This is a genomic window from Nocardiopsis sp. SBT366 (genome assembly GCF_001083815.1).
Taxonomy (GTDB): Bacteria; Actinomycetota; Actinomycetes; order Streptosporangiales; family Streptosporangiaceae; genus Nocardiopsis; species Nocardiopsis prasina.
Genome location: NZ_LAVM01000042.1, coordinates 1 through 52,126 on the forward strand (window position 1 = coordinate 1; position 52,126 = coordinate 52,126).

The window sequence follows — 52,126 nt, forward strand, 5'->3', positions numbered from 1 at the left end:
GGGTAGGTGGGGGTGCGGGTGGAGGCCAGCAGCAGCGCGCCAGCACGCTTTGACACGTGGACCTCGACCAGGCGAGCCAAGAGGTAGTAGCCCGCGCCGAGCCCGAACGTCGCCGTGACGACGGCCCAGGTGGCCAGGTCTGCATCGAGGAGCTGCACGGCGATGAGGACTGCGGCGCCGCTGAGCGCGAACGGCAGCGCTGTGCGCACCAGGGCCGCGGTCAGAGAGTGGTTCACCGCGGCCACGCGAAGACCTCAGCGGTGGCCCGGGTGATGGCGGCCTCGGCTTCTCCGAACTGGGCCAGCCGGATCCGCAAGCGCCGACCGGCGCCCAGGTTGCCCTTCCAGGAGTAGGTGAAGTGGCCGTTGCCGACCGCGTGCACCGGAGAGTCCAAGGGCCGGTTGCGGGCGACCCGCCAACCGCCGGCGCCGTCGGGTTCGTACTCGGTGGCGCGGATCTGAACCTCGGTGCCGGTGACCAGGCCTTCGAGGGTCACACCGACGGAGACGTCGTAGAGGGCTCCGTTCTTCTCCTCCACCCCGAGCAGGGAGAACAGGTCGCCGGCCTTGCCGTCGTGGCGCTCGTCGAAGCGAAGGGAAGCCCAAGTGCGAGGCTGGAGTGTCTGGCGGGAGTTCTTCTCGAACCTGCTGTGCTGGGGCACGTCGTCTTCCTCAAGAGGGCTGGGGGGCTGGGTGAAGGTGCCGGTGCGGATCAGCTCGTAGGCCCGGGTGCCGGGGCAGCTGGTGGCGATGAAGTCCCGGTGGCCCAGGACCGTTCCGGCGATGGAGGTGGCCGGTTCCATGAGCCACTGCCTGAGTTCCCGCACGGCGTTGATCTGGGCGGCGGTGATGCGGTCGTTGGGGCCGGTCGCCAGCGTCACGCTGTAGTGGGTGGTGTTCCCGCCGGGTTGGGCGGCCTGTGCGCGGTAGAGCCCGCGGCCTTCGAGGATGTGTCCTGTGGCGGCGGCCATGAAGCTGTAGCCCACATCACCCCAGCCTCGTTGGGGGCCGGTGTGGAAGTTTCGGGTGCGCTGCCAGTACGCGATGGACGCTTCCAGGCCACGGTCGGCGAGGTTCTGGTCGGCGCTGTCGTAGTGCACGACCAGCCCGGACTTGGGGTCGGCCAAGGAGGTAGGGCTGGTGCGGCTCCATCCGAGGTCGGAGCGGGAGATGTAGTTGGCGGGGCGAGGCACGGAGGCACCTCCTTTCAGTTCGTGAGCACCTGGAAGAGGAAGTTGATGATCAGCGTGAGAACGGCGACTGGAGTCCCGACGATCGCTGTGCCGTTGCGAAGCCTGCGGTCGACCTCGGCCTTGGTGACGAACCCAGGCTGGTTGTTGCGCATCTGCTCGACCTTGCCCTCAACCCGGTCGACCTTCTCGGCCAGCACGTCGCTCTGTTGCCGGACCACGCGCATGTCACCACGGATCTCAGCGAGGTTGGTGCGAACCTCCCCACGGAACTCAGCCATGAGCACCCGCAGCGCTTGGACGTCCTCAGCTGACACTGCCCCTCCTCGGTGATGCCTTGTAGCTATGTGATCACAACGGGTGATAGCTACTGGCTATTATGCGGGACCCAGAGGGATGGGGCCCGGACCTGGAGGGGTTCAAACCCGAGCCGTCGCGCGGACACAAGCGTTTGGGGTGACCGAGATCGGCCAGGGCCATCGGGGCCGAGGGATCTCTCACTAGGGTTCGGGTATGGACGACCCACCCAACTCGGCTGCTCTGCCTGATCCTGAACCAACATCGGAACAGGTCGAGCCCGAAGCTCCCGAATCAGGTTCCCCTCCAGGACGGCCTAAGATGCTCTCCGCGCCTAGGCTGAGCAGAGCTTCGGGGAGTGCACGGAGCCTCTTTGAACGAATTCTGCGCGGGACACCCAGCCTCCTCTACCGTTCGGCCGGATGGGGTCGAAGGTGGTCCCCACTTACCAGCGTTCGTGCACGGGAGACCATCCAGTCCGCCGCCAAGTGGTTGAAAGACCGGCTCGTCGCCCTAGTTCTCTCTGTTCTCGGAGCAGGCTTGGCCCTGTGGGCGGCGGGGCCTACCCTGCTGCGAGCACTGCGGCGCGTGTGGGCAATGCCGGGCGCGGACACGATCACATGGACATTGATCGGACTGACCCTGTTGGGCGTTGGCCTGCTATGGAAGCGTCGAGCCCGGGCCGGGGGCTGGATCGAGGAAGGACCTGCCTTCGCGGTGATCCTTACGGCCTGGGTTGCCGCAGCAGCCATGAGCGGGTTGGCCTTCTTCTTCATGTGGTGGGTTTTGGGGATGTCACCCCTGCCAACCCCGGGAACGCTGACCCCCAAGAACTTCGAGCAGCTCGCGGTGAGGGCGATCGGCGCGGTAGCCATCTTGGGGACCGTCGCTGTGTTGGTGCTGAGCTATCGAAAGCAGCGAACCTCTGAGAGGGAGAGCGATCGGGATGACACCCGCCTGTTCACCGAACGCTATGCGAGCGCGACCGCTCAGCTCTCCCACGAAGGCCCAGCCTCACGTCTTGCTGGGGTCCAGGCCATGGCACATCTGGTTGACGACGCACCAAAACCAGAACTCGCTCAGATGGTCATTAGTGCACTATGTGACTTTGCTTCGACATCGAACTTTGGACCCGATTCCCTCCAGGGAGACAGTGAGCAAAGCGCAGAACATAAGCTGGAAGAGAAAGTGTCCAGAAGAGTTTTCTCTGTGATAGCAGAGCGCCTTTCGAGCGACAGCGGAAATAATCCTTGGCAAGGGAAACATTACGAGTTTCACGGCGCTCAACTCCCTTCCGCGATAATTCGATCAGCCAAGTTCCTGGGCTGCAATGTCACATTCACCGGATCGTCCATCACAAGCCACACCCTGATCTTCTCCGACATAGAATCTCGTGAATCAACCTTCATCTTCCAAAACGTCAAGATTTCATCAGGACGACTAGTAATTACCGGAGACCACGAAGACGCAACCTTTCGATTCATCGACTGCGCAGTTGATCATGATTCATCCATTAAAATTAAGGGGGAACACAGTAGAACGAAACTCCACATCGCCCACTGTCGCATCATTGGGAACTTTAGCCTCCAGGGGGCAGAGTTTCGAGATTCAAGAGTCCAGTCCCATGCGACGCAGATCGGTGGCCGCTTGGACCTTGGCGCGCGCTGGGAAAATTCGAAATTTCACTACACATACGATCCCTTCGAATCCGGAGATGAAGAAGCATGGCCGCCCACGATTAGCTTCGCAGGAGCGGCTCTCGTGGACAGTGAAGCTAGCATCCGAGGATTGACTTCCGGGACCCTGAACATCTCCTCTGCAAAACTCGAGAGAAGCAAATTCGGGGTATTTCTCTCTGACTTCAGAGACGCCGAACTATCAGCCAAAAACTTGACCTGCGTAAGATCCACTTTGGATTTCAGCAACACTCGATTCGGAAAGAATCGAGCCAGCTTTATCAACTCCACCTTTGAAGAAAGCACAGTGGACTTCACACGATCTAGCGGAATTAGGCCCCTTGGATTGCCCGACAACCTCCCGGATATTCGTCTGCCCGCAGCGTGGCGGGCCGAATCCGAACCGCTACAGTTCTAGGATCGAAGTTGTGAGCACACAAATTTTTGAGGTCGGGTACATCAAGGACGGCCGGGCGGTCATGCACCGCGTGGGCGCGGCGAGCACGGATGCGGTGTCGGCCCTGGACCCGGAGCCAGTGGAGGTAGCCGACCTGGCGGGAAGCGCGGGGGTGGCAGTGGCTGAGGTGAGGCCGGGGAGTCGATGGGTGACGACGCCACGCGGGTGGCGCCCTACTTGACGGCGACTACTTTTGTTGTCATGGATGTGGGCGTCGGGAGGGCAACCCCGGCGCCACCTGCAACAACTCACTTTGGAGACCGCTATGACCCGCATCCAGACCAGCACCGGCCGCCGTAACGACCTGACCGAGGCTCTCAAGCGCACCTGCATCGTCCTGGTGCACCAGGGCATCGATGCCGGCATCCCCGAGGAGCGGGAGACCTCGCTGGAGACCTGGGCGCAGATGCTCTGGCAGATCGCTGACACCTTCGACGCCCAGGCGCACCCGGCGCCCGACACCCACCTGCTGGTGAAGGCGCTGCGGGAGTGGTCGCACGCCGCGCGCCGCAGCATCGAGGGAGACGGGATCGGCCAGGCCGGGTTCGACGCCCACATGCTGGCGCACGTCAACGCGCTCGGCGAGTGGGAGACCCGACGCATCGCTGCTCAGGTCACCGCTGCTTCCATCTGACCTTGTACATGCCGATGGCCCGGTCCTGGGTGTGCGCCTCGGGCCGGGCCATCGTCGCGCTCGGGGATACCGACCCGGTTGGGGGTCGGGGGCAACACCCCGCGCGCCTCACTTTGGAGACCCACATGGTAACCCCCATGCGCACACCCCCGCAGGAGACCACGCTCGCTGAGTATGCCGGCGCGCGCGGGCTCGATCTCGGTGAGCTCACCGATTGGGCCTCGGCCCATCCTCCTCTTCCGCAGGAGGTCGGGGGTCGTGACGGCGACCCCACCTACCGGCTCGTGGACTTGGATGTGGCCCGCGGTGGCACCGTCACCATCACGGACTTCGCCGCAGAGCACGACCTGCCCGAGCGCCAGATCAAGATGAGCTGGCCGAAGTGGCACCCTGAGGTGTTTCCTCCTGAGGTGGGCACGCTCAAGCGTGGGCATGGTGTGCTCAAGCTCTACCCCCGTATCCCCCTGGAGTTGATCCGCGCCGAGATCGCAGCTGGCCAGACGCAGGCGGAGTTCGCCGAGCGCGTGGGGGTGTCGGTGGAGACCGTGCGGCGCACCTGGTGGCGGCGCTTTCCCGAGCTGCAACCGGAGCCGATCGGGGCGAGGTCGAAGACCAGCGTGTATCGGATCGGTGATATGGAACGGGTGCGTCGTGCGTGCCAGGGGTTGCCAGTGGAGCCTGCGGGTTCACCGGAGGATCTGCTGACGTGGGATCAGCTGGTCTCGTACTTCGCTGAGGCGGCTGGGCGGGCTCCGGGTGCCGGGCGGGAGGCGATGCAGCGTCGCCGGGCCCAGGGGGTGTGGCCTCTGGGTGTGGTTGGGGCTGATGGGGTGGAGCGGTGGCGGCGAGGTGAGGCTGAGCAGGTGCAGGCGGAGTTGACGGCGCGGGGTGGTCTGGCGCGCGGTTGAGGGGTGGGGCGCGTTGCGGCGCGCCCTTCTCTTCACCCAGCTGCAAGCTACTACTTTAGATGTTATGGTTTTCCTATCGGCACACCCGAGGAGGAAATGAATGGCAAATCTCGCTGGCTTGAATGGCGGACAGGTCTCCGAGCTGCGCAAGGCATGGGACGAGGCTGACAACTTGCGCTCGCTCACCAACACCGTCTACTGGGACGACCGCGAGATGCGCCAGGAAGCATACGAGGCCGCCGACCAGTTCACCGCCCTGTGCACGGCGTACGGCACCACCGAGAACGCTGCCATCGACTACTTCACGGCCAACCGCAGCTAGAGGGGATGCCGCCTTGTACAGGATCATCACACCCGACGCGAAGAGCTTCCCCGTGTCCCTGGAGTGGACCGACATGGGAGGGAAGAGACTGCTAGTGGCAACCCACCCGCGCAGCGCCGGATGGACAGCCAACGCTCTTCGCGCAGCCTCTGAGATCACGGTGGAAAGTACGGGCCCCGGCCCCTGGAAGGTCGATCGCACCGCCACTTCGTTCACAGTCTCCTGCCTCGGGAGCGGCGCCAACGGGTGCGTGTTCGTCAAAATCCTGGACTTTAACTCGCTGCCCTTCAATACCACATCCATGCCCGAAAATGACTAACTACTTTTGATGTCTTGGTTTGTTCTACTGGAGGTTTCATCTTGACTCTCAGTACCGTGTTCACCACCACCAGCGCGGCCCTGCTGCGCGCCTTGTCCGCCACCGAGGACATGCGTCTACTGATCCACCACGGGCGGCTGCTCACCACGCTCAGCGCGCTGCGTTCCACCACCACGACCAAGGCCGCCGACGCCACACCGGTCAGTCTGGTCGTGGACGAGCGGGGCCGCCCGTCCCTGGCCTTCGCCGGATACACCATGCCCCTGGAAGACATGCCGGTAGAGGACTACCCGACCCTGCCCTCTGTCCCTGAGGTCGTGGCCAGGCTGAGCTCGGGCGCCTACATCGACGCGCTCGGACGTGTGGCCCCGTCCGCCGGTACTGACGACACCCTGCCCATGCTCACCGGCGTGAACGCGGTCATCAACGAGAGCGGAGAGTGCCTGTTGGAGGCCACTGACCGTTACCGAGTGGCTCAGGCGACCGTGGTCACCACGGGTGTCGCGGTCCCAGGCACCTACAACATGCCCGCTCGCGCGCTGGTGGGTCTGGCCAAGCACATCAGCGCGGACTCCGAGCTGTCGATTCTGGCCAACGAATCGTCTCTCCCTGGCATCGACCGACTCGTCTACGGGGGGATCAACGCGGACGGCATCACCTACGTCACCACGCTGCTGGCCGGGGAGCTCCCTGCCCTGGACGCGGTCATCACGAAGTCGGTGCCGTTCGGTTCCATCACGGTGGAGACCAAGGCTGTGGTCAAGGGAGTCAAGGCCGCCGCGAAGCTCACCAGTTCCGCCACCGGGCACTCCGCCGCCACGGCCCCGATCGAGCTGCGGGCACACCAGAACGGTGTGGAGATCGCTCCCCAGTCCACGGTCCCGGGGGCGCGGGCGACCGCTCCGGTGCACACCGGACAGGTCAGCGGCCTCCCAGAGCACCGGCTCGTCAATTCCGCGTTGCTCGCCGAAGGGGCGCGCGCGGTCGGCGCTGACCGGGTGAGCCTGCACTACGCGGCCAAGGAAGTTCTTCTGCTCACCGCCGCCGGAGAGCACCCGAGCGACCCCGGCGTCTTCCGCTACTTGCTCAAGTGCATGCGCACCGGCGCCTGATCCTCATGCCCGAACCCTTGGGCCGCCCCCTCCCGCTACGGGGGCGGCCCCTGACCCCCAGGAGACACAATGACCACCTTCGCCCCCGGCACCACCGTGTTGGCCCCCTCTACCCGCCCCATCGAAGGGGCGGTCACGATGCGCCGCGCACGCGTCGCCACGCACATCACCGCGCCCGGCCGAGCCCCCGGCTACCTGGTCGTCTTCGAGGACGGCCAGCGACGCCACGTGACCGCCGGACAGGTCCTGGACGCCCCCGCCCCGTACCCGACCGATTCCCACCTTCACGGGGTGGCACTGCGCGCGGCCACACGCACCAGCCGGGTCCCGGGCCGTGTCAGCGCGATGGTGCGCGCCGTCGCGGCCACCGGCCAAGAGCAGCACGAGCGCACCTACACGAGCGACCCCGGCCAGACCGAGCTGCGCCGACTGATCCTGGGCCGCGCCGCGCACCGGCTCGCGACCGCTCTGGAGTACACCCAGCAGGCCATCAACGAGCCCGAGCTCACCGAGCACCTGAACGACCTGGACCAGATCGGGGTGAACCACCGCGCGTGCGCCTACGACCTGTCCCAGGAAGCCCTGTCGCTGTCCATGGTCGCCGAGGACGTACTGGCGCTGGTGAAGAAGCGGACCGAGATCGCCACCACGATGAACACCTACCTGGAAAGTCACGCCCATGAGGACTGAGCCCTACTCCCCCATTCCCGCCCAGCACATCCCCGAACTGCGCCACACCCTGGTCGACGGCTCACCCCCGCTCGCGCGGGGAAGACCGAACGCGACCCACATCGGGATCCAGGTGATGCGGCTCACCCCCGCTCGCGCGGGGAAGACCCAGGTGTCGACGGTGTCCGGGCTGACGCCCACGGCTCACCCCCGCTCGCGCGGGGAAGACGCGATGGCCTCCTCGGGCAGGTCCGGGGTGGTCGGCTCACCCCCGCTCGCGCGGGGAAGACGCCGCCGTCATCGACGACGCCCGGGACGCCACCGGCTCACCCCCGCTCGCGCGGGGAAGACTCACCCGGCACCCGGAACTGGATCTGCCAGATCGGCTCACCCCCGCTCGCGCGGGGAAGACTCGACCAGGGCCTCACGCTGAGCGGTGAGCGTCGGCTCACCCCCGCTCGCGCGGGGAAGACACGTAGTCGTTGGAGGTCGAGGACAGGTAGAACGGCTCACCCCCGCTCGCGCGGGGAAGACTGGATCATCGGCACCCTCGTCACGCTGTGGGACGGCTCACCCCCGCTCGCGCGGGGAAGACTGGGTGCGCTGGTTCGACGCGATGGAGGAGATCGGCTCACCCCCGCTCGCGCGGGGAAGACAAGGCCAGCGACATCCGCCGGGACCTCCACAACGGCTCACCCCCGCTCGCGCGGGGAAGACCTGCGCGGTCTGCTCAACGTGGACGAACACCACGGCTCACCCCCGCTCGCGCGGGGAAGACCTGGTCCGCACCCTGATCGAGCACCATGTGCCCGGCTCACCCCCGCTCGCGCGGGGAAGACCTGCGCGGTCTGCTCAACGTGGACGAACACCACGGCTCACCCCCGCTCGCGCGGGGAAGACCTGGTCCGCACCCTGATCGAGCACCATGTGCCCGGCTCACCCCCGCTCGCGCGGGGAAGACCTGCGCGGTCTGCTCAACGTGGACGAACACCACGGCTCACCCCCGCTCGCGCGGGGAAGACCTGGTCCGCACCCTGATCGAGCACCATGTGCCCGGCTCACCCCCGCTCGCGCGGGGAAGACCTGCGCGGTCTGCTCAACGTGGACGAACACCACGGCTCACCCCCGCTCGCGCGGGGAAGACCTGGTCCGCACCCTGATCGAGCACCATGTGCCCGGCTCACCCCCGCTCGCGCGGGGAAGACTCCTCGCCCGCCACCACCCCGACGTGCCGAACTGGCTCACCCCCGCTCGCGCGGGGAAGACTTGGCCAGGTCGATGCCGACCACGAACGCGTCCGGCTCACCCCCGCTCGCGCGGGGAAGACGTCTGTTCGCGGCGGGGGCGGGGCGCGGTCGTGCGGCTCACCCCCGCTCGCGCGGGGAAGACTTCACAGACCCGTTCTGTGCTGATTTGGGTAGCGGCTCACCCCCGCTCGCGCGGGGAAGACACTGCCGCTGGTCAGCCAGTCACACCAAGGAACGGCTCACCCCCGCTCGCGCGGGGAAGACCACGATCGCGTTGGCCTACGTCGATGAGGCGACGGCTCACCCCCGCTCGCGCGGGGAAGACCACGATCGCGTTGGCCTACGTCGATGAGGCGACGGCTCACCCCCGCTCGCGCGGGGAAGACGAACGAGCGGGCACCACCGTGGCCGGGCAGGCCGGCTCACCCCCGCTCGCGCGGGGAAGACGGATCCGGCGGGCTGCGGCGGGAACACGGCCGCGGCTCACCCCCGCTCGCGCGGGGAAGACCCGCCGCACAGCGTCCCGGAGTTCGTCCACCGCGGCTCACCCCCGCTCGCGCGGGGAAGACCAGGGCCCCGGCAGGTTCTGGGGTTACTGGCACGGCTCACCCCCGCTCGCGCGGGGAAGACAGCATCCAGTTCCGCCATGCCTGCGACCAGTCCGGCTCACCCCCGCTCGCGCGGGGAAGACACTTCCCGACCTGCACTATTACAAGGCCGTGCGGATTTGTTACACCCCGGGCGGATGTCTCTGCTGCCACTCACTGAACGCGATCAGAGTCATACCATCGAAGTCGATAGGAACACGTCGGCGATGCCCCGCCATGCGAATCTCAAACCCTTGCTCGTTGTCAGCAGAGTAGAGAAGAACAGCCACACCCTCACCCACGCAGGCGCTCGTGGCCTCCCACAATTCACGGCGTACACGGGCGGAGACCGTCCCGACGTAAAGTTCGGGGGTGACTTCCAAGAGCCACCGCGTGAGTGCGCCTCTGAGGTGGTCAGGGATAGCCGTCGCACTGATGGCAATCATGTTCGCCATGTTCAGTCGCCTCCTTGTTCACCGAAGGGGCCAACGTGTGTTCACCACTGGTCGGAGCTGTGGTTGATGGCTCCGGGAACCGAGCCAGAGATGGGATCCCAAAGGTCCACAACCTGTTCTTCAAGGTCAGGCGTGGTCACATCGGCTTGCGGGCGCAGGAGTAGCTGGATATCGGCGACGATGCGCGGTAGCAGCGCGAAAAGGCGCAACTCCTCCCTGAACTGCACCCTGGCCCGCTGTTCCGGGTTGGACGAAGCATGCAGGGAGAAGGCCAAGGGGATGGTCAGTTCGGCCTTGTACAGGTCGGCGACGTCGTAGATGAACGCCTGTTGGTTGCCGCTGTGAATGAACCCAAGGGCGGGAGAGCAGCCGAGCGCCACCACCGCTGCGTGCACGATGCCATAGAGGCAGGTGTTGGCGGAAGACAGGGCCCGGTTGACGGGGTCCTGCTCGTCCCAGTCCTCGGGATCGTAGGAGCGTTTGAATCGGGCTAGCTTGTATTGCTGAGCGAAGAGTCGATACAGAGCCCTGACACGTTGGCCCTCCATGCCCCGCAACTGGGCCACGTTCTTGTCACCAGCGACGACGCCGGGCCCGAATCGCCGTTCGTACATTCTTTTGGCAACGGCCAATCGTTCGGTGTCATCGGCCCAAGCTCGGACTTGGTGCTCCAACCAGGTAGTGCTCAATGAGCTGGGAACCATGGCCGAGTAGGTACGTACACCACCGGAACCACTGATCAGGACCGTGGTTCCGTGGCGAGCGAAGGCGGTCAGTGCCCGCGCCGTGATGGAGGTTCCCGGCCCCAGCAGTACACAACTGAGTGCCGCTGTGGGCAGGTAGACCAGTTCTTTGCCACGCTCTTCGGTTTCAACTTGAGCGCAGATCCCGGTGTCGTCCTGGTATACGCGCACGATGTCCAGGTACAGGAAGGACAGCGAGTCGGCGATACGGGGAAGCATCGCCACGGTGGGTGCCGCCAGGCGGTGTCGCGCGTTCTTGCTCATTGGGGCCCGCGTGCGGGAGCGAGGCTGAGCAGCCCGCACCCGTAGGCCTTGCCGCGGCCAATACCTGTACCGGTGCGTTCCCGCAGCAACGACGCGTCGATGATCTGCGCGGTGCCTTCGAAGAGGGTGCGGGCGTGGCGGATCTGATGCTTGCCCTCTTTGCGTTCACCGCGTGCGGCGTCCAAGACTTGGGATCGAAGACGGTGGATACGCAAGCCGGAGGCCTCGGCCTGCCGGGTCCACCACTCATCCGCGGCCTTTCCCTCCAGGGCCAGGACCGAGCCGACCTTGTCCTTGGCTCGGGTGGTGTGACCAGGACGACGTACGGCGTTGGCGGCGATCCGGTAACGCACGTACCGGCCCGGTTCCAGTGCGCTCATCAACGGACCCAGGTCTTTGCTCTGCCCCGTCCCGTAATCCCCGGGCAGACGACTCAGCTCCGGTTCGCGGTTGCTCTGCAAGAACACCTGGGGCCCTCCGGGGGTGTCCTCGACACGGAAGAGCACACCGAAGGTCTTACGGGCCTCAGAGCCGACGCCGTCCGGGAACAAAGACATGAGGCGATGATGCATCCCCACTGCGCTGGACAGGTCTCGGCGTGCTTGACGTGAACTCTGGTCGAGCCGGATCCGGGTGATCCAGTGCGTCATGGGTTGATCCTTTCGTCCTCTGGTCGCTTGTGCTGGTGCAGGTAGGAGTCGATGGCCTGGAGGTAGTTCACTCCCAGCCCCGCGTATCGGTGCTCGGGCAGGCGAAGCTCACGCCGATAGAGGGGGCGCGTGCGATAGGAGCGGTGGTCGGTGTGGAAGGTGCGGGGGTCATCGTCGATTTCTCCACTGGGGTCGGCTCCACTGGCCGCGTGAGCGTCCACCTGGTGCTCGGCGGTGGTGGGCAAGCGCGTGTCCAGCGGCGCATCGCCGTAGAAGAGGACGTGGGCGCCGTCGGCCCGTGGGGTGTGGTCGCGCGTGCGGTGCAGGGGCAGGTGCACCAGGTGTTGCCAGGGGGCCAAGGTGTGTCCGAGGAAGTGCGGCCCGGTGGGCGGGCAGGAGCGCCGCCCCAGGTAGGGCGCCCACCGGGGGGCACGTAGCGCTTGCGCGCAGGCGTGGACCAGGTCAGCGTCTTCCTGTGACGCGGTCAGGGCCACGGTGAATGCGGCGTCTTGAAGGTAGGAGCGGTGGGAGAGCAGGGTGGCCTGCTTGGTGCCGCGTTTCCTTCCTTCGGCGGTGGTGACGGTCTCCTTGGCTGGCAGTCCACCACCGACGGTGTGCAGGTCGCGGAGCACGTGCCCAGGTCGGTCGGCACGGACGGTGAGGGAGAGTCGCCTCAGGTCGTCGACAGGTTCGTCGCGGCGGCGGCCCAGGGCGGAGCTGAGCAGGCCCAGGACCCCGGAGCGGGTGGGGAACAGGGCGGTGTCGCGTTCGTTGTAGTGGCTGCGCTGTCCCCAGGATTGCAAGGGTCCGGCCAGGTGTAGGAGCAGCCCGGGGGTGGGCTCGTTGGGGGGTTGGTCGTTCATGATTACTGCTCCGTGGGCAGGGCTGCGTCGAGCGCGTGCTGGATGAGGGCGTCCAGGGAGTCGTGCTGGTCGCCCAGGCCCTGCAGTGATGCGGTGTGCGTGCCGGTCCACCCGCTTTGGAGGAGTCCGCGTGCGCCGAGCATTCGGTGTGCGGCCGTGGCGTATTCGGTCAGTTTGGTGATCGAGGGGCGGGCGTAGCCTCCGTCGCGTCCGACCGGGACGGGTTCTTCGAAGGCGGCGGCGAAGGAGACGGGCCGGTCCGAGCGCACCACGAGGTGTGCCACGTCAGGGATGGTGTGCGGTGCGGTGGCGGTCTTCTTCGCCTGGGGGATCGACAGGATGAACGCCTCCAGGAAAGCAGCCGTCAGTTCCTTGGCCGAGGCGTGGTCTCCCTTGAGGTTGCGCAGGAGGTCGTCCAGGTCCACGGTCGCGTACCGGTAGAACACGCCAGCACTGAACTCAGTGTTGCCCATGTGCGCGCTACCGGTGGTGTCCTGCCAGGCGTCGGTGATGTCGTCCACTGCGGCGAAGTAGTCGATTTCGGTGTCGGTGGCGTGGGTGGTGAAGGCGTGTGCGGCCTGCACGGCTCCGTCCACACCCGCGTCGTCGATTTCGGCGAGCATCCGACCGAAGAGGTGGATGACGCCGTTGGTGGAGCGCAGTACCCTGTCGATCTCCTCCTTGGGCAGGACGCTCTTGCCTGCCTTCTTCATGTCGGAGGCCTTCTCGATGGTCTCCCGGTGCGCTTCGGCTAGGTCCGCGAGTTCGGTGATGGCGGGCGCGGGCACGTACACCATGGCGTTGGTGGACCAGGCCGGGACGTCCTCATTGGGCGCCTCGGCCTTGATGCTGGATCCGGTCGCGATGTGCTGACCGGCACGGCGGGCCAGATCCTGGGGCCACTTGCGGTCTTGGGACAGGACCTGTTCGACCGCCTCCCCGATGCGTCGGGTGCGCACCGCAGCTTGGCCGGTGATGCGCTGGAAGTCGGTCCGGGTGGCGCGCTTCCAGCTCTGGCTGCTGACCCGCGTGCGCGTCCTGCCGCCGAATTCGACCTGCTTGACCGAGTTGGTGTCGTCGCGGTTGAGGTTGGCGTAGGGGATGCTCTGGAGCAGGTGGATGTCGATGAAGCGTCCGGGGACGCGCGGGTTGTGGTCCATGGGGGTTCTCTCTTTCGCGATGCGGAGGGTGTACGGACTCGTGGTGGCCAAAGGTCTGGTCAGGTGCCGGGTACCGGGGTCGGGGAGGTGTGGTCGTCGGCTTGTTGGGCGGCTTGGCGCTCGTCGGCGAATCGGGCCCGGTAGAAGTCCTGGAGCCAGCGTCGGGTGACCCCCCCGCGGTGGCGCTGCCATTGGCGCAGCTCGGTCAGCAGCCGGGCGTAGTCGATGTCCACCTCGGCGTTTTGGAGTTGCCGGACGGTGGAGGGCAGGTGGCGGTGCAGGCCCTCGACGCTCTGTTTGGTCAACAGGGTGATGCGCGCTTCGGCCGCACTTTGCCTGATGCCCTTTCTGGTTCCTTGGGCGACCGCCTTGGCCAGGGTCGCGCCCAGGCTCGTGCCGTAAAGGCCCTGGTCATCGCAGCGTTTGCGCGCGGTGGCGAGCTGGTCTGAGGGGAGCAGGGCGATCATGGACGCGACCGCGTAGTAGTGGCGTTGGACGTCTTCTTGTTGGATCACCCAGTCGGGGAGCAAGGGGCCGACGATGCGGTGCATGCGCGGAACGCGGTCCGGGGGCTTGCCCAGGCCGCTGCGCAACGCCGCACGAGCGCCGCGGTCCTCGGCGCACCGTTGCATGATCTTGCCTACGAAGGCGCGCGCGGCGACGGTCGCGTTCGAGGGGGCCTCGGGGGCCGGGGCGGCCTGCGGGAGGGTGTCCGGAGTGGGCCGGTGGTGCTCGCTCATGCTGTCCTCTTCTTCTTGGGGGAACCCCCGTACAAGTCGATGCGGGCCTGCTCCCGTGCTCGTGCGCCGCGGGCGATGGTGGCCACGGGGGCGGTGGCCTCGTCGTAGGCTCGCTCGGCGAGACGTCGGAAGGCGGCTGGCATGTCGTCCCAGTCGCGGGTGCGCAACCGGCGCCAGAACTCGGTCTCGGCGGCGGGCCAGTACCGTGCGGCTGCTTTGCGGGACCAGGCGCAGGGGGCGAGCTTGGAGGCGTCGGTGTACAGCATCCAGGCGCGTTTGGTGGCGGTGTCGAGCCTGCGTCCGGCGCGTTCGCCCCACCACTGCATGTGCTCCACATGGCGGGTCTGGTCGATGTCGAGGTCGCGTCGCTCCATCAGGTCCAGGACCGGGGGTGTGGAGGCGGAGACGAACTGTCGGTCCTTGGCCTGGCCGTCCTGGTCGAAGCCCAGCGACCTGACCTTCATGGTTTCCGAGGGTGTCTCGGACAGCAGTTCGGCGGCGGTGGTGAAGATGGTCGGGCGCCGTGCCTGGCGCTCCCCCACCGCGTCCAGGCGCAAGAGCGCGTCCATGTCGCGCCACAGTGCCCGGTCCGATTCGGCAGGCCGCGGGTAGGGGTTACCGTCTTTGCTGATCTGCCAGATGAGGTAGTCGTCGCCGCGCGGCATCTTGTTGCGATAGGCCCAGGTGACGTAGGCGTTGGCGGTGTGCTCGCCGTCGGCGTCGGGTGTGAGTAGCAGGGCGTGTTGGGAGCGGGCGGTCAGGCCCGAGCAGGGTCCGTTGATGAGCTCTCGCGGACGGAGTGGATCCGGTAGCTCAGGCCATTCCCAGGGGCACAGGTCCTGGGTGGGGTCGACGGTGGCGGAGGGTCGGGGGACGCCGGCCAGCAGGCTTTCGAACAGCGACTTCCCTTCCGGGTGGTAGGACAGGGTGCCGCGCAGGGGGCCGGCGCTGGTGTTGCCAGCGCTGACCTCGCCGACGGTGCGGATCGCGCAGGTGCCGGAGGGGCCGTAGTAGTTCCAGATCAGGAGGTGGAGCAGGGCCTGATCGGAGGTGGGCAGTGAGGGGTTGTGAGGGCTGGCGTGGGAGAACCAGGAATGGTTGCCGCCGGAGGGGCGGGTGGTGATGAGCTTGTTCACGCCGGCCGGTTTGGTGCACTGTGTGCTCAGCCGCGCGTCCTGCAAGAAGGGCCGCTCCGGATGGTAGAGCCAGAAGCGCTCGGAGTACCGGTCGAGGTAGGCGTCGATGCTGTGCTCATCGAACCGGCCCCTTTCGAGGATGTCGAAACGCCGAACGTCCCAGGAGGACGCGGCCCTCTCCCCCGGTTGGCGGTGGTCCAGGCCGGTGATCCGCAGGGTCAGCGCGTACAGGACGCGCATCATGGCTGAGGCGGCTGGGGGCAGGGGGATGGCCAGGTTGCTGATCTCGTGGGCGTGCACGAGCAGGTCCCTGATTCCGAGGAGTTCGGGGCGTTGCGGTGCGGTGGCGTCCGGGTGCCACCGCACCGGTACGCAGGGTCGGGTCGTGAGAGGGAATCGCGGATCTGGCGAGGTCATCACACCTCCGAGGGGTGGGCTAGAGTCGGGTCCCTCCCCGCGCACATGACGGGGGTGAGCCGATGGCGTGCTGGAAAATAGCCCCAGACGGCCGTTCCTCCCCGCGCGAGCGGGGGTCTCGCCCCGCCTCAGGACCCTGAGGCGGGGCGACTTCTCGCACTGTAGCAAGATGGCCTGCTGGAAGTGGGGGCTTTTGGTTACTTCTTTTCCAGGCCTACGTCGGAGAGCTCCAACTGGTGCTCGCCGACCGTGCAGACCCATCGGTTGGTGGCCTGTGGGCGCATCGGCAAGAGCACGAGGTCGGCAAGGGCGGGGCGTCTGGTCCAGGGGGTGGGGGGCTCATGGGAGGCGTTGCGCCCTTGGAGCCAGCGCCCGGGGACGGGGATGCTGTGGCGGGCCACCAGGACGGCTTCCTCGCGGGTGAGTCCTCGCCTCTGCCCGGGGAGCCCGACCTGGCCCTGGGGGTCGAGGGTGAGGGTGCCATCGGGCTGGGTGTAGGCGCAGACCGCCCGGCCCGAGTCGGCGCCCAGGCGGGTGGTGATGAGTTCCTCGTCCACCGGGTGCGAGCCCTGGTTGCTCAGATCGGCCAGGTCCATCAGGTCATAGGGCGCGGGGATGAGCACCATCTGGGCGACGTGGTGTTCAGCCTGTTCCTGGGCGTGGCGCGTTCCGTCGTGGTTGGTGAGTGCGGTGCGCTCGTCGGGGCTGTCCAGGCGGTCGGCGAAGTCGTCGGCGTAGACGGCGTCGATGAGTTCCTGCACATCCTGGGGGATGTTGATGCCGTGCTCGGCTCGGTCGGCGAGGATACGACCGGTGCGCAGCAGCAGTGAGGTGTCATGGACTTTGCCCCAAGTGCGGGGTGGCTCGAGAGTTCCGTCGTTACCCACGGGTTCCAAGACCATGAGTCGGGGGGTCTGGCCCATCCCCGGGGATCGATCCTGGCGCGCGTGGCGCATGCAGCGCCCGGCGCGCTGCAGGAGTTGTGCCAGTGCGGCCGCATCGCTGATCACTTGGTCGAAGTCCAGGTCCAGGGATTGCTCGACCACGGAGGTGGCGACCAACACAGCGGGGGCTGGGCGACGACCTGGGGGGTCGTCTGGACCGGGTTTACCGAACATGGCCTCGACGTCATCGGTGATGCGTGCTCGCTGCCAGGCGGGGTAGCGCGAGTGCAGCAGGCGCAGGTTGTCACCGGCGTTCAGGGCTGGGAAGGACGCGTTGAGGAACCTGTAGGTGCGCTGGGCCTCCTCGACCGTGGTGCAGCAGACCAGCACACACCCGTCGGCGGCCAATACCGGGGCCACGAGGCGCAGGAGCGTGTGTCGGCGTGTGCCCGGTTGCGGTGGTTGGTGGTCGGCTTCGGTGACGTCCCAGCGCACCTGATGGGTCTGGATCTGCAGGCGACGCTGTCTGCTGCTGGGGACCTGGCGCGGGGTTGTGAGGCGACCGGTCGTGGCATCGACGTAGACCCATCCCGGGTAGGTGGGCTGGATCTGTTGGGGTTCGAAGTGGTGGGCGCCCCGACGGTAGGCCTCGACCAAGGACGAGGCGGTCCGACCCGCCAGGGTCGCCGAGAGCAGGATGACCGGCGCGCCCAGAGCACCGAGCCATTCCAGGAGCCGCACGAGCAGGGAATGCATCCAGGGACCGTAAGCGTGCGCCTCGTCGACGATAAGTACCTTGTTGGCCAGACCCAGCAGGCGCAGCATGTTGAAGCGTGCGGGCAGTACCGCGGTCAGTGCCTGATCAATGGTTCCGGTCGCCAGGGGCGCCAGCAGCCCCCGCCGGGAAGTGTTCAACCAACGTCCCGCCTCGGTGCGAGTGCGGGTCTCCTCGGTGATCACCGCGTTTGAAGCCTCGGGGGTACGGTCGGCCGCCAAGGGCTGGGCGAGCCAGGACATGCTGTGCACCAACGTGAGCGCTGTGTCTCCGACCACGTTCGCCCCGATGAAGTCACGGACACGTCGGTGCATGGCGTCGGCGGTGGCCATGGTGGGCAGAGCGAAGAGCAGACCCGACGCTCCCGAAGCCCGGGCCATGATTCCCGCTGCGTGGAGCGCGGCCTCGGTCTTGCCGTCGCCGGTGGGCGCGGTGATCATGAGCAGGCCGCCCCCTTTGCCCGCCAGGTCGGGGAGCCGATCGGCCAGGTCGGCTTGGAGCTGGTTGGGTGTGGAGATGTGGGGGAACTGGTCCGCGAAACTGCGGTCAGGGAAGGTAGCGCGTCCCAGGCGTGCGCGTTGGACGATGTCGGGGGCTCGTTGGACCATGCTCGCCCAGTGTTGGGACAGGGCTGCTTCGGTGGGTTCCCAGCCTTGTCGGGGAAGGTTGTCCAGGACGACTTCCTCTTGGCTGGCCAGCCAGTCCGCGGCGACCGTTAGGCCCGCGACCACGCCCACGACGTCGCCGGGTAGCGGTGAATTCAGGATGGTGTCGGCACCGGTGAGTCTGCGCAGAACTGCCAGGTGTGCTCGGCGCTGCTCGTCCCATTTGGTACCGCCGAGCGCTGGGGCCCACCGATCGATAGCTCTGAGGCGCTTTCGGTCCAGTGCCGGGTGGAAACGTCCGTGGTGGCCGCCTAGTAGCTGCGCGATCTGGTGTGCCGGTGAGCGGGTCGTCGGACTGCGCCGGGGATAGCCCAGTTCAGCGAACAGGACGGTCAGTGCCCAGTGGGTGGCGGCATCGTGTCCCAGGGTTTCGTGTGAGAGATCCTTCTGGACCAGGTAAGCGGGGTCGTGCTGCAGGGTCGCGTAGCTGGAGGGGTCTTTTTCTTGGAAAAGGGGGCTTATCTTGCCGATGTCGTGAAGGCCTGACCAAAAGGACACGAGGCTTCGACAGGTCGATTGGGGCAGGCCGAGCCGTTGTGAGATCTGTTCTTGGATCTGTTTGCTCAGTAGTCCGTCCCACAGTGCTCCTGCGACGGCGGCCACGTCACTGAGATGACAGATGAGGGGGTAGGGCGCGGGAAGACCCTTACTCTTGCCCCATAGGCGTGCATCCAGGTGTTCACTCACTGGGCGTCCTGTCCTTTGAATCGATGCTCTCCCTGGATGCTGGTGTATCAACAGGTTCCGACAATCCGCGAGCCCGAGCTCCGGCAGACCAGGCGCTGATTCGATAGCGTCAAAGGCGATCGGACATCCCGTGAAGGAGACCCGGGTCACTTGACACCTCCCGCCTTGAGATCACAAAACAGCAACAGGAGACCTCAGGCGCAGGTCAGGAAGTGTGGTCCCCGCGCGAGCGGGGGTGAGCCGTCCGAGCCCCTCCAGGGCGCGGTGCAGCTTGCGTGGTCCCCGCGCGAGCGGGGGTGAGCCTTGGTCCTGCCCTCGAACGGAGACACGATGCCCGTGGTCCCCGCGCGAGCGGGGGTGAGCCGGTAGCAGTCCTGGCCCCGCAGAAGGAAGGAATGTGGTCCCCGCGCGAGCGGGGGTGAGCCGGTAGCAGTCCTGGCCCCGCAGAAGGAAGGAATGTGGTCCCCGCGCGAGCGGGGGTGAGCCGCCGTGGCCGACAGCTCCCGCACCCTGGACCCGGTGGTCCCCGCGCGAGCGGGGGTGAGCCGTGGTCAGTCATGATGTCGGACCCGTCGTGGTTGTGGTCCCCGCGCGAGCGGGGGTGAGCCGGCCCAGCGGCCGCCATCGCGCGCCCAGGAGGGGTGGTCCCCGCGCGAGCGGGGGTGAGCCGATGGTCGGCCCGGTCGTCTTCGCCGGGTGGGCGTGGTCCCCGCGCGAGCGGGGGTGAGCCGACTCATCAGCGGGCGTCCTTCCGGGTGAGTTCGTGGTCCCCGCGCGAGCGGGGGTGAGCCGGCAACTACGGGTACAGCCTCAACGCGGCCGTCGTGGTCCCCGCGCGAGCGGGGGTGAGCCGTCGAGTGCCCATCCCGGCGCAGGTCGGCAACGGTGGTCCCCGCGCGAGCGGGGGTGAGCCGGCTCAGGACGTTCGGGGGTGCCGCATCGAGGGGTGGTCCCCGCGCGAGCGGGGGTGAGCCGTCCACTCCAAGCCGTTTCTACGCTCGGGGGCGGTGGTCCCCGCGCGAGCGGGGGTGAGCCGGGACGCGCACAGGTTGGGCAGGTGCACGGTGAGTGGTCCCCGCGCGAGCGGGGGTGAGCCGCGTCTCGGGGTCGGGCTCGTGGTCCTGGACCTGTGGTCCCCGCGCGAGCGGGGGTGAGCCGTTCTCGTCCTCCCTCCCGGACGGACGGGCTGGGTGGTCCCCGCGCGAGCGGGGGTGAGCCGGGGGTGCCCGTGTCCGGGACGAAGGTGCTGTGGTGGTCCCCGCGCGAGCGGGGGTGAGCCACCGCCGGTTCCCTGCGCGACGGCCGCGAGGTGGTGGTCCCCGCGCGAGCGGGGGTGAGCCGGAGGCCGCCCTCAAGGAGGCCGCCGAGAAGGTGTGGTCCCCGCGCGAGCGGGGGTGAGCCGTGGGAGCGGGTGACGGTCCGCACCGGCGCGTCGTGGTCCCCGCGCGAGCGGGGGTGAGCCGTCCGCCCGGACCGGGCCGAGGAACGCGCCGAGTGGTCCCCGCGCGAGCGGGGGTGAGCCGAAGCAGGCCCGTGAAGCCGGTGACCAGGGGCGGTGGTCCCCGCGCGAGCGGGGGTGAGCCGCGTGTTCCGGTCCCCCTCCGCCGAGCGGTGGAGTGGTCCCCGCGCGAGCGGGGGTGAGTCGGCCAGCCCGGCCCCGGAGGCCGCGACGGTCGTGTGGTCCCCGCGCGAGCGGGGGTGAGCCGCCGCCGCCGGTCGATCCGACCCCGCGGCCCACGTGGTCCCCGCGCGAGCGGGGGTGAGCCAGCGTCAGTACGCGGAGAACGTTGCGGAGACCCGTGGTCCCCGCGCGAGCGGGGGTGAGCCGGGTCAGATCGCTCGGAACCTTGCATTCCCGCAGTGGTCCCCGCGCGAGCGGGGGTGAGCCGCGCAACGGGTCGTTCTACACGCGGGACACCCGGTGGTCCGCGCGCGAGCGGGGGTGAGCCGATCCACTGAACACCGCAGGGCCGGGAGAACACGTGGTCCCCGCGCGAGCGGGGGTGAGCCGACGCGGCATGAGCCACGACCTGACCGGGGCCCGTGGTCCCCGCGCGAGCGGGGGTGAGCCGCCCGCGGAGAACGGTGGGGGTGAGGGCTGATGGTGGTCCCCGCGCGAGCGGGGGTGAGCCGCACCACCATGCACAGGATCGTCCTCCCCTCCGGTGGTCCCCGCGCGAGCGGGGGTGAGCCGTGGATGCAGGGCCTTCCTGCCGGCCACGTCACCTGGTCCCCGCGCGAGCGGGGGTGAGCCGATACCGGACGCTGGCCCGATGATGGGGACCATGTGGTCCCCGCGCGAGCGGGGGTGAGCCGTGATCGCTCCGGCGCCGATCGTGCGCGCCCAGGTGGTCCCCGCGCGAGCGGGGGTGAGCCGCTGGACGAGCACGGCCAGTGGGCGGCGATCTGGTGGTCCCCGCGCGAGCGGGGGTGAGCCGCTGGCCGACCAGGTCCGGTGTGATCCGCAGCAGTGGTCCCCGCGCGAGCGGGGGTGAGCCGTGGACGAAGCGTTCGCGCGCCTGGTGGGCCTGGTGGTCCCCGCGCGAGCGGGGGTGAGCCGGCGGTGGCCAGGACCGGTTCTCGACGGTCTTTGTGGTCCCCGCGCGAGCGGGGGTGAGCCGTTCACTGGCCTGTGGTTCCGCCGGTTCATCCTGTGGTCCCCGCGCGAGCGGGGGTGAGCCGCGCCTGGACCACGGTGCCCTGACCGAGGAGCGGTGGTCCCCGCGCGAGCGGGGGTGAGCCGTACATCTCCCCGCCGGTGAACTGGGCCGCACTGTGGTCCCCGCGCGAGCGGGGGTGAGCCGCAGCTGCCCAAGCCGCTGCTGGCGCAGGCGGGGTGGTCCCCGCGCGAGCGGGGGTGAGCCGGCGTATATGCGCCATAGGAGGCGAACACAGATGTGGTCCCCGCGCGAGCGGGGGTGAGCCGACCACCGAGGGCGTGCGGATCTACCCCGAGCAGTGGTCCCCGCGCGAGCGGGGGTGAGCCACCCCACCTGCCCGGCCTGGCCCGACGAGATCGGTGGTCCCCGCGCGAGCGGGGGTGAGCCAGGGCGGCACCGCCGCCTTCTCCGGCGGCGCCCCGTGGTCCCCGCGCGAGCGGGGGTGAGCCGCGCGTCGGGTCGGGGTGGACGGCCGTGGGCCGGTGGTCCCCGCGCGAGCGGGGGTGAGCCGGTCCACGGCAACGACTGCCGCGGTTCCTCGGTGTGGTCCCCGCGCGAGCGGGGGTGAGCCGTGTCGCGACAATCATGCGCCTCCTGAGGAGGCGTGGTCCCCACGCGAGCGGGGGTGAGCCACTACGGCCCCTACTTCCCCGGCGCGGAGTGGGGTGGTCCCCGCGCGAGCGGGGGTGAGCCGTAGCCACCGAGCCCGCCACCACCCCTACCGGTGTGGTCCCCGCGCGAGCGGGGGTGAGCCGTGTCGTCCCATACGACCCGGCGCTCGGGGTCGGTGGTCCCCGCGCGAGCGGGGGTGAGCCGTGTCGTCCCATACGACCCGGCGCTCGGGGTCGGTGGTCCCCGCGCGAGCGGGGGTGAGCCGTGAGGGAAGAACATCGGCCGCCCGTCGGGGGCGTGGTCCCCGCGCGAGCGGGGGTGAGCCGGCTGTCCCCGAGCTCACCGAGACCGACGTCATGTGGTCCCCGCGCGAGCGGGGGTGAGCCGGTCTTGCCCATGCGGGGCTTGGCGCCGATGAGGTGGTCCCCGCGCGAGCGGGGGTGAGCCGCCCGGAGGAGGTCGTCCGGTCCCTTCAGGAGAGTGGTCCCCGCGCGAGCGGGGGTGAGCCGATCCTGGAGAGCTACCCGGCCGAGTGGGTCGTGTGGTCCCCGCGCGAGCGGGGGTGAGCCGCCCGGCGGCTGCCGGTAGGTAGTAGTAAACGTGTGGTCCCCGCGCGAGCGGGGGTGAGCCGGGCGGCCGTCTGGTCCGTGCGCCCGCCGGGGAGGGGTCCCCGCGCGAGCGGGGGTGAGCCGCTTGCGAGTGGAGGCCGGAGCAGCCGCGGAGCGTGGTCCCCGCGCGAGCGGGGGTGAGCCGTGATGGGTCGAGCGGTTCGGCGTAGTCCAGGAGTGGTCCCCGCGCGAGCGGGGGTGAGCCGCCCCCACCCGACGCCCACCTCCAGGCCGATGCGTGCTCCCCGCGCGAGCGGGGGTGAGCCGCGCGAAGCGAAGTCGAGGCCGACCCCGAACAAGTGGTCCCCGCGCGAGCGGGCCTGGGCCGACACCCGCACAAGGTCGAGCGCTCGATCGCCTGGGTGGGTTCCTACCGCAGGCTGAAAGTGCTCTGGGAGCGCAAGGCCCGCACCATCCTGGCCATACTCGGCATCGCCTCTATCCTCATCTGCTGTAAACACCTAGCCAAGCACGCTGTGAGCTTTTGAGATGAGCTCTAAGAACATGCACTTGATCGCCTATGCCGATGAGTCGTTCCTCGGACATGACTACCGAGTGTGTTGAGTGGTGGCTACGGCTGCGGTTTACCCCTTCCACTTGGAGGAGGCCCGTCACGCCACGATTGACCTGCGCGGCGCCCGCAGCATCGGCAAGACCCAATGGACTCAGATGGAAGCCTTTGCTGCAAGCCCGACTCTGGCGCCCTGGGCCTGGCGCCCTCGGGAGGGCTCGAACCCAACCTTCTAATCCGTAGACAGTGGATGGCAGGACCAATATCCACAGCTCAGCGAGGTTACGCAGGAAACCCGGAAGTTGCCCGTTCCACGTAAATTCCGCAGCCTGACGAACAACCCCGAGCATGCCACAGCCCCACTTCCTCGAGGCACCGACACGGCTCGTCGGGCCAGCCGCGACAGCGCCTCACGTTCACCGGACGATGCCGACGGTGCTCGGTGGCCTCCGCCCTCACGGCAGGGGCGTCTCAGGGGGACTACGGCTGCGATCAAGCCCTCGAAGCCGCTGCGCATTCCCACGTTCGTGACTGGATCACCGAGCATGTGGTGTCGGCCACTCGCGATCAACCGACCGTCATGCCAAATCCCACACCTACACGAGTTCGTAGAGCAAGGGACAGCAAAAGCGAAGCCTGCGCGGAGAACGACGGATATTCGGGAATCGCCCCGGAGAGTTCTGTCGGCGTCAACCCAGTGGAGCCTCCTCCATCCGGATGACATCGTCCAGCGAGCCCGAACAGGCCTGATCAAGCAGATCCCGGAACTGATCCAGGCTCATCTGCACCCGCTGACCGAAGGCGTCAGTCAGCATGATCCGCTTCTCTTCGGGGACTTCCTCGTCGATCCACAGCTGTGGTCAGCCGCAGTTGCAGTTTCCCCAGAACGTGGCCAGCGGTTCGATTGACTTGTCGTTACTCATGTGATCACCTCAAACCGGTTCCTACCTTCGATTCCATAGCGGCAATCGGCCCCGCAGGCCAGAGAACCATCTCCACCCAGACGAGAACCCGAGGTTGGGTTTGAACGACTGGAGAATGCCCTTCACTTCGGTTATGCACAGAAAATCATGCTTCGTGGACTCCTCGTAGCCAAGCACGGGAGCAAACCCGAGCTAACCATCGGATTCGCACCGCGCTTGCGTGCTCCGTTTGTGCTCCGCAGTTTTTGACCGGGACGTCACCGGGCGGCACGACGTGGCACAGAACGGCATCCTGTTTCGGATGGCGCGGGACGGAACGGTACGTAGTGACACGTGGCGGTACGCGACCATAGAACTTCTAATCCGATGGTTCTGGATTACTTCAGGAGGCGCCAGAGACTGAGATCCACAAACACCCGTCACCGAAGCCCGACTATCGGACACCGTCACGTACGGAATCCGAAGGCGTCTTCGTATGTAAGTGCGTGCGACGCTCACCGAGCGCACCGGACTCGCCTTCAGACACCTCATTGCGCAGCCGCAATCCGCACTCCTTTACCAGTCGCCCCCAGTGTTCCCTCCGACCAAAGCGATCAGCGATCTGCGCACTGGTGGGCAACGCCCCTGTCACGCCTTCTCGATCCAACACCCATCGCCAGGCCCAAGCCTGATCTCCTGGGCCCCCGGGTCGCACCTGGACCACTTCACCAACCTGCGCCACCGCGTCGGTCGCCGTTGGCGGGATCGGGAGTCAGCTATCGGCGGCCAGTGGTGGCTACGCACCCTAGGGGCGGGTGCTGATCCGCGTGGTGCTGGGGATGTCACGACGAGTCTTGGTCACGTTCCGCCAGCCACACAGCTGCAGGAATGAAAGCAGGGTCCGCAGGAGTGATGGCATAGAGCTCCACCACACTTGGGGATGGCTCTCCGAAGGGGACCATCTCAAAGATAAGGCCCTCGGAGTCGGTTCCGATAGCCCGATGTTCCCAGATGCGATAGTCGCGGGCTTGGACCACGTGTGTGCGATGGACGATCGACGCCAGCTTGGGGCAGGCCCGCAAGCTGAAGGCCAGACAGGTCGGGTGGGCGGGAGCTTCGAAGTAGTAGCGAGTGGAAATGTCGGCCACCGGCCAAACACACACCTGCCCTGGCTCGATGTGGGTGCCACAAACGGTGCAGCGGCGCTCGGTGACAGCCTGTCGTTGCCGGTTGGGGCATGCGGAGCCGAACAGCGGATGGCCCTTGCCTACCTTGCAGGTGCACACCAGGACGGGCCCGCCCTCGCGCTGGACTACGTGGTCGGATCCTTTGCTCCACTGGACGGTCCACGGCACGGGTGTGGTCCCAACCCGGGGCAGGCGAGCGATCTGGGGTGGCATGGGGTGGTTGTTCATAGGAGTTCTCCAGGAGAAGTGGAAAGGTTCAGCACAGGCCCAGGTGGCGGTTTATCGCGGCGCGAACGTCCGTCTCCGCGATGCGAACCCATGCGGATTCGTCGGTGCTGGTGCCGATCACTGCGGACGTGCCCAGCCCCCACAGGGCGCACGAAGTGGCCAGCGTTGCCGCCGCGATCGGGTGGGTGGCGCGTAGGCGCCAGGTGAGACGGTTCGGATCGATACCGCGCTCGTGCAGCCCCCGGATCAAATGCATGGCACGGGTTCCCGACCATGCTTGCGGGTCTTCGACCACTGCGGTTGGGTGCAGTTGGTGAGCCCAGCTGGCATCGCGGTCCGGTCCGACCAAGGGTTGTGTGGGAGCAGGAGTTGATGCCCCGGGTTGGGACCGAGAGTGCAGGGGGTTGAGGATGTGGCCGAGCACGTCGCACCGTGCGCAGACGTGCCTGTCCGTGACCAGATCGGTGAGGCATTCCCTGAGGGCCAGGACGCCGATGCTGCGAGCGGCGTCGATGGTGGCGCGTTCGGTTGCCACTCGGTCGGGGGCGATGAGTAGGTTTCCCGTCCACTGGAAGAAGGGCAGCCAGAGGTGGTGCAGGCGGGGCCAGATGTAGGCGCCCAGGTTCCAACGGGTGTAGAGCTCGCGTAGGAAGGCGCCCTCGTCCAGTTCGACGAGTTCGGCCATGGGGCGGGGCGCCTGCTCGTGATCGAGTGCGTCGAACAAGGCCATGCTGGCGACCATGCTCATGGGGATCTCGATTCGCGAGGGTCCGTGAGCCTTGCGCCAGGCTGCTGCGATCGTGGCGCCCAAGAGGGCGGCCTCATTTTCCATGGTCAGAACTCCCGTCAGAATCGGGTGTAGCGCGGATCGAATGTCGACACGGGGGCGGGGCGCCATCCGTGGGCGATCAGGTGGGTGAAGAGGTCGATGGCGGCGGCTCGTCCCGCTTCGCGATCTGGGTGGATCTGCCTGACTGCGGTTCCCCAAGGCCCCGCGGTGAGGAACAGGTGCCAGGACTCGCGATGTACCCACAGGCACAGAGCGCATCGCTGGTGTTCTCGGATCAGGTGATGAACCGCTGGTCGCTGCGAGGCAAGCCGGACCGCCTGGTTCAGGCGCGTGCGTGTCCACTCGGCGCCAGGTACGCGGACTGCGCTGGTAGTCCATTCCAGGCCGTGCGGGACGTGTGACCAGCGGGTTCGGATACCAAAGACGTCATGGGTCAGGGTCAGATCGAGGACAGGACGTTGTTCGGGGGTGACGCCATGGGTCAGGGTCACGTCCCATTCGTTGCGTAGGCCAGGGTCGAGCAGGCGCCGTACTTGCTCAGGGGGCGCGAAGACCACAAGGTCACCTTCTTCCGGTCGGCGTGGACGCAGTCAGACGTGTGCGTCGGCGCGCTGTTCAATAACGGGCATCCCGGCGCTTTCTTCCTTGATGATTTCTTTCGCCTTGGTCATGACCTTTTGGGCCCAGCGGCGCTTCTTGGGGGAAACTCCAAAGGCCTCGCATAGGCCGCGTTCCGATGGCGGCATATCTGCCTTGGTGGACTTCAGGTAATACTGAACGGCTTCGAAGAAGACCTGTGGGTCAACATCACGTGCTGTTCCTCTGTCGCGTTCCATTTGCGCGAGAAAGGTATCGGTGAGTTGCTTGGTCTCCCGGATGTGCAAGCCCTGACGTAGCCGCACCGAGATCTCCGCCGGAACGCTGCGCCGCCACCTGCGACCCATGGCTTCGGCCAGGCGACGCTGGGTCTCAACCTTCATCGCGTACAGGTCGAGGGCTTCGGTGGGGTTGGTGATGTGTCCCATGGCGGCCAGGCGGGCGATACGCAGTGACCCCAGGGGGTCCCACCACCATCGCGCGACTGGGATCAGAGGGCCGACCCAGGCTTCCTGGCAGTCGTCGGTCCACTGCTTACGGCGGTGACGCAGGACCGTTTCCCACAGTGCGGCGGCGATGACGGGCATCAGAGACCACGCGACCTTCGCTGAGAAGGCTTGCTCTGCCTGGGCGGCGTGCGACCACTGAAACCATGACGACCCTGCCACGATGAGCAACACCATCGCTCGGGGTCCCAGTGCGCTGGCTCCCATCTTCGCCCACCGGTAGGAGACGAAAGCGAAGAAGGCTGCCATGCCATCCAGTGCGGCGAATAGAAGGAAGGGCCAAGGACCCTTCAAGCCCATTTCCGTTCTGGCGAACCCCACGAGTCCTTGCATGATGAGGCCGCTGGTGACAGCGGCGAAGAACACCACGATCAGATTCTCGATCAGGTTTTCTCTCTCCCGAGGTGGCGACTTCCGGTACCAGCCGATGAATGCTCCAGTGAGCTTCATCGCGGGATAGAATAAGATTCCAAATACGACGAGGCCGGAAATGGTCGCGATGATGATCTGATTGGCATCCATCTCAATCACGTCCTTCAAGAACGGAAGCTTCAGGGAAGTGGGGGTGCGTGGTGCTCCAGCCACTCCGGGCAGGGGTAGGTGTCCGGGTTCACTGGGGTAGCCACGAGATAGTCCAGGGCTCCGGCACGGCGGGCCTGCGGATCGTTCAGCGGAAAGAACTGGGACACACCGCCGGTACCGTCCGAGAGCACCGTGACTCGGCGCTCCCGTAGCTCCACGCGACGGGCGATCAGGACATCTGCCTGTGCTGTGTGGCGGATGAGCACGGGACAGACCCGAACCGCGTAGGCCATGCACCGTGGATGCAGGGGCGGCTCGATGAAGTCCCGGACGTGGCGGTCGGATCGAATGAAAGCCAGACCTGTGCGCGGATCAAGGGGTTTGCCGCACGCACCGCACCGGTGCTGGCGCATCATGCGTCGCTGCAGGTCGTGACACATCGCACCGAGCCTGTGGGGGCGGTCGCTGTCCTGGCATGGACAGACCGCAGTCACCCCTGTTTCAGGCAGCTCGACCAGTGTGAAGGTCTCACTCATGTCTCCGCGTGGGGTGATGACGGGGATGGGGAAGCCGGATCGAGTGGTGGGCAGGCACTGGATGGATCGGGGTTTGGGCACGTCGGAGTGCACAGAACCTCCTTCGGTGGAGCAGGGGTCAGCAGGGGCGCTATGTGGGTCAGGCGGTGGTCGGGAAGCGGTGCAGGAAGGTGTCCCGGTGGAGTACCTGAGGGTCCTGTGGCTGAGAGAGGTAGAACTGCAGGGGGAAGCTGTGGCCGCCTGTGGCCCCGTGCGCGAGGACGATGAGGGTGTCGTGGTCGGCAGCGCTCAGCAGGCGCCCTTCGCACGTGTGGACCTGCTCGGCGAGCACCACCGGATGCTCTGGTCCGCTTTCACGCGCCAGCACCGGGCAGACCTGGAAGGCATAGCTCAGACACTGCGGGTGGGCCCCAGCCTCCATGTACAGATCCGTACCGGGCAGGGGCAGTCCACCGAAGGCGAAGAGCCCTTCCGTGATGCCCTGGCCACAGACCGAGCACAGCCCTTCCAGTGCGCACTGACGCTGGCGTTCGGGGCACTGGGCGCTGAAGACAGGCTCGTCCACGCGGGGATCGCAACCGCAAACAGTGGTCAAGCCAGTTTCTTGCCGATAGGCGATGTACTCGGGGTCGTGGCCTCGGGAGACGGTGAAGGGGATGGGCATCCCCGCACTGGTGCGCTGTAGTGATTCGACGGGTTCAGGCATGGGCACGGTGCGCCAGGAAGCGGGCATGGGCGATCTCCGGTTCGAACGATGCTGGGCAATAGAGGGGTCCAAGTCAGATCCCGTATGGAGTGCTGGACCTCAAAGGCCGAACTGGAAGGGGCCGAGGGCGCGTAGGGCCTCCGCGCGGGCTTCCTGCTCGTCCAAGATCCAGTCCTCGTCCTGGCTGATGGAGACCAGTACGTTGGCGCGCTCGGTGGTGGCGACTCCCCAGGCCACGAGGTTCACGCACAACGTGGCGGCGGTCAGTTCGTCGATCTCGCGCAGACGCCAGGTCACGTGCTTGGGGTCGGTCTGTTGAGCGTTGAGGGCGTTGAGCACACCCAGCACCTGGTGCCCCGATCCGCCTTGGTCCAGGGTGATGGTCTGCACGGGCCTCTCTGGCTGCAAAGGCGTCTGGCTCCCCGCACCGGGCAAGGGAACGGATCCGGTCACGGCGGGGGTGCGCAGGCGGTGCAGTACCGCGCCGAGGAAGTCTTGTCCGTGGATGAGGCTGCGCAGGTGCTCGATCACGCCCAGGGTGCGTAGGCGCAGCGCGAACACGGTCGCGGCTTGGATCAACCGGTGATGGTCGGGCCAGTTGGGCCAGTCGGTGAAGCAGTCCCAGCGGTGGTGCAGGTAGGGCCAGTTCTGCGTGACGGCCTCCCACACGCGATGCTGCCCGGACAGTAATCCCTCGGCTGCGGTGTGGTCCTGGGCTGGGATGTGCAGGTGCTGGCGCAGGACAGCGGTGGCCAACACGCTCATCGGGACTTCCAGGCGGCTGGGCCCGTACAGCTCGTGCCACTGGACGGCGACGGCGTCAGCGAATCCGGACGTGTTCATAGAGCTCCTGTCAGGGAGAAGGAGAGTTCCTGGGCCCGGCTCGGCTCACACGGCCGAGGCATAGGTGCGTGACGAGGTGATGAAGCGGTGTAGCGGCTGCCACTTCTGGATCTGTATGCCGAGGTCGCGCTCGTACAGGGCACGGTCTCGCCAGTCGTCGACCAGGACATCTCCGCAACCGATGAGCACATCCGGGCCCAGTCGCCAAAGGTCGACATTGACGGCTAGGCACGCGGTGGCGAAGGGGTCGACGTCGACCAGATCCCATCGCATGTCAGCCGGATCGACGCCATGGGCACGAGCATGGTCAGCCAAAGCGAGGATGAGTGCTCCGGTACCGACCGAACTCTCATGGACCGCGGAGCCCTGAGGGGGCGAGTTCATGAAGCGAGCCAGAAGCTCGGCCACATCGTCCGGTGTGTAGAACTGGCCATTGCTCTCACAGGCCTTCTTGGGGCGCAGCTCCATGAGCAGTGGACCGAACACATCGACCGACATCCGCGTCTGCGGATTCATGGTCAGCTCGAACAATCCGGCCTTGACAGCAGTGCGCGCCACGGCCACCAATGTGGCCCGCTGATCACGTTCGCCTGTGCCGTGGGCCCAACGCGTCAGCGGCAACACCCGGTAGGCCAGATCAGGGCGCCTGCTCCCGAAGCGTGACCACAGCAGATGCAGAACGTGGGCCGCTTGGTCGAGGGGAAGGTCGAGGAAAGCGTCCCTGGCGAAGCCCGCGTCAGGGCCCCGCACCTGTGCCAGGGCGCCGACAGCGCTCAGCGGGAGACCTACGTCCGAGCCCGAGAAGCAACTGCTCCAAGTGCCGTGGACACGACGGGCGAGGGTGTCGATGAAGGCAGAGCGAGTGATGCGGGATGAGCCCCCGCGAGATGTTCTCATAGATTAGAAACTAATCTATGAGTTCCCCTGTGGCAACTCCCGCCCCTCGACCTGGCCCAGAGCCCGTCTGGATCCGGTCGCCTGAGTTGCAAAGACCATGCGCGAAACGAGGTCGCGAATCCTCTCGGCGACTTCCAGACGAGGCGCACGGGCAGAAGAGTGCGGGGCGCCCGCCTTGATGCTGGCGAACGCCCCTGGGGCCTGAGTACCCCCACCTGGACATCGCGCTGCGCCACCGAGGCGCAGGATCTCCGGGGGCCTTTGGGTCACCCTTGCGCGAGCGTGCTCGTTCCCTGATTGCGCCGAACGCGGTCCAGGGCTTGGTAGTAGCGCAGTGCGCAGCTGACCAGTTCCTTGGCGAAGCGCACATCGGCGCCTCCCACATTCCGGGGCGCGGCCGGGGTGATGGTTACCTGTGCCCCCGCCTGGCGCACGGTCAGGATCGGCGCCTGGTCCTCGTAGGCGTAACAGGAGATCTCAGGCAGGGATGCGCCGTGAGGTGCGGGGCCAGTGTGGAAGGAGAGGGCGACTGCCTGCTCCGAACCTTCCGTGCGGGCGGTGACTGTGAGCAGGGCAAAGGGGTTCACGGAGGGGGTGTGTTCTGGCATGGCAGACCTTTCTGGGTGGAACATCCCCTGCAAGGTCGCTACTGGCCAAGCTCGTGACCCCGAGAAAAATAGAGGTTGATATTGCGGATATCGCATGTTAACTTCGCGGTGTTCGCCCCACCCCAACCTGCAACAGGAGACCCCCATGGCACTACCGCTCACCACCACCCCCCACAAAGACGATCGAGCAGCCGGCGTGCTCCTCACCGCTGCCTGCGGCGACGCCCTCGGCGTCCCCTACGAGTTCCGCACTCGACTGAGCCCAGACCAGAAGCCGCAGATGATCGGCGGCGGTCTGGGCCCCTACGCACCGGGGGAATACTCCGACGACACTCAGATGGCCGTGTGCATCGCCCAAGCCCTGGTGGACACCGAAGCCGTCGCCATCCAGGACCACCACATCCTCAACGAAATCGCTGATTCCTTCCTCACTTGGCGCACGATGGGGGCCACCGACATCGGAGCCCAGACCGCCGCCGTCCTAGACGCCACCCAGTACGACGTGGCCACCCCCTGGGTCGCTGGCACCATGCTCCGCGCATCCCGCAACCGATGGCACACCGGACGGCCCAGCGCTGGCAACGGCTCCCTCATGCGCACCGCCCCCATCGCCCTCTACGACCTGCACGATGCCGAAGAGACCGCCGACGCCGCCCGCCTGGTCAGCGAGCTCACCCACGCTGACCCCCAGGCAGGCGACGCCTGCGTCATCTGGTGTGAAGGCATCCGCCACGCCGTGCTCCACGGCAACTTCCAGGGCGTGCGCAACGGGGTCGAACTCCTTCCCGAGCAGCGTCGTGACTGGTGGCACACTCGCCTGGACGAAGCAGAGGCCGAAGACCCGCACACCTTTCCCAACAACGGCTACGTCGTCACCGCACTCCAGGCCGCATGGTCAGCCATCACCCGCACTCCCGTACCCGTCGACGACCCCGCCAACGGCACCTTCGCCGCCGACCACCTGCGCCTGGCCCTGGAGGCGGCCGTGCGCGCGGGAAAGGACACCGACACCGTCGCCGCTATCGCTGGCGCACTGCTCGGCGCCCGTTGGGGAGCCTCAGCCGTGCCCTGGCACTGGCAGCGTGCCATCCACGGCTGGCACGAGATCACCGCACGCGACCTGATCAGCCTCGGCGTGCGCATCAGCCACCAGAACCTGCCCGACCGCCACGGTTGGCCCCTGGCCAAGCACCACCCTCGCAACGCCGACGCCCGCACCCCCTACCGTGTGAGCCATCCGCACGACGACGGCGTCATCCTGGGCAACCTGCCCCTGGCCGACCTCGACGCCGCCGACCTCGACGTTGACGCCGTTGTCTCCCTGTGCCGTGTCGGCAGCGCTGACTTCGCCCACATCCCTGCCCGGGATCACCTGCAGGTCTGGCTCATCGACCGTCCGGGCGCCAACGCACATGGCCGCTTCACCGTTGACCAGGCCGCCCGAGCTGTGCAGGGCCTCAGGCAGGAAGGCAAGCGTGTGCTGCTGCACTGCGCCGCAGGTCGCAGCCGCACCCCCACTGTCGCCGCCCGCTACTCTGGACTGCTGGGCATCCATCCGGCCACAGCCATGACCGACATCTGCCAGGCACTCGCACCCAACCGCCCTTGGGTCAACTTCGAGCTGGAACGCTTCGTCTTTGACCTGGCCGGACGGACGCACCCCGTCGCCTCTGAACGGGGGTGGAGCGCCCGGACCCCGCTCAATCCCTGGTCGGCAAAGGAGTGACACCGTGGACCAGCAGCCCCCGCAGAACAAGCAAGCCCGGACGGCACTGCCGCCCGGGCTTCGCCCTTTGCTGGACACACTGCGTACCGAAGACGTCGACACTCCGTTGTCGGAGGAGCACGTCCCAGGCCTGGACCTACTCCGTGCCCACTTGGGCGACTACGCTCCGCAGACTCGCCGTGCCTATCTGGCCGACTGGAAACGGTGGGCAACCTGGTGCCACGTCCAAGACCGCACGCCGCTGCCCGCAGAAACTGCCGATGTCGCCCTGTACCTGTCTTCCAGCCACGACGAGCACCGAATAGGCTCCGCCACCCTGCGACGCTGGGTCACCACGATCGCCACCGCGCACATCGCCAACGGCCATCCCGACCCCACCAGTAGACCCCCTCTACCGGAGTTGGTCCGCTGGCTGCGCAGCACCAAGCCCCAGCCACGGCGGCGTACCTCGCGCTGGCTCACTGACCTGGAGCTCACCCGGGTCCTCGCCCACACGCGTGATGAGTCCTGGCCCGAGCTGGTGATCAATCGCCGTGACCGGCTGGCCATGCTGCTCGCACGGGCCACCGGGGACGGCCCCGACGAGGTACTGAGCCTGCGCACAGATCAGATCACCGTGCAGACAGACGCAGTGATCCTGTCTCGACCAGATCAGGAACTACACGTACTCGCCGAACCTCTGCCCGCCGCAGACTGGGGATCATGCTTGGCCTGTGCCCTGGCGATGTGGCGGCAGGTGACCGATCTGGCTGATGACAGCAAGACCCTCCTACGCAGCATCATGGACGCCCCTGAGCGGATCACTCCCCGCGGCCACTTCCACACACTGCAAACGCCAACCGACACCGAGAGTTGGCTGCTACGCCGAGTACGTCGAGGGGGCACCGTCACCGCGGACCGCATGGCACCCAAGGGCCTGCGAGACCTACTGCACACTCACGCAACAGCTGTGGGCGTCGACGTCACCGGCCTGACGGCATTCGCCCTTCGCCCTCACCCTTGATCCGCTCGGACTCCTGTCGGCGCGCGACCGCCTGCTCGTGCTCGGCTCGGACCTCCTCCTCCGAGACCCCAAAGAACCGTGCCAACGAGCGTGCTTGAGCTGCGCGGAGCCTGCGGGTACGCCCCGCCTCCAGCGCCCGGTATGTCTGCACGTTCAGGTCCGGGTCATCGACTTGCTCCACGACCTGATCCTGAGTCAGCCCCAGCACGGCTCGGCGTCCAGCCCAACCCGCCTGCCGGAAGTCGATGAACTCACGAGGCGGGACACCCAGCGCAACGGCCAGTCTCTGCAAGGTCTCCGGAGTCGGGGCGCTCCCGCCCTCCCGCTCGTAGCGGCCGACCACCGTCCCGCTCAATCCGGCACGCCTGGCAAGTTCAGCAGGGGTCAACCCCTTCTCTTCCCGCGCTCGCTTGAATACAGAGGGCTTCCACCCCACGACTCCGCTTCTTGGCATGCCCTCCGCGCTTTCGTTCGGCCACCGGTGTCCACTAGGACTCTAGGCCGACTGTCAGCCAGTGGGCACCAGGGATGATGCTCAGCGTGGGTGAGCTGTCTACCGAAGAAGGAGCATGCAGTTGGTGTGAGTCGCTCAGGCCGCAACGAAAGCTGGGCCAACTTTGGGTTTCGCTGTGTCTGGGATCTGAGCTCTCCTGCGTTCGGCGAACTGTTGGCGCAGCTTGACGAGCTCGTGGGCTCCCGCGTGGCCGAGGCCCGCTAGGACTCGCCCACCAGGTCGATAGATCTCTTGCGCCGGGGTGTCCTCCACGCGAGGTGTCGCACCAACTCGGGCGAGGGCATCGGTATCGCCAGTGATGGAGCTCTGCTCGAACGCGACCGTGGCCTGTGGCCCACCGGATGAGGCTTCAAGCGTCGCTGGATCCATTGGTGCAGGCTCGTTTACGGCAGGCAGGGGAGCCGGTTGTTCAGCGGTAGAAGGTTCGGGTTCCTGTCGGGGCATGAAGCGTTCCACCAAGCTGCCGTCTTCAGCAGCGTTCTGCAAAGTCTTCACCACATAGGCGATGGGGTGCCGCACCCGACGGTGACGCACGATCTGGCTTACGCAACGTGCGGCCCATGCCGGAGATAGGAGTTGGCCGGCCAGAGCTGCCAGTTCCTCGATCACTGCGGCGATAACCGGGTCCGATTCGGGCGTGTCGACCCCGACGTGGGGCGCTGACCATGTCGGTCTCTCCTGCTGAGGGATAGATGGATTGATCTTCCGAACGGAAAACTCCGACGTAGGCCCACGGTGTGCCTGAGCTGGGATAGCCGTCCCTTCGGGGAACACCGGGATGTCCGCCTGTTGGGGTTCTCCAGCGAACATGGCCAGGATGTCCTCACGCCGGTGCCATACCTCGATAGGCACAGTCGCCTGGTAGACGCTCGTCATCGGACCGCCGGACCGGTAGCCACCGCGTTGCAGACAGGCCAGCCAGCCCGAGGCCTGCGCCGCCCCCAGATGTTCGCTGACGGTGGACCGCGAGCGCCTGGTCAGGGACACCAGGTTTGCTACCGCGTTCGCCGAGCCCGAAGCGGACATCAGCAGTCGCAAGGTCATAAGTGACGCCTGTGCTGTACGTGACAGCTCTGCAGCACCAACCATCAGGCGAGCCCATATCTCCGGGCTAACAGCGACGCGCTCCATGTGTCTCCTACCGAATGTGACGAGGCTGCGGGCCCACGCGGTGCGCCCACCTGTACCTCTCAGCTGTCCCTCCAAGGGACCCACCATCTGATTCCGAACTATAGATTACTTTAGAATCTACGATGCAACTATGCGGCAGGAGGGGTGTGAGCCGGACGTACCAACTCGGACCACGCGTGGGCCACTCCGGTCCAGGTTGGGTCCCACGCCGCATCGACGAGGCGACTCTCCGCGCAGCCGAAGCTCTCGGCGAGTACTACGCGGAACACGCCCTGGCCGTCTTCGGAGAGTCTGCAACAGACACGGTGCACTCAGCAGCGCGCAAGACGCTGAACTGGTTGCAGAACCGTGCACAGTCCAGCCCGTATGTGACCCACCGCGATTTGTTCGCCGCTGTGCGCGGCAAGAGCATCCCCCGATCGGACGACCTCAATCCCGCAGTCCAGCTGCTGGAGGAACTCGGCTGGGTGAGGCAGGCCCCGTCTTTGGGCGCACACGCCCCGGGAAGGCCAAGCCGGAAGTACCTGCTGCACCCCACCCTGTGCGAGCGCTGAACCGACTCGTACCACCGCGCGCCAAGCTGGCACCAAAGCGGACCAGCTACCACCAGACCTTGCGAAGCAACCACTCAGTGGTGATATGCGAATCGGCCCCACCGACCGTTCCGACAGCCCCTCAAATTCCTGGCTCATTGTTGACGATATCTGTTCTGAACTCGGTGTCTCCCGATCGACTTTCCATGACTGGCGCGCCAAGAGACGCACCCCGAAGTGCACCAAGCTACCTAACGGATCGCTGAGGGTACGCCGCACTGACTACCCGAACAGCCGAGACGGGTTCCGCGGGGCACACACAAGGCTGCTGTCACGGCGGGCCTCAAACGGAGTGAGTCCACAAAGACCCAGCAGGGGTGAGAGGTTCCTGTAGCTTTTTCTTTTCCGCGCAGCACCGTGATCTACAATCCCCTACCAGCAGCCAAACATCCTCAGCGAGAATGACAGGGCCTACCGCCGGTGCGTGCGGCGAGGACCTTCCCGGGCGGTTACGTCCATTCCCTTGTTTTTCCACCCTAGAGTGCGCATGGATCGCATGCCCCTGGCTTGACTCGGTTGAGCGGGTCGAGCCGACGATTCCCCAGAGCGTGTGCATACCGCTGTAGGTTCCCCCTGCCGAGCAGAAGAGCCGGTCTCGGCCTTGCTCAGCACTGCGGCAGCCAGACAGCTGCCCCAGCCAGGGATCGGCCACAGCAAACGCAGGCCCGAGCCGACGCGGACAAGGCGCCACGGTGGTGGTGCCTGCACGGCGGGCCGACCTTTTCGATCACGATGCGTAATCAAAGAGGAGAGCCTTTTCAGGTCTGCTCGTCTCGGTGGCGAAGCACCCGAGCCCAGGGCGCAAGGCTCTTGGTCCGGTTGGGTGGAAGGCTCCCGTCTCCCACCCAGGAGTGGGAGATTTTTGGGAGACGGGAACCTCCCACACCGTCCTGGAACCGCTCTGAAGGGCGTCTGGCGGTGCCTTCAACCGTGTGAGCGGAAGCCGGGAGAGACGTCCTTCGGGGATGCCTCGGAGAGAGTCCCCGAAGGACGTTGCGCGGCACCCACCCGGACGGGTGCCATCCGGGAAACGCCTGCTACACGGGACTTTTAGGGCATAGGTGGCGGGTTTTGGCGTTTCTCGCGTGCGTCGGTCCCGGCGTCCCTAGGCTCGCCCGGAACCGTTCCGAGGAGTCCCGATGCCCGCCCTGCCCAAGTCCGATCTGCCCCGCCACCCCTACCGGAACCTGGTCCTGCTCGCCCTGACCACGCTCTCCGGGCACCGGGACTCCCCCGGCCTGTTGGAGGACGCCCACCGGCTCGTGACCGGTGCGCTCCCCCGTGGGCGCCGCCATCCGCGCCCGCACGAGTACGCGAGGACCCGGCGCCGGGTCCTGCGCAGAGCACTGCACCCCCGGAGCTGGCATCCGCGCGGCCAGGCCGGGCTGCGGGTCTCACCCGTGGACGGGATCGGCGGCGAGGCACGGGCCCTGGAGGCGCTCGACGGGCTGGACGCGCCCGCCCGCGCCGCGTACACGCTCATGCGGCTGGAGTCCCTGGACGCGCGGGCCACCGCCGCGCTCCTCGGCTCGGTCGGGGTCCGCGACGCCGCAGCGGTGGTGGAGCGCGCCCGGGAGGTTGCGACCGACCTGCCTCTGCCGGACCCCACGGTGGTCCGGGTGAGCGGCCGGGGGTCCTGGGTGCACCGGCGCGGACTGGTGGCGGCGACCGGCGCCCTGGTCCTCGTGGTGGCAGCCGTGGGGATGACCACCGCGGACACGGGCGGTGGGACGAGCACGGCGATGCTGGCCTCCTCGCCGCCGCGCCTGGCCGGGGCCACCGCCCCGGAGGCCTGGCGGGAGAGCTTCCGCCTGGACCTGACCGCCTGGCACCCCCGGGGCGACGCGGTGGACGACGACGCGCTCACCCGGCGTGCGCTGGCGGCCTGGTCCGAGCAGGAGGGCCAACCCCCGGGCGCGCCCCGAGTGCTGTTCGCAGGCACGGTGGCCGAGCGTGAGGTCGTCCTGCTGCACGACGGTCCGCGGGTCGCCCGCTACACCCGTGGGGACGACGGCACCGGGTCGGGAACGGAACTGGTGGAGGTCTTCGCCGAACCCGTCAACGGTGTGGCCAACTGGCCCGCCCTGCGCCTGACCGACACCGACGAGGGGACCCGCTACCTGCTGCCGCCGTGGGTGACGGAGGCCGCCACCGCCCCGCTCGGGCAGGCTGACGCCGACTGGTCGGAGGTGGGCGTCCGGGACGGGGTGACCGAGCCCCTGCCCACCGGTCGCCACTGCGACGTGGGCCCGGTGTTGCGCCTGCGCGCCCCCGAGGTGGCGCACGGGGAGCCGTACTCGGCCATCGACCTGGGCGGGCTGGACACCGCCCACCTGGGGTACATGCCGCCCCCGCCCTCGGAGATCAGGCGACTGGGCCCGCACGAGGTCCTGGACTCCGAGCGCGGATTCGACCTGTGGGGCGACCTGGCCTGCGCCGGAGACACCCCGGAGGAGCCGGTGCGTACCGTGACCGCGTGGGAGTTCGCGGTCCAGGAGCTGCCCGGCGGCGGCGAGGGTCGCTGGACCTGCGTGCGCTTCGGCGGGCACGACGGCGGAGGGCTGGCTCGCGCGGTGCTGGTCACGCGAACCGAGGCGGGGACCGGGACCGTGCTGGCCGGGGAACGTGAGGGCGGCTGGGACTGCAGCAACCTCAACCGTCAGGTGGCCGCGGGCACGTGGTGGCGCGACGACGACAGCCGGTGGCACTACCTCGCGGCCGCCTCCCGGGAGGTCACCTCCCTCACCGTGGCGGGTGGTGCCGAGGGTTCCGCCGAGGGCGGCGAGAGTGCGCTGGCGGTGACCGGACCGCGCTCGGAGATGCCTCCGGCGACGGAGGTCGACCTGACCGCCCTGGACGCGGAGGGGGAACCGATGACCGTCCTGTCGCCCTGAGGTCGAGCGCCGCCCCTACCCCGATTCGGCTCCGGCCAACGGGCCGAGAGTCCCCTGCCCTGCTCATGGCCGTTTCCGGCCATACTCACGTGCGCGTGCACGTGCAACTGCACCGCCGGTGATATCACTGGGAACTGACTCCCCCAATCCGGGCGGGGCAGCCGGGGCGCCGTGAACCGGGCGTTCCAGGTCGGGTTCGCTTTGCCGCGAACCTCCCGCGATGCCACGGCGCGGCCGCCCGGAACGCGGACCGGCTCCGCTTTCGGCCACGCGCTGTAGTTAGGGTGAACGTATGTCGATTTGGGCGCGGGGAGACCGTACGGGGCGGGTCGGAGAGGCCCTCCTGTTGTTGGAGGGTCAGGGGATCATCGACGGGTTGGACTTCCTGCCCGCCGAGGAGAAGCCCTACCGTGTGCGCATCCCCGCCGGGATCGTGCACATGGACGAGGACGAGGCGTCCATGTTCGCGTTCGGGGCGGTCGTCGGCTCCTTCGGCAAGCTGGCCCGGCAGCCGGCCTGACCCCCGGGCGCCGCAGGCGCGGGCCCGCCTCCTTACGGAGATGACCGTCCGTGGTGGCCCCCGGAAGGGGGCTAGCTGCGGCCCATCGTCCGCAGAACGGCGTCGAGCAGCAGGTCCCGGAGCATCTCACGATGCTCGGGGGTGTGCGCAACGGTGAGCTCGTTGTTGAAGGTGGACAGGCACATCCCCACCGTCATCTCGGCCAGCGGCAGCGCCGGACGCCCGTCCTGGGGCAGCTCCTCGACGAAGCGGGCGACCTCGATCGACTCGCGGACCGCCTCGATCCACGGTTCGGTCCGTTCGCGCCACCACCGGCGCTGCTCGCCCGGCTCCGCGCCGAGGCCGGAGGCGGCCGCGAGCAGCGCGCCCGACTCCAGCCAAAGCGCCATCCAGGCGTTCACGAGGCGACCCATGTACCCGTCGATGGACTCCATCCGGCCGAAGGTGAGGTCCACCTGGGAGGCGAAGGCGGTCAGCCGCACGTCCACGGCGGCCTGGAGCACCTGGTTCTTGTGGTTGTAGTACCGGTAGACGGTGGAGCGGTCGATGTCGACGCCCTCAGTGATCTCCTTGTAGGTGATCTGGCTGAAGGGCTTGGTCCGCAGCAGCTCCACCAGGCTGTTCTGCAACTGGAGCATGCGCTGTGCGGCGCGGAGGCTTCCGCTGGTCCCCGAACTCGCATCCCGCGGCGCCGTCATACCCGATCCGTCCGTCATGAGCCCCCACGGCCCGCGTGTGCCTACGCCCTCCAGCTTGCCCCAGGTCGGAACGTATGCCAACACGCCGTTGGTCCGCCAGGGAAACCTGTGGGCAGGGGGTCCGTGTCCCCGCTCTCTCCTATCCCCGGCGGGCCCGGTGCTCGGCCAGATACTCCCGGTACCAGTGGTAGCTGTCCTTGGGGTGGCGCTCCAGGCTCTCGTAGTCCACGCGAACCAGTCCGAACCTGCGCTCGTACCCGAAGGCCCACTCGAAGTTGTCCAGCAGCGACCACACGAAGTAACCCCGGACGTCCACTCCCGCCTCGATGGCCCGCCCCAGCGCGGCCAGGTGGTCGCGCAGGTAGGTGACGCGGTCCGCGTCGTGGACCCGGCCGTCCTCGTCGGGCTCGTCCGGCTCGGCCGCCCCGTTCTCGGTGATGAGGATGGGTGGGAGACCCGGGTAGCGCCGGTCCAGGTCCACCAGCAGCTCCTCGAAGGTCTCCGGGACCACCGGCCATCCCATGGTGGTGTGCCGCCATGAACCGGTGAACTCCACCTGCTCGGCACGGACGTCGACGGCGGTGCGCAGGGCCGGGTCCGGTTCGGTGTGCGGGGCGTCGCGGAACATCAGGGGGCGGTAGAAGTTGACGCCGAGGAAGTCGAGGGGACGGCCGATGATCTCCAGGTCCCCCTGCCTGCGGTGGGGCGCGTCGGCCAGCGGCCCCCAGACCTCGTGCTCGTTGTCCGGGTAGGCGCCGGTGAAGAGCGGGTCGAACCAGGTCCGGTTGTGCAGGGTACGGACGCGTTCGACGGCGGCGCGATCGGCCTCGGAGTCCGTCGCGGGTACCAGGTGGTCGGGGTTGAGCGTGATGCCGACCTCCCCGGCCCCGGCGGCGCGCAGCTCCCCGACGGCCTGGCCGTGGGCGAGGAGCAGGTGGTGGGCGGCGGCGAGGGCGCCCGCGCCCTCCCGGGTTCCGGGGGCGTGGCGACCGACCGCGTGCCCGACGAAGGCGCTGCAGAAGGGCTCGTTGAGGGTGATCCAGCGGTCGACCCGGTCGCCGAGGTGGTCGGCGACGATCCTCGCGTACTCGGCGAAGCGGTGCGCGGTGTCGCGGACCCGCCATCCGCCCTCGTCCTCCAGGGCCTGGGGCAGGTCCCAGTGGTAGAGGGTGAGGGCGGGCTCGACCCCGGCGTCGAGGAGGATGTCGACGAGCCGGTCGTAGAAGGCCAGACCCTCGGGGTTGGGGGCTCCGCGGCCGTCGGGCTGGACACGGGGCCAGGAGACCGAGAACCGGTACAGGTCCACGCCGAGCCCGGCGATCAGGGCGACGTCCTCGGCGTAGCGGTGGTAGTGGTCGCAGGCGACGTCGCCGGACTCCCCCCGGGCCACTCTCCCGGGGGTGCGGCAGTAGGTGTCCCAGATGGACGGCCCGCGGCCGCCCTCCGTGGCGGCGCCCTCGACCTGGTAGGCGGCGGTGGCAGTACCGAACAGCAGGTTCGGGGGGAGTTGCGGTGCGCTCATGGGGGCCTTTCTCTTGGGAGCGCTCCCAAGCCTGCCCGGTGAACCGGTTTCGGGCAACCCCCGAACCAGAGGCGATCCGGATCCGTCACAGTCGTGAGCGCGCCCCGCGATCGCCGGGCACGCAGGGAAAGGGAACGGATTGAGCCACACCGACTACTCACAGGTCTTCCTCTCCAGGGACGGGTCCCAGGACCGGAGGATCCGCGAACTCCAGGAGAACCTGGACGTCGCGTACTCGCAGATGGCCCGCGACCGCAGCCGTGTGCGGTCCGAGCTGAGCCGACTCAGGGGCACGCTGGAGCAGCGGCTGGACCGGGTGTCCACGACCCTGGACGCCTTCATCGAGCTCGGTGACGTGCGCGCCACGCTGGCGATGTTCGACCACGCCGCCATCGCCCGCCACCGCACGCTCCAGATGCTGAACGGAACCGCGCTCCCCAGCTTGGAACTCCAAGACGTCCCCGGATACTGGCTGGTCCCTGCCGCCCGGGGCCTGCACTCCCTGTTGGGCGACGACCTCCCCCGCGCCCGCCTGCACTTCGACGAGGCCGCCCGCGTCGACCCGCTGCGCGCTCGCGGGTTCGCGGCGCTGACAAGTGCGCTCACCGGCGCCGAGCACGCCCGTACCCTGGGCGAGGGCGTGTCCGCGGACCTGCTGCCCCGGCTCCCCGAGCCCGACTCCGAGGTGACCCGGTGCGAGCGCGCGCTGTGGATCCTCACCGCCGACGGCTCCTTCGGGGACGACGCCCGGGAGCACCTGCTGCTGTCCACCCTGCGCGGCTGGTCCGAGGACGGGGTCCGCGGTCCGCTGGTGGACGGATGGTTCGCTTCCGGCGCTCCCGTCAACGGCCGGGGCTCCCGGCCCCGCGGACCGCGCGACTCGGGTGCCTTCCAAGTCTCCGCCATGGCCGATCCGTGGCGCCAGGCCGTCTCCGACCTCGCCCAGCTGCGCGAACGCGTCACCGAGATCACCGACGTGGGCGGGGAGGACACCCCCGCCGAGGTGCTCGGCCCGGACCGCGCCAGCTCCGACTTCCTCCAGGACTCCCTGCGTCTGCTCGTGGAGGAGGGCAGCCCGGAGGAGGCTCCCCTGTTGGCCGACGCCAACCGTCTGCGCGCGGTGATCGAGAACAGTGGCCAGGACGAAACCCTTCCGGCGTGGAGCGACGACGTGGGAACGGTGGGCTCGCTCCTCCAGCAGGACCTGACCAGGGAGGACGCACCCCCGCAGCGCCGCACGTTCTCGCTGGTCCTCGTGCGTTCCGCCGTCCTGGACGCCGCCGAGGCACTCGCGAACCGGGCCAACGAACCGTGCCCGGAGACGGCGAGCCTGAGGGTGCACGGGGCGGCGATCCGGCTGACGCCTTCCGGAGCGGACCGCCAGCAGGTCGAGGACACACGTGAGCGGCTGCGTCAGCGGGCCGTCCCCGAGAGCGGCCCCCGCCGGTCCTTCTGGGGCGCCTCCGCCGTCACCGGGGTCCTGCTGTTGCTCTCGGTGCTCACTGCCAACGGCCTTCTGTGGGTCCTGACCCTGGCAGGGGCGGCCTCCGCCGGATACGCCTTCTTCCTGGCCGAACGGGAGAAGGCGGACGCCGAGGGCATGGTCCGGCACCAGAGCCGCCAGCTTGACCAGCAGGTGGACACGGCGGTCAGGGAGTGGCGCCGGACGCGGACGGAGACCGAGGAGCACGCGGTCGCGGCCCGGCACGACCTGGAGGCGATCCGTTCCCTGCTCGCCTCCTGAGCCCGCACGCCCCGGTCAGAGCCAGTCGTTGCGGCGGAAGAGCAGGTAGAGCAGCAGCGACGAGAGGAACATGAAGACCAGGACGAGCGGCCAGTTGAACACCCAGTGGAAGCCGGGCTGGGGGGCGATGTTCATGCCGAAGATCGACGCGATCAGCGTGGGGACGACCAGGATTCCGCCCCAGGACGAGACCTTCTTCATCGCCTCGTTCTGGGCCTGGTCGACCAGGTTGCTCTCCACGGTCATGATGTTGCTCAACAACTGGCGAAACCCCTCGACGTGGTCCCTGGCGGCCGCCACGTGATCGGCCACGTCGCGCAGGTGCTCCCTCAGTTCGCCCCTGTGGTGTTCACCCGGCCGGGGCATGTTGGGCCCGAACCGCTCCGGTCTGTCCAGGGGTTCCATGATCTCCTCCAGGACGCGGCCGAGCGGATCGACCGCCCGTTGCAGAAGGATGATCTGCCGGGCCAGCCGGTAGGTCCGCTGCGAGGCGTCCCGAGCCCCCGCGAAGACGGCGCTCTCCACCTCGTCGATGTCCTCCTGGAGGGCCGCGACGACCGGCGCGTAGTCGTCCACGACCCGATCCAGGACCGCGTAGATCACTCCGAGGGCGCCGTGGCCCATCATGTGGGGTTTGGCCTCCAGGCGCGCGCGGATCCGCTCGAAGTCCACCGAGGAGTCGTGGCGGACGGTGATGACGACGTCCCGGGTGCCGAAGACGTGCACCTCACCCACACGGATCGTCTCCTTGTCCTCGTCGTAGGTGGCCGGGCGCAGCACCAGGAAGAAGACGTCACCGTAGGTCTCGGCCTTGGGCCGCTGGTGGGCGACGATCGCGTCCTCCACCGCCAGGCGGGGCAGGTGGAACTCGTGGGCGGCCTCCAGGAGCTGGCCCCGGTTGGGCTCGGTGAGGCTCACCCAGGCCCCGAGTGAGGGGTCGGCGCGCACCGCCGCGTGCGCCTCGGCGAGGGTGGCCGCCTCGCGCTGTCGCTCACCGGAGCGGTACAGGACGATCCGGCACTCCCCCGGGGGCGCGTCGGCGGGGAGCGCGGCCTCCGCCCGGCCCAGCGCCATGGTGCGTTCGGGCGCGGATTCGGTCATGGTGTGCCCTTCCCTGCCTGGCCTGACCTGCCCGATCCTGACGCGGTGGTCGGCGTGGGCGCGCCCCGACACGCCGGGGCGGCCGGGGTGGAGGCCGGGAAACCGGTGGTGAGCCGGGGTCAGTCGGGCAGGCCGGAGGCCCGGATGGTGATGTTGAGCCTGCCGTTCAGTCCGAGGGCGGGGTCTGCGGTACCCGGTCGGGTGCGGGGGACCCCGTGGTAGGCCATGCGGGAGGGTCCGCCGAAGACGAACAGGTCCCCGCTGCGGAGTTCGACGTCGGTGTAGGGACGGGTGCGGGTCTCGGTGTTGCCGAACCGGAAGACGCAGGTGTCACCGAGGCTGAGGGAGACCACTGGGGCCGGGGAGCGTTCGTCGCGGTCCTGGTGCATGCCCATGCGGGCGTCGGCGTCGTAGAAGTTGACCAGGGCCACGTCGTAGGGGTCACCCTCGTAGGGGGCCTCGTAGGCGGCCTCGACGGCGCGGGCAGCCAGTTCGCCGAGGAGGTCGGGGAATGGCTGGACGGGGGTGCCGTCGGGCAGGGTCCGTGAATAGGAGTAGGGGACCCATTGCCAGCCGAGTGAGGTCATGGAGACGCTCATGACGCCACCGCGCGGCATGGGGTGGTGGCGTGTTCCGGCCGGACCCCGGGCCCATTCGCGGCACCTGCGGACCAGGGCGGCCTGGGTTTGCGGGGTGAGCCAACCAGGCAGGTGAACCGCCCCCGGGGCGACGTGAACGGGTGGTCGTCCGAACAGCGCTTCGTCCATGGGTCCATCATGCACGGCCCTCGCGGTGTCCGCCCGGGAAGGCGCTCCGGGCGGACACCGCGCCGCCCGGAGCCCGGTCGGGCAGGGTCAGCGGCGCATGAGGTCGCGGATGTTGACCACCAGCAGCACGACCACGATCAGCACGATCGGGACGGTGATGGCGATGCGCCAGTCCGCGATGAAGGCGGCGACCACACCCACGATCAACCCGATGACGACCGCGGCGATCGCGATCCCGGTCAGGTACTGGACGAACTTGCGGCGGGCGACGGAGTCGATCGCGGCGAAGGCCAGGACCACTCCGAGCATGGCCCAGAGGGTCATCTGTCCGTGGAGCATGAACAGCGTCAGCGCCAGCGAGATGAGCAGCAGCGGTGTGCTCAGGGCGACCCACAGGTGCAGGAAGCGGTTGGCGCGCTGCTCGCCGGAGGCGTAGGGCATGTGGGGCGCCTTGAGGTGCCCGGTCGGGGACGGGACCAGCGGGGTCTCACTGTCCAGGGAACGCAGGAGGGTGTCGCGCTCGTCGGCGAGCAGGGCCCGCTTCTCGTAGATCTCCGCCAGCTCCTTCTCCAGTCCCTCGATCCGCTGGCCGTACTCACGGGCGCGCGGCCGGGAGGCGGCCTCCCGGTCCAGGGCCATACGCGCCGAGTCGAGCTGGCGGAGGCTGTCGCGGCGGCTGACGACGTCGCCGTCCAGGCGGCGCAGGCGCGACTCCAGGCCGCGCACGTGGGCGCGCAGTTCGGCGCGCGCGGCGCTCTCGGTGGGCGCGACCTTCTGGAGTCCGACCCATGCCAGCGGATCGGCCCAGGACCGGCGGATGGTGCCGTCCCGCTCGTACCGCGGGCCGCTGGGGGCGCGCTCGCCCTCGAAGAAGTCCCGGGTGTCACGTCCCCACAGGCCACGGAAGCCGTCCACCCAGGGGGTGTCCTCGTCGATCAGGACGGCGTTCCACTCGCGGTCGCCGCCGGGGCCGAGCCGTTCGCCGTCGCCGCGCGCGTAGTCGACGAAGGGCACCCCGATGCCGTGCCGGTTGATGGCGGCGTCGGCGCGGAACAGCCGCTGCGTGAACCGGCGCCAGCCGCGCACGAGGCCGCGCAGGAAGGCGGGGTCCACCTGGATGAGGTAGTCGCCGGGGAGCATCTGGTGCGAGTGCGAGCCCGCTCCGACGTATATGACGGGGTGGACGCCGTCGCGGTGCAGGTCGGGGTCGGCCCAGGAACGGCGCAGGTCGTCGCCGTGGTACTCGTGCGAGGAGGCGCCGACCCAGGCCGGCCGGGTGGTGCCGTCGGGGTTCTCCACCACGTAGACGGTGACGCGCTCCCAGTCGGCCTCGTGGTCGTTGACCCCGCCGTAGATGGTGCGCCAGTCGTTCATGGCGTAGAAGAACCAGTACTGGAGGACGATGTAGCCGCCCTCGCGCGTGACGCGCCCGTAGTAGGTGGCACCGCCGTTGTCCACGCGCTCGCGGTAGCGGGTGACCGCGGCGAAGGTGACGCCGCCGGGGACGGCGCCCCGGATGAGCAGGGAGATCTTCATCAGGATGTCGAGGACGCGGCCGAGCACGCCCACGGCGGCCAGGCGGCCGCTCTTGGGGATCACTGAGCGGGCGATGCCCTTGAAGCGCCGGGCCTCCTCGCGCAGCGACTCCTCCTGGACGAAGCGGAGGTGCTTGTGGCGGCCCGGCCACTCCTCCTCGGCCTGGGAGAGGCGGTCGAGGGTGAGCTCACCGGCGGGGACGAGGACGCTTTCGCGTCCGCCGGGTTCCTCGATCCAGAGGCTGCAACTGCGTACGTAGGCGTCCACTTCGGTGGGGAAGAACAACTCCCCCTTGGTGCACATGAGCACCGGTTCGTGGGCGCGCAGGAGTTCGAGGTCAGATTTGGCCGCCATGATTCGGACCAAGTTAGTGCATGGAAAGGAGCGTGCGCGCCCCGGGACGCGGTGCGGCGGAGTGGGACGTGTCATGCCGCCGATCGGTCCAGGCCCGCCCGATCACGGCCCCGGCACCGAGGCCGGGGCGTGGCCGATCCGGCCTTCTTGCTGGTCGTGCCCGCGGCGCTGGTCGTGGGTGAACTGCGGCGGCGTCGCGCCCGCGGACCCCGTCACCCCGCGCCCGGACCGGCGACCGTCACCGTATGCCGGGCGCCCCACGCCCGGTGGCCGGGCGTGGCCACCGTCGTTCCCGTTCCACGGCGACCGCCTTTCGTTCCGGTGGTCTCACCACGGGAAGAGGGACGGACACTGACCCGCCCTCCCTTGGGTGACGGGTCGGCACGGTGACGGTCCCCCGCCGCGCCGCGTCCACCCTCACGGGGGCACGCGGCGAGGGACCGGGTTCAGGCGGCCCGCTCGGGCTGGCGCTCGGGCGGGTTCTCCTCGATGGGCGCCGAGGAGAACCGTACTTCGTCCACGATCTCCGGGAGGGACGGTCCGGTTGGCACGCCGCTCGGGAGAGCCGCCGGACCGGTGCCGTCGCGACGCGTCCGCACGGTCTCTCTCCGGGGCACGGCGGGCCTGGGACTGCGGTCCCCCCGGGCGGCGCCGATCCCCGCGACCACCACCAGCGCCATGCCCACCAGTTGCACGGTGACGGGTGCCTGGCCGATGACGATCATGCCCATCACCAGGGCCACGGCGGGTTCGAGGCTGGAGAAGGTGCTGTACCCGGTCCGGCTCATCCTCTGGAGGGCGATCATCTCCAGCAGGAACGGCACCATCGGGAAGAGCAGCGCGATCAGGAGTGTGAACACGACGAGTTCGAGGTTGGGCTCGGCGATGGCGGCCGGAGCCCCCAGGGGCGCGGTGACCAGCGCGCCCACGGTCATCGCCAGGGCGAGGCCGTGCACGGCGCCGAACCCGGCACCGACCCGCTGGGTGAGCACGATGTAGCCGACCACGCAGACCGCACCGGCCAGCGCGAAGCCGATACCCGCGAGGTCGAGTTCGCTCTGCCATGGGCGCGTCAGGCACACCACGCCGGCCACGGCCGCGACGATCCACACGAGCTCGCGGCGGCGGCGCATGGCCGCGACGGCGACCACGAGGGTGCCGAGGAACTCGATGGAGGTGGCGGTGCCGAGCTCGATCCGCGCCGTCGCCTCGGAGTAGAACAGCATCATCCCCGCGCTCGCTGTGCCCAGGATCACCACGGCACCCAGCTCGCGCGGTGTCGCCGCGCGCACGGCCCGCCACAGGGAGGGGCCGCCGAGCGCCAGGAGAAGGAGCGCGGCCCACGTCAGCCGGAGCCAGGTGACCGTCGCCGGACTCGCGTGGGCGAAAGCGGTCACGGCCAGGGCGCTGCCCGTGTGCAGCGTGAACATGGCGACGAGCAGCATCAACGGCGCCGGGACCTGGATCCGGGCACGGCGGGGCGAGGAGAGGAAGGAGGGGATCACCCGACCATTGGACTCATTTCGTTCGTTTCTGTCCACGGACTGATGGTTGACGAACCATGTAGTTTCGGTTGATGGATTTCACGCGACTCCGCCTGCTCGTCGAACTGGAACGACTCGGGACGATGGCCGCCGTGTCCGAGGTCACAGGCATGAGCACGTCGGCAGTCTCGAAGCACTTCGCCGTCCTGGAGAAGGAGGCCGGGGTTCCCCTCCTCGTGCCGGACGGGCGGCGGGTGCGGCTCACCCCCGCCGGGCGCCGACTCGCGGAGCACGCCGTGGACATCCTCGCCCGGGTGGAGGCGGCCCAGGCCGAGTTCGACGGCGACACCGACCCCGTCGGTCGCGTCGACCTGGTGATGTACACGTCGGCTGCGCCGATCGTGCTCCCCGCGGTGCGCCGTCTGCGGCGCGACCACCCCGGGATCGACATCCGCCTGACCGAGTACGAGTCCGACCAGGCGCTGGATCTACTCCAGGACGGAGGGGCGGACCTGGGGGTCGTGTACCAGTACAGTCTTCTCCCCCGAGAATTCCCGGGCACGCTCACCGTGTATCCGGTGGGGACGGAGGCGCTCCTGCTCTCCCAACCCTCCGAGGGGGCGGACAGCCGGACACTGACCCGGCGCCGTCTGCGCGAACTCGCCGACGCCTCCTGGATCGCCAGCCCCTTCCGGGGGGACGAGGAGGCGCTCCTGCAACGGATGTGCGCCGAGGCCGGGTTCACCCCACGGATCCGGCACCGCGTGGACACCCTGGAGCTGTTCGAGGAACTGGTGGCGACCGGTGCGGGCGTGGGCGTGGTGCCCCGGCTGTCGACCTCGACCCGGCGCGGGGTCGCGCACGCTCCCCTGGGAGAGCTGGGCGGTTTCCGCCAGGTGTACCTCGCCGGGCGCACCGGCGGTTGGGCCTGGCGGCCGATCCGCGTGGTGGCCTCCTACCTGCACCAGGCCGCCGAGGACGTGTTGGAGGATGTCGCGCCGCTCACCTTCTGACCGCGCCTGTCAGGAAGGGGTCACCCGGGAGCCTCCGGATCAGCCCGCGATGGCGAAGGGGCCCACCGAGGGGACCGGGACCTTGCTGGCGGCCTCGCGGATCGCGGTGAGCAGCGGCTCGGGGGTGGACCCGGCCCGGGACAGGACGACGATGTGGCGGCGCGCGGTCTCGCGCACCCCGCGTACGACGATCTGGGGGTGGTTGAGCCCGGTCCAGGCCAGCCTCGGCATGAGGGCGACCCCCAGACCCGCCTGGACCATGGAGAAGACGGCACTGAAGTCGTCGACCGTGTGCACGACCCGGGGCTGGAACCCGGCCTGGTTGGCGGCGGCCGTCACGCAGGAGTTCCACGCCGTGCCCGGACCGGACATGATCCAGTCCTGGTCGGCCAGGTCCTCGGCCAGGTGCAGGCTGGTCCGTGTGGCCAGGGGGTGCTGGTAGGGCAGGATCGCGTCGAAGAGCTCGACCATGACCGGGTCGCTGCGAAAGTCCGGGTCGCCCGCCGCGGGCAGGTGACTGGTGGACATGGTGACGGCCACGTCCAGGCGTCCGGAGCGCACCATCTCGGCGCTCTCCTCGGGTTCGGCCTGCACGACCTCGAAGCTCCAGCCGGGGTGGCTGGTGCGCAGGCGGGCCAGAGCCGGGGCGACGAGGTCGCTGATGCCGGTGGAGAAGGAGCCCACCCGCACGACCCCGCGGTCGCCGTCGGAGTACTCGGCCAGGTCCGCGGCGGCGCGCTCCATCTCCGCGAAGATGACGTGCGCGCGCTTGAGCAGGACCCGGGCGGCACCGGTGAGCAGGAAGCGACGGCCCTGGCGTTCGACGAGGGGGACCCCGGCCTCCTTGGCCAGGGCGGCGAGCTGTTGGGAGACCGCCGACGGGGTGACGTTGAGCGCCTCCGCGGTGGCTGCCACCGTGCGGTGGTGGTCAAGGGCCTGAAGGAGCTGCAACCGCCGAACGTCGATCATGCTGCCTAATTTAGGACAGAACGAACAGGTTTCGATGATGTTCCGGTCTGATTACCCACTCTTTGAGGGTGATTCCTTACACATCGTCCACCAGTGTCCGCTTCCATCCGCTTCCCGCCCTGCCGGAACATCCTGAAGAAAGATTTCACTTTTTTCTCTGTCAGGGATGTCGTGCACGCTTTTTCCTCGTGTCGCCCCTGTTCCGGTTGATACCGGCACGTACAGTCAGACCCACAGCTCAACCAAGGAGGTGCGGAGCGCACCTTCCCAGGAACAGCACCCCAAGCTGGTGGAACGGGTGAGAAGAAAATGCAAACTTCGCTGATGACCAAACCTCGTTCAAGGAACGTCGACGTTCTCGGCTTCCGCTACCTCGGCGCCCACGAGGTGGAGGAGCTCGCCGACCTGTGGGGCGCCCTGCACCAGCAGCACACGGTGACGGCCCCGCACCTGGAGGGCATCATCAGCGCGGTGAGCCTGGACGAGTCCTGGCGGCGCCGCCGCGCCCAGTACCTGGCCTGGCTGCGCGACCCCGACACCATGGCGATCCTCGCCGAGCACGACGGAGATCTGGCCGGGTACGCGATGGTCACCGTCCGCGAGAACGCGCAGGGCAGTTGGGACAGGGGCGAGCGGGTCGCCGTCGTGCAGACCTTCGCCATCGACCCCGACTACACCGGGACCGGGGTGGGCTCCAAGCTCCTGGAGGAGGTCCGCCGCCAGCTTGCCGCCTCGGGCATCCGTGACGTCGAGTTCTCCGCTCTGGCCACCGCGTCCGAGGACATCAGCTTCCTGGAGCAGGAGGGGTTCCGCCCCTTCGTCACCACGATGGTCTGCCGCGTGGACGGCTTCGGCGCCCACGACTGACGCCCGCCCGGCCCCCTCACCGTCGGTCGGTGCAGCGGTGACGGCTCCACGAACGAGCCCCCGCGCGGTCATACCCACGTCCCGCGCGGGGGCTTCTCCCTGCCCGGGACGGGCCCGCCCC

General features: G+C 68.2%; 41 protein-coding genes, 1 pseudogene and 2 CRISPR repeat arrays. Of the genes and pseudogenes, 13 read left to right on the top strand and 29 right to left on the bottom strand.

What is annotated here, in order from left to right:
* The 3 genes from ADX84_RS14540 to ADX84_RS14550 all read right to left on the bottom strand — a co-directional run.
* Window positions 1-236, bottom strand: a 236-nt coding sequence (locus ADX84_RS14540) for a hypothetical protein (RefSeq protein WP_156208085.1), incomplete at its 3' end; no start/stop codon positions are given.
* Window positions 233-1,192, bottom strand: a complete 960-nt coding sequence (locus tag ADX84_RS14545; protein WP_049573833.1) for a peptidoglycan recognition family protein — start codon at window positions 1,190-1,192, stop codon at window positions 233-235. The genes ADX84_RS14540 and ADX84_RS14545, both read right to left, overlap by 4 nt.
* A 14-nt stretch (window positions 1,193-1,206) precedes the next feature.
* Window positions 1,207-1,506: a hypothetical protein gene (locus ADX84_RS14550; protein ID WP_049573836.1), complete on the bottom strand. Its 300-nt coding sequence runs from the start codon at window positions 1,504-1,506 to the stop codon at window positions 1,207-1,209.
* Between the two features lie 520 nt (window positions 1,507-2,026).
* Here ADX84_RS14550 and ADX84_RS26035 point away from each other — a divergent pair.
* The 6 genes from ADX84_RS26035 to ADX84_RS14575 all read left to right on the top strand — a co-directional run bounded on the left by ADX84_RS26035 (window position 2,027) and on the right by ADX84_RS14575 (window position 7,604).
* On the top strand, window positions 2,027-3,580 hold the full coding sequence (locus tag ADX84_RS26035) for a hypothetical protein (protein ID WP_156208086.1): 1,554 nt from the start codon (window positions 2,027-2,029) through the stop codon (window positions 3,578-3,580).
* Window positions 3,581-3,884: 304 nt separating this feature from the next.
* On the top strand, window positions 3,885-4,253 hold the full coding sequence (locus ADX84_RS14555; RefSeq protein WP_049573839.1) for a hypothetical protein: 369 nt from the start codon (window positions 3,885-3,887) through the stop codon (window positions 4,251-4,253).
* 137 nt (window positions 4,254-4,390) lie between these two features.
* Window positions 4,391-5,161 (top strand): hypothetical protein, encoded by a 771-nt coding sequence (locus ADX84_RS14560; RefSeq protein WP_156208087.1) that lies wholly within the window; start codon window positions 4,391-4,393, stop codon window positions 5,159-5,161.
* A 100-nt stretch (window positions 5,162-5,261) separates the two neighbouring features.
* Complete coding sequence (locus ADX84_RS14565; protein WP_156208088.1) at window positions 5,262-5,483, top strand: hypothetical protein; 222 nt, start codon at window positions 5,262-5,264, stop codon at window positions 5,481-5,483.
* 360 nt (window positions 5,484-5,843) lie between these two features.
* The gene (locus ADX84_RS14570; RefSeq protein ID WP_156208089.1) at window positions 5,844-6,914 is read left to right on the top strand and encodes a hypothetical protein; all 1,071 of its coding nucleotides are present in this window, start codon (window positions 5,844-5,846) and stop codon (window positions 6,912-6,914) included.
* Between the two features lie 69 nt (window positions 6,915-6,983).
* Window positions 6,984-7,604, top strand: coding sequence for a hypothetical protein (locus ADX84_RS14575; RefSeq protein ID WP_049573849.1), 621 nt, complete (start codon window positions 6,984-6,986; stop codon window positions 7,602-7,604).
* Window positions 7,605-7,661: 57 nt separating this feature from the next.
* Window positions 7,662-9,521: direct repeats of the CRISPR family, unit length 29 nt; unit sequence CGGCTCACCCCCGCTCGCGCGGGGAAGAC.
* Window positions 9,522-9,560: 39 nt separating this feature from the next.
* On the opposite strand, the gene cas2e is transcribed toward ADX84_RS14575, so the two are convergent.
* The 17 genes and pseudogenes from cas2e to ADX84_RS26655 all read right to left on the bottom strand — a co-directional run bounded on the left by cas2e (window position 9,561) and on the right by ADX84_RS26655 (window position 31,569).
* Window positions 9,561-9,872, bottom strand: coding sequence for a type I-E CRISPR-associated endoribonuclease Cas2e (cas2e, locus tag ADX84_RS14580; RefSeq protein ID WP_049573852.1), 312 nt, complete (start codon window positions 9,870-9,872; stop codon window positions 9,561-9,563).
* Window positions 9,873-9,913: 41 nt separating this feature from the next.
* Window positions 9,914-10,879 (bottom strand): type I-E CRISPR-associated endonuclease Cas1e, encoded by a 966-nt coding sequence (cas1e, locus tag ADX84_RS14585; protein ID WP_049573932.1) that lies wholly within the window; start codon window positions 10,877-10,879, stop codon window positions 9,914-9,916.
* Window positions 10,876-11,529: a type I-E CRISPR-associated protein Cas6/Cse3/CasE gene (cas6e, locus tag ADX84_RS14590; RefSeq protein ID WP_049573855.1), complete on the bottom strand. Its 654-nt coding sequence runs from the start codon at window positions 11,527-11,529 to the stop codon at window positions 10,876-10,878. Before cas6e ends, cas1e begins: the two co-directional genes overlap by 4 nt.
* Window positions 11,526-12,392, bottom strand: a complete 867-nt coding sequence (gene cas5e / locus ADX84_RS14595; protein WP_049573858.1) for a type I-E CRISPR-associated protein Cas5/CasD — start codon at window positions 12,390-12,392, stop codon at window positions 11,526-11,528. Before cas5e ends, cas6e begins: the two co-directional genes overlap by 4 nt.
* Window positions 12,393-12,394: 2 nt before the next feature.
* Window positions 12,395-13,552, bottom strand: coding sequence for a type I-E CRISPR-associated protein Cas7/Cse4/CasC (gene cas7e, locus ADX84_RS14600; protein ID WP_049573861.1), 1,158 nt, complete (start codon window positions 13,550-13,552; stop codon window positions 12,395-12,397).
* A 59-nt stretch (window positions 13,553-13,611) separates the two neighbouring features.
* Window positions 13,612-14,292 (bottom strand): type I-E CRISPR-associated protein Cse2/CasB, encoded by a 681-nt coding sequence (casB, locus tag ADX84_RS14605; protein ID WP_049573864.1) that lies wholly within the window; start codon window positions 14,290-14,292, stop codon window positions 13,612-13,614.
* Entirely contained in the window at window positions 14,289-16,106 is a 1,818-nt protein-coding gene (gene casA, locus ADX84_RS14610) for a type I-E CRISPR-associated protein Cse1/CasA (RefSeq protein ID WP_369801084.1), read from the bottom strand. The genes casB and casA overlap by 4 nt, the downstream gene beginning before the upstream one ends.
* Window positions 16,043-18,112 (bottom strand): CRISPR-associated helicase Cas3', encoded by a 2,070-nt coding sequence (cas3, locus tag ADX84_RS14615; RefSeq protein ID WP_234003969.1) that lies wholly within the window; start codon window positions 18,110-18,112, stop codon window positions 16,043-16,045. Before cas3 ends, casA begins: the two co-directional genes overlap by 64 nt.
* Before the next feature lie 81 nt (window positions 18,113-18,193).
* Window positions 18,194-19,006, bottom strand: a pseudogene (locus ADX84_RS27090) (CRISPR-associated endonuclease Cas3''); the annotation flags it as partial.
* A gap of 64 nt (window positions 19,007-19,070) precedes the next feature.
* Window positions 19,071-23,064: direct repeats of the CRISPR family, unit length 28 nt; unit sequence GTGGTCCCCGCGCGAGCGGGGGTGAGCC.
* 872 nt (window positions 23,065-23,936) lie between these two features.
* Window positions 23,937-24,062 carry a hypothetical protein gene (locus tag ADX84_RS26975; RefSeq protein WP_255352574.1) on the bottom strand — a complete coding sequence of 42 codons (126 nt, stop codon included), beginning with the start codon at window positions 24,060-24,062 and terminating at the stop codon, window positions 23,937-23,939.
* A gap of 1,530 nt (window positions 24,063-25,592) precedes the next feature.
* Window positions 25,593-26,312: a hypothetical protein gene (locus tag ADX84_RS14625; RefSeq protein ID WP_234003970.1), complete on the bottom strand. Its 720-nt coding sequence runs from the start codon at window positions 26,310-26,312 to the stop codon at window positions 25,593-25,595.
* Between the two features lie 98 nt (window positions 26,313-26,410).
* Complete coding sequence (locus ADX84_RS25505) at window positions 26,411-26,911, bottom strand: hypothetical protein (protein WP_234003971.1); 501 nt, start codon at window positions 26,909-26,911, stop codon at window positions 26,411-26,413.
* 33 nt (window positions 26,912-26,944) lie between these two features.
* Complete coding sequence (locus ADX84_RS14630; RefSeq protein WP_234003978.1) at window positions 26,945-27,988, bottom strand: DUF2637 domain-containing protein; 1,044 nt, start codon at window positions 27,986-27,988, stop codon at window positions 26,945-26,947.
* Window positions 27,989-28,654: 666 nt separating this feature from the next.
* Window positions 28,655-29,248: a hypothetical protein gene (locus tag ADX84_RS14635; RefSeq protein ID WP_049573874.1), complete on the bottom strand. Its 594-nt coding sequence runs from the start codon at window positions 29,246-29,248 to the stop codon at window positions 28,655-28,657.
* Window positions 29,249-29,320: 72 nt separating this feature from the next.
* Window positions 29,321-30,064: a hypothetical protein gene (locus ADX84_RS14640; RefSeq protein WP_049573877.1), complete on the bottom strand. Its 744-nt coding sequence runs from the start codon at window positions 30,062-30,064 to the stop codon at window positions 29,321-29,323.
* A gap of 45 nt (window positions 30,065-30,109) precedes the next feature.
* Window positions 30,110-30,814, bottom strand: a complete 705-nt coding sequence (locus ADX84_RS14645) for an N-6 DNA methylase (protein ID WP_049573880.1) — start codon at window positions 30,812-30,814, stop codon at window positions 30,110-30,112.
* A 413-nt stretch (window positions 30,815-31,227) separates the two neighbouring features.
* Window positions 31,228-31,569: a hypothetical protein gene (locus tag ADX84_RS26655; protein ID WP_234003972.1), complete on the bottom strand. Its 342-nt coding sequence runs from the start codon at window positions 31,567-31,569 to the stop codon at window positions 31,228-31,230.
* Between the two features lie 145 nt (window positions 31,570-31,714).
* Here ADX84_RS26655 and ADX84_RS14655 point away from each other — a divergent pair, with 145 nt between their 5' ends.
* Both ADX84_RS14655 and ADX84_RS14660 read left to right on the top strand, forming a co-directional pair.
* The gene (locus ADX84_RS14655; protein WP_049573883.1) at window positions 31,715-33,295 is read left to right on the top strand and encodes an ADP-ribosylglycohydrolase family protein; all 1,581 of its coding nucleotides are present in this window, start codon (window positions 31,715-31,717) and stop codon (window positions 33,293-33,295) included.
* Window positions 33,296-33,299: 4 nt separating this feature from the next.
* A complete protein-coding gene (locus tag ADX84_RS14660) occupies window positions 33,300-34,298 on the top strand; it encodes a hypothetical protein (protein WP_234003973.1) in 999 nt (332 codons plus the stop codon).
* Here ADX84_RS14660 and ADX84_RS14665 read toward each other — a convergent pair.
* Window positions 34,258-34,752 carry a helix-turn-helix domain-containing protein gene (locus ADX84_RS14665; protein ID WP_082206510.1) on the bottom strand — a complete coding sequence of 165 codons (495 nt, stop codon included), beginning with the start codon at window positions 34,750-34,752 and terminating at the stop codon, window positions 34,258-34,260. The two genes, ADX84_RS14660 and ADX84_RS14665, sit on opposite strands and share 41 nt — an antisense overlap.
* Before the next feature lie 135 nt (window positions 34,753-34,887).
* Window positions 34,888-35,856 carry a hypothetical protein gene (locus ADX84_RS25515; protein WP_234003975.1) on the bottom strand — a complete coding sequence of 323 codons (969 nt, stop codon included), beginning with the start codon at window positions 35,854-35,856 and terminating at the stop codon, window positions 34,888-34,890.
* A 1,819-nt stretch (window positions 35,857-37,675) separates the two neighbouring features.
* Between ADX84_RS25515 and ADX84_RS14670 the strand changes: the two genes are divergently transcribed.
* Complete coding sequence (locus ADX84_RS14670; protein WP_049573890.1) at window positions 37,676-39,430, top strand: hypothetical protein; 1,755 nt, start codon at window positions 37,676-37,678, stop codon at window positions 39,428-39,430.
* A gap of 292 nt (window positions 39,431-39,722) precedes the next feature.
* Window positions 39,723-39,950 carry a hypothetical protein gene (locus tag ADX84_RS14675; protein ID WP_049573893.1) on the top strand — a complete coding sequence of 76 codons (228 nt, stop codon included), beginning with the start codon at window positions 39,723-39,725 and terminating at the stop codon, window positions 39,948-39,950.
* A gap of 71 nt (window positions 39,951-40,021) precedes the next feature.
* On the opposite strand, the gene ADX84_RS14680 is transcribed toward ADX84_RS14675, so the two are convergent.
* Together ADX84_RS14680 and ADX84_RS14685 are read right to left on the bottom strand one after the other, a co-directional pair.
* Window positions 40,022-40,588, bottom strand: a complete 567-nt coding sequence (locus ADX84_RS14680) for a TetR/AcrR family transcriptional regulator (RefSeq protein WP_049573897.1) — start codon at window positions 40,586-40,588, stop codon at window positions 40,022-40,024.
* Between the two features lie 199 nt (window positions 40,589-40,787).
* Window positions 40,788-42,170: a GH1 family beta-glucosidase gene (locus tag ADX84_RS14685; RefSeq protein ID WP_049573902.1), complete on the bottom strand. Its 1,383-nt coding sequence runs from the start codon at window positions 42,168-42,170 to the stop codon at window positions 40,788-40,790.
* A 139-nt stretch (window positions 42,171-42,309) separates the two neighbouring features.
* Here ADX84_RS14685 and ADX84_RS14690 point away from each other — a divergent pair, with 139 nt between their 5' ends.
* The gene (locus ADX84_RS14690; RefSeq protein WP_049573905.1) at window positions 42,310-43,914 is read left to right on the top strand and encodes a hypothetical protein; all 1,605 of its coding nucleotides are present in this window, start codon (window positions 42,310-42,312) and stop codon (window positions 43,912-43,914) included.
* 15 nt (window positions 43,915-43,929) lie between these two features.
* Here the strand turns inward: ADX84_RS14690 and ADX84_RS14695 are convergent, their stop codons facing one another.
* The 4 genes from ADX84_RS14695 to ADX84_RS14710 all read right to left on the bottom strand — a co-directional run bounded on the left by ADX84_RS14695 (window position 43,930) and on the right by ADX84_RS14710 (window position 49,177).
* Window positions 43,930-45,015: a magnesium and cobalt transport protein CorA gene (locus ADX84_RS14695; protein WP_049573909.1), complete on the bottom strand. Its 1,086-nt coding sequence runs from the start codon at window positions 45,013-45,015 to the stop codon at window positions 43,930-43,932.
* 119 nt (window positions 45,016-45,134) lie between these two features.
* Entirely contained in the window at window positions 45,135-45,782 is a 648-nt protein-coding gene (locus ADX84_RS14700; RefSeq protein ID WP_049573911.1) for an alpha-ketoglutarate-dependent dioxygenase AlkB, read from the bottom strand.
* An 87-nt stretch (window positions 45,783-45,869) separates the two neighbouring features.
* A complete protein-coding gene (locus tag ADX84_RS14705) occupies window positions 45,870-47,672 on the bottom strand; it encodes a hypothetical protein (protein WP_049573914.1) in 1,803 nt (600 codons plus the stop codon).
* Between the two features lie 446 nt (window positions 47,673-48,118).
* A complete protein-coding gene (locus tag ADX84_RS14710) occupies window positions 48,119-49,177 on the bottom strand; it encodes a DMT family transporter (RefSeq protein ID WP_049573918.1) in 1,059 nt (352 codons plus the stop codon).
* A 71-nt stretch (window positions 49,178-49,248) separates the two neighbouring features.
* Between ADX84_RS14710 and ADX84_RS14715 the strand changes: the two genes are divergently transcribed.
* Entirely contained in the window at window positions 49,249-50,169 is a 921-nt protein-coding gene (locus ADX84_RS14715) for a LysR family transcriptional regulator (RefSeq protein ID WP_049573921.1), read from the top strand.
* 39 nt (window positions 50,170-50,208) lie between these two features.
* On the opposite strand, the gene ADX84_RS14720 is transcribed toward ADX84_RS14715, so the two are convergent.
* On the bottom strand, window positions 50,209-51,138 hold the full coding sequence (locus ADX84_RS14720; RefSeq protein WP_049573924.1) for a LysR family transcriptional regulator: 930 nt from the start codon (window positions 51,136-51,138) through the stop codon (window positions 50,209-50,211).
* Between the two features lie 324 nt (window positions 51,139-51,462).
* On the opposite strand from ADX84_RS14720, the gene ADX84_RS14725 reads away from it, so the two are divergent.
* On the top strand, window positions 51,463-52,005 hold the full coding sequence (locus ADX84_RS14725) for a GNAT family N-acetyltransferase (protein ID WP_049573929.1): 543 nt from the start codon (window positions 51,463-51,465) through the stop codon (window positions 52,003-52,005).
* The last annotated feature ends 121 nt before the right edge of the window (window positions 52,006-52,126 follow it).

Bases quoted from the DNA above. Each gene is read 5' to 3' on its own strand.
- ADX84_RS14555 (WP_049573839.1), top strand. From the start codon at position 3,885: ATGACCCGCATCCAGACCAGCACCGGCCGCCGTAACGACCTGACCGAG.
- ADX84_RS14560 (WP_156208087.1), top strand. From the start codon at position 4,391: ATGCGCACACCCCCGCAGGAGACCACGCTCGCTGAGTATGCCGGCGCG.
- ADX84_RS14565 (WP_156208088.1), top strand. From the start codon at position 5,262: ATGGCAAATCTCGCTGGCTTGAATGGCGGACAGGTCTCCGAGCTGCGC.
- ADX84_RS14575 (WP_049573849.1), top strand. From the start codon at position 6,984: ATGACCACCTTCGCCCCCGGCACCACCGTGTTGGCCCCCTCTACCCGC.
- cas2e (WP_049573852.1), bottom strand. From the start codon at position 9,872: ATGGCGAACATGATTGCCATCAGTGCGACGGCTATCCCTGACCACCTC.
- cas1e (WP_049573932.1), bottom strand. From the start codon at position 10,879: ATGAGCAAGAACGCGCGACACCGCCTGGCGGCACCCACCGTGGCGATG.
- cas6e (WP_049573855.1), bottom strand. From the start codon at position 11,529: ATGACGCACTGGATCACCCGGATCCGGCTCGACCAGAGTTCACGTCAA.
- cas5e (WP_049573858.1), bottom strand. From the start codon at position 12,392: ATGAACGACCAACCCCCCAACGAGCCCACCCCCGGGCTGCTCCTACAC.
- cas7e (WP_049573861.1), bottom strand. From the start codon at position 13,552: ATGGACCACAACCCGCGCGTCCCCGGACGCTTCATCGACATCCACCTG.
- casB (WP_049573864.1), bottom strand. From the start codon at position 14,292: ATGAGCGAGCACCACCGGCCCACTCCGGACACCCTCCCGCAGGCCGCC.
- casA (WP_369801084.1), bottom strand. From the start codon at position 16,106: ATGGGTCTGCACGGTCGGCGAGCACCAGTTGGAGCTCTCCGACGTAGG.
- cas3 (WP_234003969.1), bottom strand. From the start codon at position 18,112: ATGGTCCAACGAGCCCCCGACATCGTCCAACGCGCACGCCTGGGACGC.
- ADX84_RS26975 (WP_255352574.1), bottom strand. From the start codon at position 24,062: ATGCTGACTGACGCCTTCGGTCAGCGGGTGCAGATGAGCCTGGATCAG.
- ADX84_RS14625 (WP_234003970.1), bottom strand. From the start codon at position 26,312: ATGAGCATGGTCGCCAGCATGGCCTTGTTCGACGCACTCGATCACGAG.
- ADX84_RS14635 (WP_049573874.1), bottom strand. From the start codon at position 29,248: ATGCCCGCTTCCTGGCGCACCGTGCCCATGCCTGAACCCGTCGAATCA.
- ADX84_RS14640 (WP_049573877.1), bottom strand. From the start codon at position 30,064: ATGAACACGTCCGGATTCGCTGACGCCGTCGCCGTCCAGTGGCACGAG.
- ADX84_RS26655 (WP_234003972.1), bottom strand. From the start codon at position 31,569: ATGCCAGAACACACCCCCTCCGTGAACCCCTTTGCCCTGCTCACAGTC.
- ADX84_RS14655 (WP_049573883.1), top strand. From the start codon at position 31,715: ATGGCACTACCGCTCACCACCACCCCCCACAAAGACGATCGAGCAGCC.
- ADX84_RS14665 (WP_082206510.1), bottom strand. From the start codon at position 34,752: ATGCCAAGAAGCGGAGTCGTGGGGTGGAAGCCCTCTGTATTCAAGCGA.
- ADX84_RS25515 (WP_234003975.1), bottom strand. From the start codon at position 35,856: ATGACCTTGCGACTGCTGATGTCCGCTTCGGGCTCGGCGAACGCGGTA.
- ADX84_RS14670 (WP_049573890.1), top strand. From the start codon at position 37,676: ATGCCCGCCCTGCCCAAGTCCGATCTGCCCCGCCACCCCTACCGGAAC.
- ADX84_RS14675 (WP_049573893.1), top strand. From the start codon at position 39,723: ATGTCGATTTGGGCGCGGGGAGACCGTACGGGGCGGGTCGGAGAGGCC.
- ADX84_RS14680 (WP_049573897.1), bottom strand. From the start codon at position 40,588: ATGCTCCAGTTGCAGAACAGCCTGGTGGAGCTGCTGCGGACCAAGCCC.
- ADX84_RS14685 (WP_049573902.1), bottom strand. From the start codon at position 42,170: ATGAGCGCACCGCAACTCCCCCCGAACCTGCTGTTCGGTACTGCCACC.
- ADX84_RS14695 (WP_049573909.1), bottom strand. From the start codon at position 45,015: ATGACCGAATCCGCGCCCGAACGCACCATGGCGCTGGGCCGGGCGGAG.
- ADX84_RS14700 (WP_049573911.1), bottom strand. From the start codon at position 45,782: ATGGACGAAGCGCTGTTCGGACGACCACCCGTTCACGTCGCCCCGGGG.
- ADX84_RS14705 (WP_049573914.1), bottom strand. From the start codon at position 47,672: ATGGCGGCCAAATCTGACCTCGAACTCCTGCGCGCCCACGAACCGGTG.
- ADX84_RS14715 (WP_049573921.1), top strand. From the start codon at position 49,249: ATGGATTTCACGCGACTCCGCCTGCTCGTCGAACTGGAACGACTCGGG.
- ADX84_RS14720 (WP_049573924.1), bottom strand. From the start codon at position 51,138: ATGATCGACGTTCGGCGGTTGCAGCTCCTTCAGGCCCTTGACCACCAC.
- ADX84_RS14725 (WP_049573929.1), top strand. From the start codon at position 51,463: ATGACCAAACCTCGTTCAAGGAACGTCGACGTTCTCGGCTTCCGCTAC.